The sequence below is a fragment of the Paenibacillus aceti genome (genome assembly GCF_003614185.1).
Taxonomy (GTDB): Bacteria; Bacillota; Bacilli; order Paenibacillales; family Paenibacillaceae; genus Fontibacillus; species Fontibacillus aceti.
Window position 1 is genome coordinate 3,513,066 of record NZ_KZ987724.1, and the last position, 57,671, is coordinate 3,570,736.

Annotated in this window: 47 protein-coding genes and 1 pseudogene (1 of these 48 only partly in view); 6 read left to right on the forward strand and 42 right to left on the reverse strand. The window is 48.0% G+C overall.

Annotated features, from left to right (window positions below; all coding sequences use genetic code 11):
• Window positions 1–143: 143 nt before the first annotated feature.
• The 5 genes from tnpA to BFJ94_RS15755 form a co-directional block, all read right to left on the reverse strand.
• Complete coding sequence (gene tnpA, locus BFJ94_RS15735) at window positions 144–617, reverse strand: IS200/IS605 family transposase (protein WP_120460925.1); 474 nt, start codon at window positions 615–617, stop codon at window positions 144–146.
• A 743-nt stretch (window positions 618–1,360) separates the two neighbouring features.
• A complete protein-coding gene (locus BFJ94_RS15740) occupies window positions 1,361–1,684 on the reverse strand; it encodes a DUF3889 domain-containing protein (RefSeq protein WP_120463512.1) in 324 nt (107 codons plus the stop codon).
• A gap of 135 nt (window positions 1,685–1,819) precedes the next feature.
• Window positions 1,820–2,032 carry a hypothetical protein gene (locus BFJ94_RS15745; RefSeq protein WP_120463513.1) on the reverse strand — a complete coding sequence of 71 codons (213 nt, stop codon included), beginning with the start codon at window positions 2,030–2,032 and terminating at the stop codon, window positions 1,820–1,822.
• Between the two features lie 86 nt (window positions 2,033–2,118).
• Complete coding sequence (locus BFJ94_RS15750; RefSeq protein WP_120463514.1) at window positions 2,119–2,556, reverse strand: hypothetical protein; 438 nt, start codon at window positions 2,554–2,556, stop codon at window positions 2,119–2,121.
• 17 nt (window positions 2,557–2,573) lie between these two features.
• Window positions 2,574–4,187, reverse strand: a complete 1,614-nt coding sequence (locus BFJ94_RS15755; RefSeq protein WP_162944300.1) for a polymorphic toxin type 30 domain-containing protein — start codon at window positions 4,185–4,187, stop codon at window positions 2,574–2,576.
• A 760-nt stretch (window positions 4,188–4,947) separates the two neighbouring features.
• Between BFJ94_RS15755 and BFJ94_RS15760 the strand changes: the two are divergent.
• From BFJ94_RS15760 to BFJ94_RS15770, 3 genes and pseudogenes are all read left to right on the forward strand, one after another.
• Window positions 4,948–6,106: pseudogene (locus BFJ94_RS15760) on the forward strand (IS110 family RNA-guided transposase).
• 196 nt (window positions 6,107–6,302) lie between these two features.
• Window positions 6,303–6,899 (forward strand): RNA polymerase sigma factor, encoded by a 597-nt coding sequence (locus BFJ94_RS15765; protein WP_120463516.1) that lies wholly within the window; start codon window positions 6,303–6,305, stop codon window positions 6,897–6,899.
• Window positions 6,892–8,184 (forward strand): DUF4179 domain-containing protein, encoded by a 1,293-nt coding sequence (locus BFJ94_RS15770; protein ID WP_120463517.1) that lies wholly within the window; start codon window positions 6,892–6,894, stop codon window positions 8,182–8,184. Before BFJ94_RS15765 ends, BFJ94_RS15770 begins: the two co-directional genes overlap by 8 nt.
• A gap of 44 nt (window positions 8,185–8,228) precedes the next feature.
• Here the strand turns inward: BFJ94_RS15770 and BFJ94_RS15775 are convergent, their stop codons facing one another.
• The 26 genes from BFJ94_RS15775 to BFJ94_RS15900 all read right to left on the reverse strand — a co-directional run bounded on the left by BFJ94_RS15775 (window position 8,229) and on the right by BFJ94_RS15900 (window position 44,369).
• A complete protein-coding gene (locus BFJ94_RS15775; protein ID WP_120463518.1) occupies window positions 8,229–9,968 on the reverse strand; it encodes an ABC transporter ATP-binding protein in 1,740 nt (579 codons plus the stop codon).
• Window positions 9,969–10,642: 674 nt separating this feature from the next.
• Window positions 10,643–12,316: a glycoside hydrolase family 13 protein gene (locus BFJ94_RS15780; RefSeq protein ID WP_120463519.1), complete on the reverse strand. Its 1,674-nt coding sequence runs from the start codon at window positions 12,314–12,316 to the stop codon at window positions 10,643–10,645.
• Window positions 12,317–12,371: 55 nt separating this feature from the next.
• Complete coding sequence (locus tag BFJ94_RS15785; protein WP_120463520.1) at window positions 12,372–13,199, reverse strand: carbohydrate ABC transporter permease; 828 nt, start codon at window positions 13,197–13,199, stop codon at window positions 12,372–12,374.
• Complete coding sequence (locus BFJ94_RS15790) at window positions 13,199–14,065, reverse strand: carbohydrate ABC transporter permease (protein ID WP_120463521.1); 867 nt, start codon at window positions 14,063–14,065, stop codon at window positions 13,199–13,201. Before BFJ94_RS15790 ends, BFJ94_RS15785 begins: the two co-directional genes overlap by 1 nt.
• A gap of 70 nt (window positions 14,066–14,135) precedes the next feature.
• Complete coding sequence (locus BFJ94_RS15795) at window positions 14,136–15,395, reverse strand: ABC transporter substrate-binding protein (protein WP_120463522.1); 1,260 nt, start codon at window positions 15,393–15,395, stop codon at window positions 14,136–14,138.
• A gap of 226 nt (window positions 15,396–15,621) precedes the next feature.
• The gene (locus BFJ94_RS15800; RefSeq protein WP_120463523.1) at window positions 15,622–16,629 is read right to left on the reverse strand and encodes a LacI family DNA-binding transcriptional regulator; all 1,008 of its coding nucleotides are present in this window, start codon (window positions 16,627–16,629) and stop codon (window positions 15,622–15,624) included.
• 292 nt (window positions 16,630–16,921) lie between these two features.
• Window positions 16,922–18,667, reverse strand: coding sequence for a fibronectin type III domain-containing protein (locus tag BFJ94_RS15805; protein ID WP_120463524.1), 1,746 nt, complete (start codon window positions 18,665–18,667; stop codon window positions 16,922–16,924).
• Window positions 18,668–19,222: 555 nt separating this feature from the next.
• Window positions 19,223–21,652 carry an ABC transporter permease gene (locus BFJ94_RS15810; RefSeq protein WP_120463525.1) on the reverse strand — a complete coding sequence of 810 codons (2,430 nt, stop codon included), beginning with the start codon at window positions 21,650–21,652 and terminating at the stop codon, window positions 19,223–19,225.
• A gap of 6 nt (window positions 21,653–21,658) precedes the next feature.
• Window positions 21,659–22,414: an ABC transporter ATP-binding protein gene (locus tag BFJ94_RS15815; protein ID WP_120463526.1), complete on the reverse strand. Its 756-nt coding sequence runs from the start codon at window positions 22,412–22,414 to the stop codon at window positions 21,659–21,661.
• A gap of 96 nt (window positions 22,415–22,510) precedes the next feature.
• On the reverse strand, window positions 22,511–23,938 hold the full coding sequence (locus tag BFJ94_RS15820; protein ID WP_120463527.1) for a sensor histidine kinase: 1,428 nt from the start codon (window positions 23,936–23,938) through the stop codon (window positions 22,511–22,513).
• Window positions 23,939–23,958: 20 nt separating this feature from the next.
• The gene (locus BFJ94_RS15825) at window positions 23,959–24,681 is read right to left on the reverse strand and encodes a response regulator transcription factor (protein ID WP_120463528.1); all 723 of its coding nucleotides are present in this window, start codon (window positions 24,679–24,681) and stop codon (window positions 23,959–23,961) included.
• Between the two features lie 326 nt (window positions 24,682–25,007).
• Window positions 25,008–26,756, reverse strand: coding sequence for a glycoside hydrolase family 35 protein (locus BFJ94_RS15830; protein WP_120463529.1), 1,749 nt, complete (start codon window positions 26,754–26,756; stop codon window positions 25,008–25,010).
• 77 nt (window positions 26,757–26,833) lie between these two features.
• A complete protein-coding gene (locus BFJ94_RS15835; protein ID WP_120463530.1) occupies window positions 26,834–28,102 on the reverse strand; it encodes a Gfo/Idh/MocA family protein in 1,269 nt (422 codons plus the stop codon).
• A 29-nt stretch (window positions 28,103–28,131) separates the two neighbouring features.
• A complete protein-coding gene (locus BFJ94_RS15840) occupies window positions 28,132–29,019 on the reverse strand; it encodes a carbohydrate ABC transporter permease (protein WP_120463531.1) in 888 nt (295 codons plus the stop codon).
• Between the two features lie 17 nt (window positions 29,020–29,036).
• Window positions 29,037–29,927, reverse strand: a complete 891-nt coding sequence (locus BFJ94_RS15845) for an ABC transporter permease (protein WP_120463532.1) — start codon at window positions 29,925–29,927, stop codon at window positions 29,037–29,039.
• Between the two features lie 81 nt (window positions 29,928–30,008).
• A complete protein-coding gene (locus BFJ94_RS15850; protein WP_120463533.1) occupies window positions 30,009–31,745 on the reverse strand; it encodes an extracellular solute-binding protein in 1,737 nt (578 codons plus the stop codon).
• Between the two features lie 128 nt (window positions 31,746–31,873).
• The gene (locus BFJ94_RS15855) at window positions 31,874–33,226 is read right to left on the reverse strand and encodes a response regulator (RefSeq protein WP_120463534.1); all 1,353 of its coding nucleotides are present in this window, start codon (window positions 33,224–33,226) and stop codon (window positions 31,874–31,876) included.
• A gap of 4 nt (window positions 33,227–33,230) precedes the next feature.
• Window positions 33,231–34,970 carry a sensor histidine kinase gene (locus BFJ94_RS15860; RefSeq protein ID WP_120463535.1) on the reverse strand — a complete coding sequence of 580 codons (1,740 nt, stop codon included), beginning with the start codon at window positions 34,968–34,970 and terminating at the stop codon, window positions 33,231–33,233.
• Between the two features lie 111 nt (window positions 34,971–35,081).
• Window positions 35,082–35,993, reverse strand: coding sequence for a right-handed parallel beta-helix repeat-containing protein (locus tag BFJ94_RS15865; protein ID WP_229717049.1), 912 nt, complete (start codon window positions 35,991–35,993; stop codon window positions 35,082–35,084).
• 312 nt (window positions 35,994–36,305) lie between these two features.
• Window positions 36,306–36,743, reverse strand: a complete 438-nt coding sequence (locus BFJ94_RS15870; protein WP_120463536.1) for a peptidylprolyl isomerase — start codon at window positions 36,741–36,743, stop codon at window positions 36,306–36,308.
• A 6-nt stretch (window positions 36,744–36,749) separates the two neighbouring features.
• Window positions 36,750–37,292 carry a hypothetical protein gene (locus tag BFJ94_RS15875; RefSeq protein WP_120463537.1) on the reverse strand — a complete coding sequence of 181 codons (543 nt, stop codon included), beginning with the start codon at window positions 37,290–37,292 and terminating at the stop codon, window positions 36,750–36,752.
• Window positions 37,289–38,899, reverse strand: coding sequence for a response regulator (locus BFJ94_RS15880; RefSeq protein WP_120463538.1), 1,611 nt, complete (start codon window positions 38,897–38,899; stop codon window positions 37,289–37,291). The genes BFJ94_RS15875 and BFJ94_RS15880 overlap by 4 nt, the downstream gene beginning before the upstream one ends.
• 21 nt (window positions 38,900–38,920) lie before the next feature.
• A complete protein-coding gene (locus tag BFJ94_RS15885; protein WP_120463539.1) occupies window positions 38,921–40,672 on the reverse strand; it encodes a sensor histidine kinase in 1,752 nt (583 codons plus the stop codon).
• A gap of 189 nt (window positions 40,673–40,861) precedes the next feature.
• A complete protein-coding gene (locus tag BFJ94_RS15890) occupies window positions 40,862–42,391 on the reverse strand; it encodes an ABC transporter substrate-binding protein (protein ID WP_120463540.1) in 1,530 nt (509 codons plus the stop codon).
• A 131-nt stretch (window positions 42,392–42,522) separates the two neighbouring features.
• Window positions 42,523–43,422 (reverse strand): carbohydrate ABC transporter permease, encoded by a 900-nt coding sequence (locus BFJ94_RS15895; RefSeq protein WP_120463541.1) that lies wholly within the window; start codon window positions 43,420–43,422, stop codon window positions 42,523–42,525.
• Window positions 43,423–43,442: 20 nt separating this feature from the next.
• Entirely contained in the window at window positions 43,443–44,369 is a 927-nt protein-coding gene (locus BFJ94_RS15900; RefSeq protein WP_120463542.1) for an ABC transporter permease, read from the reverse strand.
• Between the two features lie 236 nt (window positions 44,370–44,605).
• Here BFJ94_RS15900 and BFJ94_RS15905 point away from each other — a divergent pair, with 236 nt between their 5' ends.
• Entirely contained in the window at window positions 44,606–45,433 is an 828-nt protein-coding gene (locus BFJ94_RS15905) for an alkaline phosphatase family protein (protein WP_120463543.1), read from the forward strand.
• A 918-nt stretch (window positions 45,434–46,351) separates the two neighbouring features.
• Window positions 46,352–47,308 carry a metallophosphoesterase family protein gene (locus BFJ94_RS15910; protein WP_120463544.1) on the forward strand — a complete coding sequence of 319 codons (957 nt, stop codon included), beginning with the start codon at window positions 46,352–46,354 and terminating at the stop codon, window positions 47,306–47,308.
• Window positions 47,309–47,405: 97 nt separating this feature from the next.
• Here BFJ94_RS15910 and BFJ94_RS15915 read toward each other — a convergent pair whose 3' ends face one another.
• From BFJ94_RS15915 to BFJ94_RS15935, 5 genes are all read right to left on the reverse strand, one after another.
• Window positions 47,406–48,413 (reverse strand): HAAS signaling domain-containing protein, encoded by a 1,008-nt coding sequence (locus BFJ94_RS15915; RefSeq protein WP_120463545.1) that lies wholly within the window; start codon window positions 48,411–48,413, stop codon window positions 47,406–47,408.
• Window positions 48,400–48,747, reverse strand: a complete 348-nt coding sequence (locus BFJ94_RS15920; protein WP_120463546.1) for a PadR family transcriptional regulator — start codon at window positions 48,745–48,747, stop codon at window positions 48,400–48,402. Before BFJ94_RS15920 ends, BFJ94_RS15915 begins: the two co-directional genes overlap by 14 nt.
• Before the next feature lie 162 nt (window positions 48,748–48,909).
• On the reverse strand, window positions 48,910–49,647 hold the full coding sequence (locus tag BFJ94_RS15925; protein ID WP_120463547.1) for an MBL fold metallo-hydrolase: 738 nt from the start codon (window positions 49,645–49,647) through the stop codon (window positions 48,910–48,912).
• 94 nt (window positions 49,648–49,741) lie between these two features.
• Entirely contained in the window at window positions 49,742–50,014 is a 273-nt protein-coding gene (locus BFJ94_RS15930) for a CD3324 family protein (protein WP_120463548.1), read from the reverse strand.
• Window positions 50,015–50,222: 208 nt separating this feature from the next.
• Window positions 50,223–50,594, reverse strand: a complete 372-nt coding sequence (locus tag BFJ94_RS15935; protein ID WP_120463549.1) for an MmcQ/YjbR family DNA-binding protein — start codon at window positions 50,592–50,594, stop codon at window positions 50,223–50,225.
• 232 nt (window positions 50,595–50,826) lie between these two features.
• Between BFJ94_RS15935 and BFJ94_RS15940 the strand changes: the two genes are divergently transcribed.
• The gene (locus BFJ94_RS15940; RefSeq protein WP_120463550.1) at window positions 50,827–51,438 is read left to right on the forward strand and encodes a flavin reductase family protein; all 612 of its coding nucleotides are present in this window, start codon (window positions 50,827–50,829) and stop codon (window positions 51,436–51,438) included.
• 71 nt (window positions 51,439–51,509) lie between these two features.
• Here BFJ94_RS15940 and BFJ94_RS15945 read toward each other — a convergent pair whose 3' ends face one another.
• From BFJ94_RS15945 to BFJ94_RS15970, 6 genes are all read right to left on the reverse strand, one after another.
• Entirely contained in the window at window positions 51,510–52,205 is a 696-nt protein-coding gene (locus BFJ94_RS15945) for a hypothetical protein (RefSeq protein ID WP_120463551.1), read from the reverse strand.
• Window positions 52,202–52,669 carry a flavodoxin gene (locus tag BFJ94_RS15950; RefSeq protein ID WP_120463552.1) on the reverse strand — a complete coding sequence of 156 codons (468 nt, stop codon included), beginning with the start codon at window positions 52,667–52,669 and terminating at the stop codon, window positions 52,202–52,204. Before BFJ94_RS15950 ends, BFJ94_RS15945 begins: the two co-directional genes overlap by 4 nt.
• A 60-nt stretch (window positions 52,670–52,729) precedes the next feature.
• The gene (locus tag BFJ94_RS15955; RefSeq protein ID WP_120463553.1) at window positions 52,730–53,788 is read right to left on the reverse strand and encodes an ABC transporter ATP-binding protein; all 1,059 of its coding nucleotides are present in this window, start codon (window positions 53,786–53,788) and stop codon (window positions 52,730–52,732) included.
• A 221-nt stretch (window positions 53,789–54,009) separates the two neighbouring features.
• Window positions 54,010–55,578, reverse strand: a complete 1,569-nt coding sequence (locus tag BFJ94_RS15960) for a Vga family ABC-F type ribosomal protection protein (protein ID WP_120463554.1) — start codon at window positions 55,576–55,578, stop codon at window positions 54,010–54,012.
• A 1,269-nt stretch (window positions 55,579–56,847) separates the two neighbouring features.
• Window positions 56,848–57,498 carry a carboxylesterase family protein gene (locus BFJ94_RS15965; protein ID WP_162944301.1) on the reverse strand — a complete coding sequence of 217 codons (651 nt, stop codon included), beginning with the start codon at window positions 57,496–57,498 and terminating at the stop codon, window positions 56,848–56,850.
• 22 nt (window positions 57,499–57,520) lie between these two features.
• A protein-coding gene (locus BFJ94_RS15970; RefSeq protein ID WP_120463556.1) for an alpha/beta hydrolase crosses the window boundary here: on the reverse strand, window positions 57,521–57,671 show its end. The gene runs 713 nt beyond the window's last position; the window shows 151 of its 864 coding nt (coding positions 714–864); its start codon lies off the right edge, out of view; the stop codon is at window positions 57,521–57,523.

The window sequence follows — 57,671 nt, forward strand, 5'->3', positions numbered from 1 at the left end:
AAATCATGACCACCCGTCCAACGGGTGGTTTGCACTTGGGGTATAACCCCCTGTTGCCAAACTGCGCCTAAAGACGCTAGCCTGACCACAAATCTGTTCAGGCTCAGTGTAATTTGTCACTTTCACTAACCAGTTAAACTGGTTTATTTCTTTTTGCTCCTGTTACTGCTAAACGGATCTTCGTACTCTTTTACACTCAACTTATCTATTGCTTGGTCATGTGCTTCTTGTTCACGAATGTATTTTGCTACGGTTGCTTCATTTAGGCCCACTGTACTTACATAATAGCCTTCTGCCCAAAATTTTCGATTCCCATATTTATACTTTAGTTGCGCGTGCTTTTCAAAGATCATTAGCGAACTTTTCCCCTTCAGATATCCCATGAATGTGGACACGGCTATCTTTGGGGGGATCGCTACCAGCATGTGTACATGATCTGGCATCATATGACCTTCCAGGATGTCCACTCCCTTATACTTACATAAACGTTTGAAAATTTCGATTAAGTCTTTCCTCACTTGATTATAGATCTCTTTCCGTCTATACTTCGGGGTGAACACAATGTGGTATTTGCACATCCACTTCGTGTGAGCTAGACTATAGCTCTTGTTTGCCATCTAAGACCATTCCTTTCAATTGAGCCTGAACATCTCAATTCTATCGGGATGGTCTTATTGGTCAAACCCTCGATCCCTCCACCCGCATAGCGGGTGGTTTTTTGTTTCGCGCGTTTCACGCACTCAACTGGCTAAAGCCATAATAAAAAAAGCGCCTCATCCGCAAGGGACGAGCACGCTCGTGGTTCCACCCAAAATTCAATCCGCTATTCGCGAAATCCTTAGCTGTCCTGTAACGGGAACTCCCGGCAATCCTTACACTCATCACCTGCACTTTGCACAGGCTTGATTTCAAAATTGCAGCTACAAGGTGGTAAATACTTAAGTCTCCCATAGGGGCTTTCAGCCGGGGCCCCATTCTCTGATATGGCATTCGTAAGCATTCATGTCCTTGATCGTCGCTTGACCTATATAAAAATCAAAAAAGCGCACTGTCCGCATAGGGACGAGCGCGCTCGTGGTTCCACCCAAGTTCAATCCGCTGTTACTACTTGCATTCAGCCGCAGCGAATTCTCAGTGTTCTGTAACGGGAATTCCCGGCAATCCTTACACTCATCACCTGCACTTCGCAGGCTTGATTTCAAAATTGCAGCTACAAGGCGGTAAATACTCAGGTCTCCCACAGGGGCTTTCAGCCGGGGCCCCATTCTCTGATATGGTGTCGGTAAGTATTCATGTCCTTGATTCCAGCTTTTGCGATACAACAATACTAAGCAACCGTGAATTAAATGTCAACCGTTATTTACCCCGCCCGCTCAAATCGGATCGTATACGCCGTGTCTTGAAGCGGGTTAAAGCGAATATACACAAACACGCCAAACTCATTGCCGTCCTTGGTCCTGATCCAGAGCTTGAATTTCTCCTCAGCCTGATCTGCCGCAAGATTGGTTCGGCCCACATGTAAATAATCAATAATATCCGCTTGATAGTGGCGCTGAGTTTCCTTGACAGCAATCGTGCCCCATTTGGCGTATTCCGGTGCAGCAACCAGTTTCGGAGCAATGACCACTAACAATAAGGCAACTGCCATGATTACACTCCCGATTAGACCTGTTATTTTCCTCATATTCACACCCCTCTCCTAATATCCCCCCCCTACACCCAGCAATATTCTTCACTTACTTTAGTCTATGAGCTCTAGTACTTGATGACTGGTAGTTTATCCTTCTGATCTGCTACGTATCCAAATGCTCCGCTCGGTTCACAACTGCTGAAAACCTGTACGTCCTGATCGCTGCAACTCTGCTGCCTGTTCACGAAATTCCCTTGTTTGCTCACAGTACCCATGAATTTCATCTATAAGCTGTTCGTATGCTGCACGAGCCTGGGCAATAGACCTCACTTCTTTTTCTGCTTCCTGTGCTAGTTGCTGGTTCTTCAACTCTTCTGCCCCTACTTGTACACGTTTTTCCATTCGTTTCATCCTTGTTTCTGGCACACAAGAAAAGCTCAATCCTACTTATAAAACAAGTTGGAAAGAGCTTATGTAAAAATACTATACTATTCTTGTTTTTTAGCCCAATATCCTTCAATTTCATTTATTGCGTTTATTGCATCTGCCCTAATACTCCCATTCTCATGATCCAAATACTTGGTCAGATAGGATAAGTAATCCTTTTTAAAAGTGAACCCTAATATCGTCAATGCGGAGTGGAAACATTCTTCGGGCAGAGTATCAAGATTGTACGCTAAAATATCAAAGTTAATCTCATCAATATTCTTATACGTTGCTGCGGTAAGTATTGCGTTGAATATTTCCTCCTTTATCTCTAAGTTGTCTTCTTTAAAACCGAAATCAAGTAATGCTATAATTATTTCCTTACAATTATCAATTGAATTGTTATATGATTCAAATACATCACAAAGGTGGCTTAAAACTTCTGTTTTTTCCTCAACATCTGAACCAGAGAGTATCGCCCTTAATTCTTCTACCTTCATTCTTTTCACCTCACTTTTTATGGAGCAAATGGGATATGGGTCTCATTGGCAATTGACTCATTATAATATGGACTGTTCTCTTTAAGCACATTCTCTTTATGGAAGTTCCCGTTTGAATCCATTGTCCACTTCCATTTTGGGTTTACTTGTTTGATCTCTACTCTATAAATCCAACCATTTGCAGCATTGCTTCCAGGTGGGGCGGAAGGATCGATACTATGCGCGCGAACATCCCATGTCTTCCCTGCTTCATCAACCCATCTGAATTTTATTCCTTCCTTTGCCCCTCCTGTCACTTCCCGCCAAGGAATTTGTTTAGCATCTGCGGGTATCCTAGATATAAGGTCATTTACATCTTTAACATTTTGAAAGTCGCCAACCGCTCCAGTCCCAATTCTATTAAGGTCTATATTAGGAGCTTTTGGCGTCCCCTTAGTCCCGGGCTCTATTACTTTTGATGGCTTACCCGTTAATACTTCTCCATTCGGAGACACAAGTCTCCCTTCACCGATGTCTGTCCTTCCTACATTCGGTACCCTTGTCCATTTTCCTTCCGGGGTCTTCTTAAAATAAATTGGACCCATGTCCGGTGGTAATCTAACAATTTTTTTCGGGTATTCCAGCTTATTGGCTGCCCTCGCTATTGCGCCTAACTTCGCAGCCTTCCCCAGCTTATTCACCTGCATTCCGGGTACAAAGAAGGAGGAAAACACTGTCAGCATTTCTGTCTTCTGCTCTGGGGTTCCATTTTCAAAATCTTTATACAGCTTCTTCGCGCCTTCCCAGATCACTTGCGGATTTTGTACCAGATAAATCGCTGAATTTAGAACCTCCTGCGTTGTACTCACAGGATCGGTAGCGAATTGAAACACAAGCTGTACCGTGCCCATCGTACCCATGACAGTCTCTCTTGCTAGGGTTTGTCCAAATGTACGTAGGACTGAATCGACGCTTTCCACTTTCTCGCGCCATTCTGTCTTGCCGTAAGTCTCCTCTAGCCAGATCAGATATTCCAGACCCGGATTCACCATTTGCTCATGTTGGATATGCTCTTGAAAGTATGTAAGTGTCGTTTCGTTCTCTTTGTTATACGGATCAATAGGGGTTCCGTCTGGTAATTTCGAAGGCGGGCTGTTCGCTTCAATTTGTGCCTGCATGTCCATAATTATCGTGACAATCTGGTCATCATCAACTAGCTCCCAATCTCGCTCTCCCTTTTCTTGCATCAGTGCGTGAAGACGGTTCATGATACCTTGGTGCTGGAAATCCTGAAGTAATTCAAACCTATTGGGGAACTTGATGGATCCGGAAGAAGAGGACTTATTGGAGTGAAACAGACTATGTTCTTTCAAATCCTGCGACTGTGCAGCAAGAAACGGGAAGGTATGATCGAAGTGGGGTGTAGACGATTGGGTTTGAAGCAACTTCTCGACTTGCCTGTCGGTATCTGCATATTGACCTGCGGCAGATCTGAGTCCGTCTACCTTCTCCCGCATCTGGTCATCTAGTCGCCTAGCCAACACTTCAATCTCGCGGAGTATGCTTTCAGCTTCTTGAGCAGCTTCACGTACGTAATACTCCGAGTAATTGGCTTCTGTATCCCGCAGCAGACGATTCACATCCTTGGACATTCCGGTAATCTCCTGCTCCATGGTCTGGCGTAAATGCTCTACTACCTTGGCCAAATTCTCGAGTCGATCAAGATCTATCTTTTGAATGGAAGGACACCTCCTACACATGATATACCGTCAGTTATTTCATACGTTTTGGAATCACATGGTGTAAGGTAAATGGTTCTGAGGTGGTTATACTAGGGCTAAGAGGGATTACATGACATATATTCTAGAAATCCATATAGGATAATACAATATATTCCTGGATAATACAAAAATACGACTGTTTTCTTGCTTTAGCCCCGATCAAAGGAGAATCCATCCAAACAGCGGATTCTTCTGCTAATGGGAGCACTAATTGCATAAAGTACAACTAAAATCTCGCAAATCGACTATAGCCTTACTTTAATTGCAAAACGTACACTTAAAATTAGAAATTCTCTTGACTCGCAAGATATGAGTGTTTTTAAATGTACAAAATACACTTGCAAGAGAGGACTTCCGAAAGAACCAGGAAAATAAGTGTAGGTTTTGCAATTAGCTTAGGGGTGATACAGTAATTTCTTAATATTTGTACAAATAAACATTCATGATCTCCCGAGCGCAAACCAAGCATGAAAATAGCGAGCGTTTAGAGCTTCCGCCTCCATCCGATACTGCTAATACATGACGCGAACACGTTCTTTTTTATGGTGGTGTAACCCCGACAAATAAACTGTTGAGGATGAAGCTCGAATTCATCCACCGTCATGTATTTCAGCTACGGAGGGATTAAAGTATGGAAGTATTACTTGAACGTTGCGCTGGTATGGACGTTCACCAAGAGACGATTGTTGTTTGTGTAATAACGACGGATGCAGCTGGTGAGACTCACAGCGATGTCCGAACCTTTGGAACAATGACCAAGCATCTTTTCGAATTACTCAAGTTTCTAGAGACTCACGGCGTTACACACATCGCGATGGAGAGTACGGGAATCTACTGGAAACCTGTATACAACATTCTGGAGGGCTACTTCACTGTTGTACTCGCAAATGCGCAGCGCATCAAGAATGTCCCCGGTCGCAAGACGGACGTTTGTGACGCGGAATGGATTGCGAAGTTGCTTCGGGTCGGTCTTATTGAACCAAGCTTTGTGCCATCCGAGGACTTGAGAGAGCTCCGTGACCTTTGCCGACTTCGGAAAAAACGAATGGGTTCTCTAACGGCGGAGAAAAATCGTATCCAGAAGTATCTTGAAGCAGGGAACGTCAAGCTTGGCAGCGTTATCTCAGATATATTCGGTGTATCCGGACGAAACTTGTTGCAGCGCTTAATTGCGCAAGGTTACGTGGACGCTGAAGATGTCGAAGCGAGCGTCAAGGGCTCGATCAAGAACAAACAGGCTGAGGTTACCGACTCTCTTTTTGGCACAATGACCCCACATCAGATTCGTTTGATCAAAGACTGCTGGGAGCACATTGAATACTTGGAGAAGTCCATCGCTCGATTGGAAGGCGAGATTCATGAGCACTTAGAACCTTACCGCACGGAGTACGAACTACTTCAGACCATACCAGGGGTCAGCGAACGAACAGCTTCGGCACTCCTCGCAGAAATCGGCGTCAATATGGAGCAGTTTCCGACCGCTGATCACCTTGCTTCCTGGGCTGGTGTAGCGCCAGGCAACCATGAAAGTGCGGGCAAAAAAAAGTACAAAAAGCGTAAAAGGCAATCCTCATGCGAAAGTGACATTATGCGAAGCGTCCTGGGCAATCGCTCGCTCACGAAACACGATATTGGCAACGAAGTTTTGGAAGATTGCTTCACGACGAGGGAAGAAAAAAGCTTGCATCGCCATCTCGCGCAAGATACTTGTCATTGCATACCACATGTTGAAAAGCAAACAAGCTTACATTGATGGTGGCCCATTAACGACGCTCACGCAAATTGGTTAACCTAACAGCATAGACAAAACCAATTGACTTTAAACCTAGTCCCTTCAAAGAAGTTGGACCGGGCATCTTATCGGCATTTTTCAGAAATCTATTACTTTTCAAAAGACGATATTCAATCAAACGAGCGTTTGGATTTTCACAGAAAAATGAACTTTCTGCGCTCCTTGCGACTCTTACAGTTAAGAGAGGTGAAGGCATGAATGTAGCTCGACTAGTGAAAAGAGCAAAAAAAGGCAATAAAGAAGCATTGCTTCAGCTTATAACTGCGGAGCAGGATGCTTATTATCGGCTTGCTCTTACTTATATGGGAAATGACCATGATGCGATGGATGCCATGGAAGATATGATCGTCACATTATACGAGAAAATCGATCAGCTGCAGAATGCACAGGCCTTCTATAGCTGGAGCAAGACTATTCTGGTTAACAGTTGCAGAGGGCTGCTCCGCAAGCGGAGCAAGCTGGTGCTAGTGGATGAATGGGAGATGGGAGCAAATCGCCAGCGCCCTGGACAAGATACGGATCGTGGTAAGGTTATGGTCAGCCCATTTCCGATCCATCCCGCTGCGGTGGATGACTCCTACTTAAGAAGTGAACAGCAGATCGATATCCAGAGCTTGTTTCAACATATCAATGAACAGCAGAGAGAAGCGATTCAGTTGAAATATTTTCATGACCTGGACTATCAGTCGATCGCCGATATAACCCAGGTCTCCATCGGGACGGTGAAATCCCGGATTCATCAAGGGCTGAAGAAGCTTAAAGAGCATTACGGAGGTGATAGGAATGAATGAGCTTGAGCCGCTATTCGACGCTGAGAAGAAACGCATCGATTCCATAAAGGCACCGGAAGAGCTTGAAGGCCGATTAAGAGCCGCGCTAAATACCGCCCCGCCCAAAAAGACAAAGAGGATCTCGCCGATCATAAAAGCCGCCGTCGTCGTCATGCTGGTCGCCGTGGTTTTTGGATCGAACTATAATGTGCTCGCCTATTATGGCAAGCAGCTATTCGGTTTCGATGAGCTGATGGAAGATACTCTGAAACAGCTTAATGCTAAGGGGAAGGGGCAGAGTATTGAGGAGAAGACCCGATTGAAAGACGGCACGGAATTCACCATCAACGGGATTATCGCCGACGCGAATCAATTGGTGATGTATTACACGCTTTATAATCCGCACGGACTGAACCAGAACAATCTACCGATCAGTCTCTTTTCGATCAGCGGATTCTGGACTAACTCTTCCGCCGTCGGCGGAAGCTCGCTCATCAATAAGGAGCAGACAGAAATCAAGGGTATGATGACCTTTGACAGTGTGAGCCCTTTTGCCAGGAAACTAACGCTGCATTATGGTCAGTCGCTCTCGGCAGATGGACAAATGACGGAAGGAATGCTCACTTTTCCGTATAATCCGAATCAGGCGCTGCCGACACAGATCAAGCAATCGATTCACAAGACGCTCAAGGTTGATCGAGGCTCGCTTACCTTTCAATCGATCACAGCTACATCCACTCAGACCGTTATCAAAGGCACGATGCGAGTGGACAATTACGACCGGGTCCCTAATGCCCTATTCGGCATCAAATTAATGGCTAACGGCGTTGAAGTTCCATCTGTCGGCAGTAGCACCAACTCTTCTTATGGCAGCAAATTCGATTTTGATATTCGCTATGATGCCTTACCAGAGCAGCTTGATTCGTTAGAACTCGTTATGGAGGAATTCGTAGGGTATCAGGAGCTTGATGCGCAGCTGTCGCTGGAAGCAATAGACACGAATCCGTTCAAGCTGGCTGACAAGAAGCTGTGGATCAGGGATGAGTCTGTTACGGCGGAGGGCATCGAAATCAAACTGGCTACAGAGGCGGATGTCATGCTGGATGGAGTTGCTATAGAGACAGATTCAGGGATGGTCGAGTTACAAACGACAATACGACAGGATCTTATCGATCAGCAGGATGGAACTAGCTTGAAAGAACGAACCCTGCGCTTTAATACCACCCAGACGCCGAAATCCCTGTTCATCAAAGGAATGCATTACATGAAGCCCTATAATCAGGCGATTGAGATTCCGGTAAAATAGCTACGTCGAAGAGCGGGCCAGGAGTAATCCGGCCCGCTCTTTCATTATTCTGGCAATTCTCTCCGGCTCCCGCTTGGATTCTGCTCGCCCTTCTCTTCTTTAAGCCACAGCTCTTGGAAATACGGACTATGGCGGAGCAGATCCTCGAAAGTGCCTTCCCCCACGATCGCCCCGTCCTTCACCAACATAATTCTGTCCACATGCTTGATGAAATTAAGCCGATGGGCGATAATCAGCAGCGTTTTCTGCTTGAACAGATCCAGAATCGAGTCCATCACTCTCTGCTCGGTAATGTTATCGAGGGCCGAGACTGGTTCGTCGAGAATGACCAGATCCCGCTGCTGAGCCATGATTCTGGCAAAGGCCAGACGCTGCCGTTCTCCGCCGGATAGCTTGATTCCTTTTTCCCCGACCAAGGTGTCCAGCCCCTCTGGAAGACCCAGCACTTTATCCTTCAGCAGCACCATATCAAGCAGCTCATAAATTCGCTCGTCGGACATCTCCTGATCAAACACGATATTGCTGCGGATCGTCGCATCGAAGATCGGGGCATCCTGTGGAATGTAGGAGACATGATCATAGAAGCTGTCCAGCTTGATCTGATCGATATCCAGCCCATCGATGAGGATATGGCCGGATTTCTTCTTCAGCAGTCCTAGCATCAGCTTGACGATCGTCGATTTGCCGCTACCGCTCAAGCCGACAATCGCCAGTGATGTTCCTTGTGGAACTGTAAAAGAAACCCGATCTAACAGCTTACTGTTTCCATAATCGAAGGACACATCTCTGAATTCGATCTGGGCGGACAGTTGCTTCACCTCCACACCAGAATGCAAATTGGCATCCTCGGGAGCATTGATGAACTGCTCCAGTCGGACATAGGCAACCCGATTCAGCTTGTAGTCTACATATATCACATTAAAGATCGCTACCGGCGTATACACCTGATCGATGAACATGATTAGAGCCACAATAATTCCGATGGAGGTGCGACCCGCCAATATTTGCTGAACCCCATACACCAATACTGCGATTTTCAACAGCACCACAATGACAGCGAATATCGTAAAAAACGCTTCATGGATCATTCTTATCCGGCAGTTCTTGGCGACGATGTCACCTGCCGTAGCTGTGAGCCTTTCGATCTCCTTGGTATAGCGTTTGTTCAACCGGAATACGACCAGCTCCATAAACCCGCGCACAGAGTATTTTGCCAGCTTCTCCTGACTTTCCAGCAGCGAGGACTTGATCCGGTACAGCATTCGCAGCAGTAAATTGGTAAGCAGGAAAACCACGATATATCCCACAGCAATGACCAGCATAATGTTCGTGTTATACAGCCCGATGAACAGCAAGCTGAAGATCACGGTCGGCAGCAAATGATGAAGTATCTCCAGGTAAAAAGAATATATGATATTGCTTCCGGCAGAAGCACCATTCTCGATCACCTTGATCATCTGACCGGTTCCGATATTCTGATAGGCGCTGTAATCCATTCGCGAAACCTTCTCAAGCGCCATAATCTTCAGCCTCTCAAATATACCGTTTGATAAATAGGTCTGAGGATATTCCGTAAGATAGTTCAAGATAGCCACTGCCAACAGAATACCGCCGTATAAAATAATTAGCCCCAGCACATCGTTCAACTGACGAATTTGAGCCACTTGATCAATCAGCATTTGAAATATTCTGATGCCGTATGCATTCAGAAATTGAATCATAAACCCCATGACAATATATAGCATTATCGTCCATTTAAACAGAACCCAGCATTTCTTCAGCATTTTTCAAATCTACCTCCAATAAGATAAAAAGCCAAGGACAGCAGCTATAAGCAAACAGGAGCGGAAGGCTGATGTTAACACATCGATCCCACCGTTCCAGCCACATATCGCAGGGTGCCCTTGGCTCATTAAAGAAAGAAATAGCAATCGCCGACACCGTTCGAAATAATCAATTTTCTCGGCTCAAAAGGGCATAGAACCCCCTTGATAGCTGGTACGCGTCTTACCCAGCCCGAGAACTAGTTACTTCGAACGATCCGGTTTGCCATTCTCTCACCTCATTCCAGTAGATTCCATTCCATTATATCCGCTTCATTCCAGTGCCACAAGACTTATTCATCTTTCCTTGCTGCCCTCCCTTCTCCCAACCTACCAGGTACAAACTGTAACGAAACTGGATATCGCTATTTGCCTCAAAAAAGGCGATTTCAAAATGTAACGAAACTGGATATCGCTATTGAGGCAATTAAAGGGCAAAAGGGCGGAAATCCGCCCGAATAACGATATAGTGTTTCGTTAGAATAGAGTAGGTGCTGATTTCGCGAAAATAACGATATGGAGTTTCGTTAGAACTCCGGGAGCCTGCACAGTTGCAGTTTTCAAGCTTAGTGGGGAGTGGATCATATAAAAAAGAACGGCCGCAGCCGTTCTCTAATCTTACTAATCCGTATTCATTATCTCAATCTCAGTACTTGGGCCTCATAAGGGCGAAGCTCCAGCTGCTCAAGCCGCGTACCCTCCGGCAATTCATAGTTGCCGATCAGCCGCTCGTAAGAACGGTAACCGACGGATGCAGGCAGCTCGAACGTCACTGGGTCAGCGAAGAAGTTAAGGATCACCAGCAAGCGTTCATCACCCCTAGTGCGAGTATATGCATAGATATGCTCGTGATCTTCAAGTAACAGCTCGTATTTACCGTAGACTAGCACTTCATGCTGCTTGCGCAGCTCGATCAGGCGGCGATAATAATGGAAGATCGAATCCGGGTCGGCCAAGGCCTCCTCGGCATTGATCTCCTTATAATTCGGATTGACGACGAGCCAAGGCGTCCCCGTTGTGAAGCCGCCATGCTCTGTCGCATCCCACTGCATTGGCGTGCGGGCATTATCACGCCCTTTGCTGTAGATCGAAGCCATGATGTCCTCGACCGAGCGCCCTGCTTCGCGATGCTCCTTGAACATATTATGCGTCTCGATATCCTGATACTCTTCAATCGTCGCGAACTTCACATTGGTCATGCCCAGCTCTTCACCCTGGTAGATGAACGGAGTACCCTGCATCGTATGAAGCAGGGTGCCGAGCATTTTTGCCGATTCCTTGCGATATTGACCGTCATTGCCGAAGCGGGATACCATCCGTGGCTGGTCATGATTGTTCAGGAACAGGCTGTTCCAGCCCTTGCCGTCAAGCTCGGTCTGCCATTTACTCATGATGCGCTTGAAATCAAGCAGCTTCCACGGTGTCACATACCATTTTCCTCCCGGGCCTGAGTCGATATCCATCGATTCGAACTGGAACACCATGCTCAGCTCGCCCCGGTCTTCACCCACATAGAGCGCCGCTTCCTCCGGTGATACTCCCGGCGTCTCGCCGACCGTCATCACATCATACTTCGACAGTACCTCCCGATTCATCTCCTGCAGGAATTCATGGATACGCGGGCCATTCATGAAGTATTTACCGCCGTCCTTGTACTTGCTCTCTCCTTCACCATCCGGCAAGCCTTCCACCTTACTGATCATATTGATCACGTCCATCCGGAAGCCATCGATGCCTTTATCCAGCCACCAGGTCATAAGGTCGTACACCTCGCGGCGTACCTTCTCATTCTCCCAGTTCAAATCCGGCTGCTTCTGCGAGAAGAGGTGCAGATAATACTGCTCCGTCGTCTCGTCGTATTTCCAGGCCGAGCCGCTGAAGATAGAAGCCCAGTTGTTCGGTTCCTGACCGTCCTTGCCATCGCGCCAAATATAATAATCACGGTACGGATTATCCTTGGATTTGCGGGATTCAACGAACCAGGCATGCTCGTCCGAGGTATGGTTCACGACCAAGTCCATAATCAGCTTCATTCCGCGGCTATGCAGACCGTCGAGCAGACGCTCCCAATCTTCGATCGTACCGAATTCATCCATAATTCCTCGATAGTTGCTAATATCATAGCCATTATCGTCATTCGGCGATTCGTAGACCGGACATAGCCAGATCACATCCACTCCCAGCTTCTGCAAATAATCCAGCCTGGAAATAATCCCCGGAATATCGCCGATCCCATCCCCGTTGCTGTCCTGAAAGCTGCGCGGGTATATCTGATATACTACGCTTTCCTTCCACCATGTCTTCTTCATGAGTGAAAACTCCTATCCATTGAGTTATCTATTTATTTCTATATATTTATGATGCTTATGATTTAACGGCGCCTTGCGTGATTCCGTTAATAATCCATTTCTGAGCGAAGATATATACGATCACCATCGGTGCCAACGCCAGCAGGTAAGAGGCAAAGGCCAGGTTATAATCCGTGCTGAATTGCCCTTGGAATACATACTGTACCAATGGCAGAGTGTACGATTCCGGCTTGCTCAGAATAATGAGCGGCAGCATGAAGTCATTCCATGTGGACAGACAGCTCAGAATGGCGACAGTCGCATTAATCGGCGCAAGCAGCGGGAAAATAATCCGCCAGAAGGTACCATACGTTGACGCACCATCCACTGTAGCCGCTTCCTCCAGTTCTAACGGGATGGAGCGGATATAACCGACATAGACGAAAATGTTAAAGGCCAGACCATAAACGATATACAGAATAATCAAGCCAGGAACATTGTTCATATTCAGATCAGTCGTCAGCTTCACTACCGGCAGCATAATGATCTGGAATGGAATGAACATCGCGCTAATGAAGTAGAAATACAAGCCTTTGAAGAATTTATGGTTCATATTACGCGCTACTGCGTACGACACAAGCGAGTTGGTCAAGAGCACGAAGCTCACCGAGCAGAACGTAATGATGAAGCTGTTCTTAAAGGCCGAGAAGAAATCCGTCGCTTCGATCGCCCGCGTAAAATTGTCGAAATGTAGTCCTGTCGGCAGAGCGAAGATGGATTGCGCCATTTCCTCCGGATTTTTCAGTGCGATCGACACCGTCATGTATAGCGGAAATAGTATAACGAGCGAACCGAGGGTAATCAGTGCTGTGATGAGCCAATTGGTAGAATTTCTGGTTTTCATTAGGCATCCAACTCCCTCTTCTGTAAAAAGTTAAGCTGCACTACGGAGATAATTACGATCACGATAAAGTAAATAACCGCGTTCGCCGATTGATAAGCGAATTCCCCGCCCTGGAAGCCGCCTTGATAGATCAGCATAGCGATCGATTGCGTCGCACGTCCCGGACCGCCGCCGGTAAGGGCTACGATCTGGTCAAATACCATGAGCGAGTTCTTCATCGCCAGCACCATGTTAATCGTAAAGAATGAAGCCAGCATCGGGAACGTCATCGACCAGAATCTGCTCCATGTACCCGCGCCATCGATATCCGCCGCCTCGTAAATATCGCGCGGAATAGTCTGTAGACCGGCCAGGTACAGGATTGTATTGAAGGCAATCCCTTGCCATACGGCTACGATTACGATACCGATCCAGGCCCATTTCTCACTGCCGAGAATATTGGTCGCCAGCATCTCGCTGCCGAGCTTCTCGCCGATCATCGGAACAGCATTCGCGAAGATATAGTTGAAGATATAACCGACGATCAGTACGCCGAGGACGTTAGGCAGGAAGTAAATGCCCCGGAAGAAATTACGGAACTTGATGCGTGAGTTCAGCCCTAGAGCGATAAGCAAGCTAAGTACATTAATAAAAATAGTTACAACAATCGCGTATTTGAAAGTGAACATATAGGCGTTCAGTACATTGCCGTCCGTGAACAGAGAGGCAAAGTTCTTGAAGCCTACAAAGTCATAGCTGTCACTATATCCATCCCAATTCGTGAATGAATAGAATATCCCTTGCAGCGTTGGAAAGGTATGAAATAGGAAAAACAGGAGCAAGGCCGGTATGGTCATGGTATAAAACGCGGCTTTCTTTTTGGCCATCGTAATCCTCCTTCTTGAAATGGAGAAGAGCGCACAAGTAGCGCACTCTTCTCACAGGTATCAGGCTCTGTTATTTGCGGTTTGCAACCTTATCCCACTCTGTATCGAACTGCTTCACATAAGCGTCTACATCTTTCTTTTGCAGGAAGCCTTGGATGATCGTATCAGCCTTCACCGCACTTGGAATATAGTGGTCGGAGAAGTCCTCGATTGCACCGCTCTCGAATGCCGCATTGAAGCCTTCTACACTTGGATCGGATTGAGTTACACCTTTAACTGCTGAGAATGCTTTTTGTTGATCGATGAAGAATTGAATATTGTCAGGTTGCAGCATGAAGTCGATGAACTTCTTGGCTTCTTCTGAATGCTTCGTATTCTTGGAGATCGCCAGCAAGGTATCCACACCGGAGATCACTTTATTCTTCGCTTCATCATTCGTTGCCGGGAATGGGAACACGCCCAGTTCAACATTCGGGTTCGCTTTCAGGATTTCAGGAATAGCCCATACGCCTTGGATATACATAGCTGCTTCACCTCTTGCGAATGCGGTATTCCCGTCATTGTAGCCTTTGCCGAACAGATCCTTCTGTCCGAACTCAATCAATTTCAGTTGCTTCTCAGCCACTTCACGGAATTCAGGGCTATCGAATTTGATCTTTCCTTCAGCACGATTGGCATAGAAGTCGATTCCAACGATGTCACTCGACAGGGAGTTGAATGGCACCAATGTGGTCCAAGCATCCTTCAGCGTCTGATAAATAGCGACCTTGCCGCCATCCTTAGCCTTCTGAGCCGCTACGATAAATTCATCCCAAGTCTTAGGAACTTCAATGCCAAGCTCCGTGAAGATCGCTTTGTTATAGATCACACCGCTCGCATTAGCTGTGAACGGAATGGCATAAGCGCTGTCCGATCCGATCAGCTTATTCAGCATGTTCAGATAAGAAGGCTGAATGTTCTCGAGCAGAGCATCTCCGGTAAGATCGGCGAAGATTCCACTCTTAGCCAATTGAGCATAAGTATCCGTAGCACCGAGACCGATAATATCAGGAACATCTTTCTTCGCTACACGGGTTTTAAGTACAGTCTCAGCATCCGGCGGGTTCACCTGCTGAACATGAATATTCGGGTTGGCCTCATTAAACTTTTTAATAAGAGCATCGAATGAATCCTTGGCTTCTGTCTTGTTCTGGAAGAACTCCAGCTCCACCTTCTTGCCAGCTGCCTCGTTGCCGTTAGAAGTATTCGAATTTTTATTGCCGCCCCCACAGCCGGCTAGAGCCAACAAGAATAAGGCGCTCACAAGAACTAAGGATATTGTCTTTTTCATAACGTACTGACCCTCCATACTTTGTAATTTTGCTGTGTAGAATAACCAATAGCGAGTAAACGTATACTTCTATACTAAGAAAGTTCCTGTCTTCTCCGTTCTCGGCAACCACCTCCTTTAAAGATGTCTATCCGAACCTTCTACTGAATCCTCTATGAATAATTATGGAAGAATAGATTCATATAGAAGTAAACGTTTACTCTATTGTGAAAAAACTTGCCTTGGATCAAGGCATTTGACGAACTGTCTGTCTCTCTATTAAATTATGGTTCACAATACTGCTGGACACTTGCTCTGCGCCTTCGATCAAGTCGATCAGCATTTCAGATGCGGTACGCCCCATCATCGTCAATGGCTGATGAATCGTCGTCAACGGCGGATAGACCATTCTTGAGAAGATCAGGTCATCATAGCCGACGATGGATATATCTTCTGGAACCTTGAGTCCTCGCTCCAGCGCGACCCCCATCGCTCCGATCGCCATCTCGTCACTGGCGGCGAATAGAGCCGTGAACGGCGGCGCATCTTGAAGTAGCTTCTCCATCGCCTCGCGGCCCTTATCGAGACCAAAATTTCCGTAGGCGACCCTCGATTCCATAAATTCAAGGCCATTGTCTTCAAGCGCCTGACGATAGCCCTCCAGACGTGGAATCCCGGCCATCGTATCCCAGCTCGTACCGCTGATCATGGCGATATCACGATGTCCCTTGCGGATAAGATACTCTGTAGCGTGATAGGCTGCCTGACGATCATCCACCTTCACATAAGGGATCGAGTGCTTATGAGACTGCGTATTCACAAGGACGACCGGCACCCTCATCTGCTTGAGAACTTTATAATACTCTTCCTCCAGAAATCCGCTGGTGAATATCACGCCATCCACCTGCTTCTCGCCGAGCACCTGAAGATATTTCATCGTCCGCTCCCCGTCCTTGGCGGTATTGCACACGATGACGCTAAATCCTTTGTCATTCGCCGTCTCTTCCACACCATGCAGAATCTCTGATGAGAAGCTGCTCGATACGTCAGGAACCAATACACCGATCGTCTGCGTCCGTTTGTTAATCAAGCCTCTGGCAATGGCATTAGGCTGGTAACCGAGCTCTTCAACCGCTTTCAATACTTTCTGCTTAGTCTTGTCAGAATAGCCTGAAAGATTATGCAGCACTCTGGATACCGTAGCGACGGATACCCCGGATGCCTTTGCAACATCTTTTATCGTTGGAGGATTCATATTCCCATCAACCGCAACCTTCTTCGCTTTTGTATTTGAGAATTTAAGTAAACGTTTAACTTGTTTACAGTATACTTATCCATTTCCGCTTTGTCAACGCTTTTATGAATCGCTTTCATCATTTTGTCAATCGGTCACATCCCTTATGTCCATTGGGCTAGCAGCGATACCCGCCCAAGATGCGGCTTGCATTCCCATTTCTTAGTATCAGGCTACGGCGATCATTATTATGCGTTTTCGGCGATCCATCCTCTTAAGGATGAAGAGTAATGGACCGCCGATTGCGTAATCGTTACGGTAATGTTGATAAGAGCGCTTTCACTGTATTGGCAAAACTATAATTCTGCGTTTTATCCCAATTGATCGACCAGGTCATCGCACCGCGTAAATCCGGATACTGGGCTACTGGCTTATAGGTGCCGCAATCCGTGCCGCTTGTGAGACATTTCAGCGCATTGTTCACCACCGTGGCAGACACATATCCGCCTCCCGCCGCACTTGGAGTAGCAGGCACGCCGATCCCGAGTTGCGATGGCTCCACCCACTGCAGCGTCAAATCGGACAATGCCGTCAGGAAGTCGATTGTTCCCTGGGAGTAGCATTTCCCATCACGGCCGAGCATACACCCGGAATTATAATATTGCACATTCATCACAGTCGTCATGTCTTTGAGATTATTATACAGCTGCATATATGAGGTATTCGGATTCTGCATATCAATCGTCTGCGGAGCCATGGTCAGTATGAATCCCGCGCCGACCTTGGCCTGCAATTGGCGTACCGCATTCGTCAGGTTCGTTACGTTCATGCCATTCTCTAGGTCAATATCGATCCCATCCAGTCCGAACTTCGTAATCAAACCGTACATACTATCGACGAAATTGGTGACGTTCGGGGAAGGATTATTCAGATTCACATTGCCATGTTCACCGCCGATGGAGAGAATCACCTTCTTGCCTTGAGCACGCTTGGCCTGGATATCATTGATCAGATCATCATCAGAGTATCCGCCTAGCGCATTCGACAACGGTGTATCTACATGGAAGGTTACCCCGCCTGGCTTCGTCGGATCCATTTCTGCGAAGGAAAGTGCAATAATATCATACTGGCTTGGAACATCACTGAGCTTGATATTAGAGGAACCGTTGATGAAGTTATGCCAATAGCCCGTCAGTGTATGCTTCGGCAATTGTCCTCCGCCTCCACTTCCCGCCGTGGTTGCACTTACCCCTGCACTCTGTGGCGAGACATTGCCGGCGCCATCTTTGGCCGCTATTTTGAAAGTATAAGTGGTACTGGCGGAAAGTCCGGTAACTGTAGCGCTCGTTCCTGTTACGGACAGAGCCAGGCTTGTCCCTCGATAGACATCGTAGCCAGTGACCCCGACATTATCCGCAGAAGCCGACCAGGACAGCGAGACTGAGGAGGAGGTTACACCTGTAACCGTTACGTTAGCGGGCGTTGTTGGGGCTTCGGTATCCGGGCCTGCAGCCGCATTCGTCTTCACCGTGATCGCGTTGCTGGAAGGAGAGACATTGCCTGCGGCATCCTTCGCCTTCACCGAATAAGAGTAAGTCGTATCCGGGGTTAGTCCGGTATGGGTAAATGTCAGCGTCGATCCTGAGACGCTGCCGACCGATGCTGTACCTTGAGAGATCACATATTCCGCAACGCCTACATTATCTGTAGAGGCTGTCCACTGTAATGTAATACTGGTAGCAGTTACGCCAGAGGCATTCAAATTACCCGGAGCGGTCGGCGCCTGTGTATCAGTAGATCCGCCCTGCGTCTGCTGCCATAAGGCCGGCACATTAGGCGGCTCCCAGCCGACAAGCGAGGTATGCGGTTGCAGCGCTTGATACGTATTGCCTCCATAAGTTACGGTATCATTCGCTTGATAAGATACATTCGGTGCCCACGCGCCACGATCCGCCGCAGATACCAGCGAAGGCAGCAACGCTATGAATAGCGCGACGATCAGTAAGACAGGTATTCCCCGCCTTATCCCCTTCTTCGTCTGTTGCGACATTCTTCTCATCAGAACTCCTCCTTATCGTTTCAGCTAGCTACCTCCATCTCCCTTGAAACCCTGAAATTCCTCCTTTCTTCTTTCTCTATGAAATAAACTATGCGCCATGCCTTAATAGAGCAGAAAAGTGACGACATAGAATATTTAAGCAGGACATTCTAACGGAAATCAGAGTGACAAAATAAGCCCATAACAGGATGAACGAAAATTGGACCGTGGACGACCCCAAGCGAACACAGATTAGGGACCGCTAGATTGGATTAAATTGGATTGGAAAGCTTGAAACAGGAAAATCGATACTTTTTGAAGAGGGAAACTACCACCAATTGAACTCGTGATGACTGAACCTACTCCGTAAAGAGGAATACTTACCGCAGAAAAAACGAGGGTTATCTATTAATCTTCCTTCATTGTAAATAAATGTAATGAGCTTGTCTACCTCTGATTCCAGAAAATACATCAAATTTTAAATTTGGTCAAAATAGTACACGCTTTTCATAGCATAATTAGCGGCACGACAGAGAGGCGCTCTGATGAACGCCCCTTTTTCTGATCAAATCCACCCTATTCTATTACAAGAATCCGCGGAGAGGTACTGGTTACGATTCTCGATGAGACCCATGAACCCAGCCCGGAAGCAAGAGTTGTCATCAGGGCAAGCGCCACAATCCCCCACCAATTCAAGATAAGAGGCAGCTCAGCGATGCCATAATCCTTAAGAATACGGCCCAGAATCATCGGCAAAATATAAACTCCCGCCCCAGCACCTATAATCGCCCCAAGCAACGAAAGCACCATAATCCCAAGCAGGATTGAGAATCTTATTTTCCACGAGGTCAGACCTAATGTTTTATAAATTCCGTAGGTTTTGCCCTCTTTACGAATATTAATGCGGCTCAAGCTATAGACGATAATCACGGTTACCCCGGTAAATAGAAGCCCCATGATAGACATCGGCAAAATTAATGAAGCGACCGCTTGTTTATAGACCGCATCGAGCAGAGTTTGCTGCGTGGTTACCGACGCCGAATTACCGTACCCTGCGCTCAAGTCCTGAACTACCTGCTCTAGATCTGCATCATTCGCCAAATTGATGAACCCGGAATCGAGATTCTCATAATCGGGATGGTTCACTCTGACGGTATCCACCAGGATTCTTGCTGAATAGGACATATTTGCAATCGATTGATAGATTCCCGAGATCGTCAAATGATGTTCATATCCTTCGATATATATATCTACTACATCCCCAACCTCTTTGTTCAGCTGTTTCGCTACTTTCATCCCTATCGAAATCTCGTTCTTGTTCTGTGGGTTCCTCCCGCTCAAATTACGGTACCCTATCTCGTCATAACTACCATCGATCACTATAATTGAGAAGTTCATCGGCCCGGTATAACTCGCTTCAACCCCCACAGGCCGATCTGCTGTCACAACCCCATTTACAGCCCCGATCCAATTCGTATTTTGAATCCGAGGATCGGATGCAGCCTGCTGGTCGAACTCAGACCGGGAGAAGACGGATTTATTCGTGACTTGCACTACAACATCGGTTGAATCATAGCCCCATAATGACGAAGTCTCCTTAATGTGGCTGATACTATATAGAAGCACGAAGCCCAGCACCAGTACGGCCGACATCATCATAGACAGAAGCAGCATCAGCACCGTGGCTTTTCTATTCTTCAGCAGATTTCTGAATCCGATGACAGCCAGCAGCGGTGCTCTTCCAAACAGGCCTGTCGGGCTCGAACCTTTTCCCCTTGTGAGTCGTCTTGTCTTCATACTGTGCTGCGTCTCCGACATCCCATAGCGGATCGCCTGCATCGGTTGTACGTGCCGCGCTTTATTAGCATAGTAGAATACACATAGTAGAATCAGAGCCAGTACCAGCAGCGTTGTTGCGAGGGCCGGCCATCCCCCTCCTGGAGTGACACCACCGGTCTTCGTCTTCAAAGACGAGAGCGCACTATCTACGATCACCCCGGCTAAGAAGCGACTGGCTATAAATCCGGGTATTACCGCTACCGCCGCGATTGTGATGTACTGCATCATATACACGCTTGTCAGCTTCCTGGAGGTCAATCCCAATGCTTTTATCACACCGATCGTCTTATAATTGGACAATATATCATCAGATATCGTAAATCCGATCGTAAATAGAGCCACGAACATCATCATTAAGCCGAGAAACACCATGATGAACCCAATCGCTTTATTCATAATCAAGTAAAAAGAGGACATTTCCTGGAAGGTGATCTTCGAACCTAAATAGGGCGTGCCCATATCCTGCTGCCATCGTTCCCAGTACCCCAGACCCTCGCTATAGTTCTCAAATCGAAGCCCCATCATATATTGGTCCTTGCCCGGTATATCTTGAAATTGTGTTATATAGTCCTGATGGTTCATCCAGATTCGTGCAGAGGTAGGAAATGGAGCGCCAAACGGCATATCTACGACAACTGCTGCTACTTCCATAGTAAGCTTGCTGTCTCCCGTAGAGAATTCCAGCGTATCACCTGGAGATATATCGTACAGATAAGCAATCGAGGAAGGAAGCCAGACGGTTCCCGGTTCAGGCACCAAGCTCTCTTCTCCCTGTGCGAACAGAAGCTCATCCACTTCATAAGGCCTGGCCGTACTATCCATCATATACAAGTACAGGTTCGAGAGGCCGGCTGTGGGCTCGTTCCCTGGTCTCGATATACCTGATAAAGTTCGAAACGGGATCAATGGTGAGGTATCCACCCCTTCTTGCTCTTTCCACCACCCGTATACAAGCTTGGGATCATGCACTTCTCCATCCAGGATTAGCAGCTCATGGGAACCATGAGTCTTGGCATGCATACTCGTAAATAAATTGGTCGTATTAAGGATCACTGTTACTGAGGTTACAAGAAGAATCGTCGATAACAAAATAAGCAGCCCGATCAAGGCGTTATGAACCTTCTTCTTCCTTAGATTCGCCCGGCAAAGAGAGTAGATCGCGTACATAGGCGCTTACCCCCTTCCCGAAATGCAAGCAAAAATGATCTTCTCCCGATTCTCCAGCTGATCAGGCACGAACTTGCCCAGCTCCAGCACATCGGCGATCTTGCCATCTCTGATCAGAATCAGGCGGTCCGCACGGCATGCCGCTTTAATATCATGGGTTACCATGACGACGGATTGTCCCTTACGATTCATCTCGGTCAGAATATCCAGAACGGCAATCCCCTGCTCATAATTCAGGCTGCCTGTCGGTTCATCGGCAAAAATAATATCCGGGGCATTGATTAATGCCCGGGCGATGGCCGCCCGCTGCTGCTGTCCGCCGGAGGTCTGAGCCGGAAGACGCTGCTGCTGCCCCTCAATCCCCATCGTTTGCATCAGAGCTTGCACGGTCTTATCCAGTTGTTGCTTGGACTGACCGGCAATATATCCGGGTAAAGAGATATTCTCATACAGTGTAAGATCGGGAACGAGATTCATGCTCTGATAGATATATCCGATCCGTCTCGTCCTGAATTCCGCGAGTTCCTTCTCCGTATAGTTATCGATCCGTTCTCCCCGGTAATAGACCTCCCCGACTGTAATCGAATCAAGCCCGCTAAGGAGATACAGTAGAGTGGATTTCCCGGAACCTGAATTGCCCACAATCACCGTAAAATCCCCTTCATAAATATCCAGATCCAAATTGCGGATCGCATGGAATTGCTCGCTGCCGGTGGAATAGGTCTTGCACAGATTTTTCGCTTTAAGGATTACCTTTTTCACTAAATATGCCTCCTCAAGAACAACATATCCTCATTGTAAGAGGCGCTTATGTATAGACCCTTATCAAAATATGAATGAAATATTACAGGCTGCAACTCATAAAGGTATCGAGCAATAGAAGGTCGTTCCCTGTCCCTGCACACTGTTGAAGGATATGGTGCCACGATGGGCTTCGATAATATATTTGCAGATCGATAATCCAAGACCGCTGCCCTCTGCTTCGGAGTCCGTATCCGCTTTGCCCTTAAAATAACGGTCGAACACGAACGGCATATCCTGAGGCAGAATACCTCTGCCCGTGTCCGCAATCGTGATTGTCAGCTGCCCTCGCGCAAGCTCCGTGTTCACACGGATCGTATCCCCCGGGGATGTGTGCTTAAGTGCATTCGCAATCAGATTGGCGATCACCTGCTCCAGCCTGTGCCCATCCACATGGATCAAAACATCCGGGATCTCTTCCGGCCCGATAAATTGCACTCCGGTTGTGCTTACATAATGAGCGATTGGCTGTAGAATGGACTGCAGCAATTTCTTGCTGTATCTCTCCTTCAGCGTCACCGAGATCTGACCCAGCTCCCGCAGGGCGTGCAGCAGCAGATCCTCCGTCAATCTGGACATCTTCTCCGTATTGTTATGCATCACCTCGGCATACTCCATCACGCTATCCATATCCGGGCATACCCCCTCCCGAATCGCCTCGATATAGGCTTTCAGGGTAGCGAGCGGTGTCTTGAGCTCATGAGAAATATTCGAGATGAGTTCCTTCTGAGCCTGATCCTGCTCATCTCTACGCCGGCTTAAATGCTGGATTTCCAGTCGCATCTGTTCGAACATGATATGGACCTCGCCCATTTCGTCCATTCGGTGGTATGCAGTCCCTTGTTCGTAGTTTCCTTTTAGAATCGCTTCGGAATAGTCCTTCAATTGACAGGCGGGTTGGATAATATCCCGGCGGAGCTTCTTTCTCAGCAGAAATAGTAATAAGCAGAGTACCATTAGAATGAAAGCCATAACGGCTAACAACGAATAGAGAATAACGTTCGTCCTTGGCCCGAGGACATCCCTCGCCTGTAGTGTAAAGACCGCATGGCCGACCTGTACCTGTGTCGCTTCATCAACTACGGGAAAAGCGATCCGATAGTAGTTCTGATCCCTTTTAGCGTGGTACAGATCATAGTGAAGATCTGTTCTTAAATCGAGCTGCTGGATACCGTCACCTGGAGCGGTATTAAACATTACACGTCCATCCAATCCTGTATATAGGAGGTTCAGACCTTGCTCTTTAGCCATGGACTTGATCGCTTCCTGAACCTCTGCGGTATTTGCAACCTTTTGTCCATACCGCTCCAGATACCTCATAATCCCGCTGACCTGCAGACGTACCCGATTTATGACATGCCGGGACTCCTCCTCTTGCACTCGATGTTCATCATTCCAGAGGAAGCCTGCTCCACATCCAGCAATAATCAATAGACCTGTCAGCGCAGCTATCAACCATCTTTGTATCCAATCCTGCAAATACATAGAACTCTCCTAACCGTCCGTCATGCTTCATTGAAGCTGAATTTGTAACCGACTCCCCACACTGTCTTAATATAGACGGGATTCGATGGATCGGACTCCAGCTTCTCCCGCAATCTGCGGATATACACGGTAATCGTATTCTCATACCCATAGGAGCTGTACCCCCAGACCTCATCAAGCAGCTGGATCTTGGAGAACACCTGATTAGGATGCTGGCACAGATAGAATAGCAGCTCCAGCTCCTTGGCGGAGAGTGGGATCTCCTCGTCCTCTCTCGTAACCCGATAGGCCTTCTTATCGACCATAATCGGCCCGAACCGAAGGACATCCTGCTCCTTAGCCTGTCGGGATGTATGTACTGTATTCATCATGCTCTCGACCCGTCTTAAATTCGACTTGATCCGCGCTAATAACTCGATCAGAGAGAAAGGCTTCGTCATATAATCATCGGCCCCGAAGCCAAGCCCGAGCACCTTATCCGTATCGCTTCCTCTCGCGCTTAATATGAGGATCGGGACATTGCTCTGCTGCCTGATTTGCCGGCATAGCTCAATCCCGTCCATATCAGGCAGCATAATATCGAGGATGACAAAATCCGGCTGCCATGAATCAAGGGTATCCAGCGTACCCTGTCCCTGATTAATAATCGCTGCCTCATAGCCTTGCTTGCTGATATAATCCTTTATAATTCTGGCGAGATCCTGCTCATCTTCAACAATGAGAATTCTCTTATATGAAGTCATCGGCTGCTCCTAAATTGAATTTGATTATATTGCTTTACATTAGATTTCGGATCGATATAGCAAATTCCTGCCTCACGGAACTCTAAGGAAACTCCATATCGCTATTACCACGAAATTCGCGCCCACTCAGTTCTAATGAAACTCCATATCGTTATTTGGGTAAAAATCCGCCTTTTTACCCTTGATCTGCCCCAATAGCGATACTTAGTTTCGTTAGGTTTTTAAATGGTCCCTTTCGACGCAAATAGCGATACCCAGTTTCGTTACAATACACAATAAATAAGCCTGCCGAGCATACATTGCTCAGCAGGCCGATAATACATCGCTTATCCCAAATCTGGCTCGGCAACGAACTGAACCTTCGGTGCAGCGAAGCCGTGTAATTCAAAGATAATGATCTCGTTATTCCCCTCACGCAGCAGTGATCCAGGTACGTACAGCGTGCGCTGCGGACCCACATTCCAGTAGCGTCCCAGATTGAAGCCGTTGATGAATACGACGCCCTTGATCCAGCCCTCCAGGCTCAAAAAGGTATCGGCTGCTTCGTTAACCGTAAATTCACCACGGAAGAAGGCTGGCTCCGTATGACTGGACAACGGCTCGAACACTAGACCGGACAGATCGCTCAGCGGCAGCGGATGGATCGTCCAGTCCGACAGGAACTGCAGTCCATGCCTTACACCCTCTGTGATGCCTTTGCAATCCTTGATATATGGCCCGTAATTCACCCGTCCCATGTTCTCCACGAGCACGCTAAGCCGTGCGCCGCCCGTCGGTACCTCAAGCTCAATACTTGCTCCCGGCTGGCTACGGTCGAGAACACCGACTAACTCATCATCCAGGAACACCAATGCCCGGTCATGTAAATCCTGAATATAGAGCGGCTGCTTCGATCTAGGGCCTGAAATGATAGTGCTATAGTGAATAAAACCGTAATCCTGGCCCAGCTTCTCCATCGGTTCCGGATACGGGGAGTGTACAGGCTGGGAAATCCGTGGCAAGCTCGCTGATAGCGATGTCTGCCCAGTCAAAGTAACTTCACCGTAAGCCTTCTTCTGAGCAGGCGGCGGCAGCTCAATCGCTTCAAACGGCTGATGCTTCGCAATCACATCGCGAACGGCATAATACTTATCCGTCGGCTCGCCGCTCTCATCTAATAGAACATCATAGTCATAGCTCGTAATCGTTGGCTCATAGCGATCTGCGGTATGCCCGTTCGCGCCATTATAGAAGCCGAAATTCGTACCGCCATAGAACATATAGAAATTAACCGATGCGCCCATGCCGAGCATCTCATCGAGAACCTCGGCCACATCTGCCGCAGGCCGGGTATGATGGCCTTCCCGCCAGTGGTCGAACCAGCCGTTCCAGAATTCCATGCACATGATCGGCGCATCCGGCTGATACTCTCTCAGCTTGGCGAAGGCCTGAGCAGGCCGGGAACCGAAATTCACCGTGGCCAGCACACCATCGACCATACCGCCCTGCAGCATATCATCTGTCGGGCCATCGGAGGTGAACAGAAGCACATCAATCCCCCGCTTAATAAGGGCCTCTTTCATATAATTCAAATAGAGCTTATCATTTCCGTAGCTTCCATACTCATTCTCGATCTGCATCGCGATAATCGGCCCGCCCTGGGTGCATAGCAACGGCTGCAGCTTAGGCAACAGCTCGTCATAATAAGCATCGACATGCTCCAGGTATGGCTTATAGTAACAGCGCAGACGCATATCCGGCTCCGCCAGCAGCCAGGCGGGCAATCCTCCGAATTCCCATTCAGCACATATGTAAGGCGAAGGTCTAACGATAACATGCAAGCCCAGCCCTCCGGCGATCTCGACAAACCGGACCAGATCGGCGATCCCCTCGAAATTGAAGCGCCCCTTCTCTGGCTCATGCATATTCCAGGCTACATATGTCTCTACGGTATTAAAGCCGCAGGCCTTCAGCTTAAGCAGCCGATCCTCCCAATATTCCGGAAGGACACGGAAATAGTGAATCGCCCCAGATATAATCTGAATCGGCTCATTATTGTAATAGAACGAAGAACCCGAATAAGAAAAAGTAGACATAATTCCCTCCACAGGATTATTTTTTCATGCCGGTAGATCTGTAATTTCAGATTCAATCATTAATTCTTCTAATTCTCTTAATTCTCCTTACTGAAGCTTCCGACGAATTCCTGCATCCGGATGTTGCGGCCGTCAACCCGGGACTGTTCTGCCGCGAAGGCCATCAGATGGCTCTGCACGGAACGGTCAGCCGAAGTAAGCCCCTGACTCTTGCCATCGGAACGCACCAGGTTCAGGAAATCCTTCACCAGTCCCATATCACCGCCACCATGACCGACATGGCCGCCCATATCCTCAAAGGTAATCCGCTCGACCTTACCGCTGCCGAAATGGATTACTTCGATCTCATTCTTCTCCATCGCTCCACGAATCTCCCCGCGCGTTCCCATCAGCTTAATCGTCCGGCTGATATCCCGCGTGAAGGCACTCATCGTAAAGGCAGCGGTTACATGATTCGCGAATTCAAGATTGACGACCTGATGATCGACGACGTCATTATCACAATGATATACACAGCGGCCGTAAGGCCCCTCTTGCAGCGCCTTATAGCGGGCTTCATAGCTCATATCATTGCTGATCGCCGAGGTGGGCCAATCTGTATTCTCCGTTAAATACAGCCGCGGCGCATAATAGACGCATTGATCGGATACCGGGCATCCGTCCAGACAACGCAGCGGCGCTCCTTCCGGTGCCTCGGAAGCCTTGAAATGGCTTAGCGAGCCGAAGGAAGCGACCTGAGTACAGTCTGCATCCGCCAGCCAGAGCAGAATATCGAGATCATGGCAGGACTTGGCCAGAATCATCGGACTGGATTCATCCTTACGCCGCCAATTGCCGCGCACGAAGCTATGAGCCTGATGCCAATACCCTACATTCTCGTTATGCTGGATCGACATCAACTGCCCGATCTCTCCGCGATTCAATAGTTCCTTCAGCGTTGAGAAGAATGGCGTATACCTCAGTACATGACAGATCGAGAACACCCGTCCTGATTTGGAAGCCATCTCCCCCATTGTAATGCATTCCTGCGGATCCGGCGACATCGGTTTTTCCAACAGGACATGGTAGCCCAGCTCCAGCGCCTTCATCGTCGGTTCGAAATGCTGCTGATCCTGGGTGCAGATCAATACTGCGTCAGCAAGCTTCGGCTTCGCAAAGAGCTCATTCCAATGCTCAAAGCACATCTCATCAGGAATTCCATGCCGCGCCTGGAAGCTCTCTCTGCGCGCACGAACAGGCTCGGCAACAGCGACTACCTCAAGCTCATGCGGCTGCTGTATGGCGTATTCTAAATAGTTGATTCCTCGCAGTCCAGCACCAACTAATGCAACCGTAACCTTCTTCATACCCCATCGTCTCCTTTTCTGCCATGCATCTATTCTTTGACACTCCCTACTGTAATCCCCTTCACAAAATATTTCTGTAAGAAAGGATATACGAGCATAATCGGCAGCGCCCCCATGAAAATCTGCGCCGTCCGCAGCGTCTTCTCACTCAGATTCTCCATCGCCTTGATCTGCTCGATAGAAATCGAGGTCATCTGTGAATTAATCGCCATAATCAAGGTGGATAGATAGGTCTGCAGCGGATACTTCTCCGGTGAATTCAAATACAAAATCCCGTCAAACCAGGCGTTCCAGTGACCTACAATCGTGAATAGTCCAATCGTAGCGATGGACGGCAGCGACACCGGTAAATAAATCCGCCATAGCACCTTCCATTGTCCGGCGCCGTCAATCGTCGCCGCTTCGTCCAGCTCCCGTGGAATTCCGCGGAAGAAATTCAGCATCAGCACCATATTCCATACATTAAGTGCACCAGGCAGAATCAAGGCCCAGATGGAATCGATCAGACCTGTATCCTTCACAATAATATAGGTCGGAATCAGACCGCCGCCGAAGAACATCGTAATAGCGAAGAACCACACATACACAGTTCTGAATTTGAATTGATCATTTGATTTGGATAATGGAAAGGCGGTTATGAATACAAGCACCATATTGATCGCCGTTCCCAGAATGACCCGTTGTACAGAGACACCAAATGATCTGAAGAACTCCACCTTCTCGCCCAAATACCGATAAGCATCGAGGTTAAATCCGACTGGCCACAGCTTCACTTCACCGGCCATGGCTGCGGTATTCGAACTAAGTGAAATGGAGAGCAAATGGATAAAGGGAATAATGCCAAGCACGGTAATTGCGCTGAGTATCAGGGTGTTACAGAGCAAGAATATTCGTCTACTGATGGTTGGTTTATGCATTCCTCCTACCTCCTGGGCTAAAAGATGCGATAATCGCTATATTTGTAGGCCGCATAATAGGTGATGGACACCATAGCTAGAGATACTACCGATTTGAACAATCCAACGGCAGCGGCAGGCCCAAATTGCTGACTGAACATACCGAGTCGGTATACGAAGGTATCGATGATGTCACCGCCCTCATATACGGTCGGGTTATACATAATTAGGATTTGCTCGAAGCCTGCGTTCAAAATACCACCCAAGCTCAGTACGCCCAGCAAAATCAGAATAGGCGCCATCCCCGGAAGGGTAATATTCAGCATCTGCTTCCATCTTCCGGCCCCGTCCACCTCGGCCGCTTCATACAGCGTGGCATTGATGCCTGTAATCGCAGCCAGCATGACGATCATGTTGTAGCCCATCCCTTTCCAGACGTCAGAGCCGATGACGATCCCGCGGAACCAGCCATTATTGAGCATGAACATGATCGGCTCTAAGCCTATCGCTTCCAGCAGCCCATTCACCGGGCCGTTCAGTGAGAATAATTCAATAATGACTCCGCCAAGCACGGTCCATGACAAGAAGAATGGCAGGAAGATGGCGGATTGGATAATGCGTGAGAACCAGCTTTTGGTGACCTCATTCAGAAGCAGCGCCAGAATCAACGGAACGAGCAGGAACAGAACCATCTTAAATACGGCGATAAAAATAGTGTTCCAGAGCACCTGCATGAAATCTGGAAGCTCAAATACATATTTGAAGTTATCCCAGCCGACGAATTCCGATTTAAAAAAGCCGGATAAAGGCTCGAACTGCTGAAAAGCCATCACCAGGCCAGCCATGGGGCCGTAGGCATATATTAATGTAATAATGACGCCGGGCAGCAACATGAAATGAAGTAGATATTCCTTCTTGAGCGTTTTCACAGCATGACCTCCATATTTAATGTAAAACGGGAGAATTGCCGACTACTTCAGGCGGATCCTCCCGTTCCAGCATCTCATGATTTATTTCACAGCTTCCTTGCTGTACCAATCATTCACCTCTTGAGTGATCTGATCACCACCAAGGGATTTCCAGCTGTCAACAAATTTATCGAATTCGTCAAGCGGAGCGCCCATAATGATCTTGGTGAAGGATTCCTGCATCAGCTTGTCGAGCTGCGAGCCTTTTTCTACCTGGGTCGATGTTGGCAGAGTGTAAAACTCGTTACTCACAAAAGCCTGATTCTCCTTGATTGTACGGGTCATTCCCCAACCACCATCCTTGGCTGCACGGCTGAAATATTGCCCCCAGTTGACGCCTTTACTGGCGGTCATTGTATCTCCTGCGAGATAATCCTTCGTCGCCTTGAATACGTCCGCTACATTCTTGTAGTTCTCATCATCCAGCGTAATTTCCTCCTGGTTAGCATCGAGCGCTTTATTCACTTCAGTGTAGATCGTCTCGATCTGAGCAGGGTTATAGACCCGCGGATCGAACCAGTTATAGACATATCCCTGCTCCGCCTTGTTATTCTCCATATATTTCTTGTTGCCCATCTCAATATAGTAATTGATCATTTTGATGGCCGCTTCGGGATTCTTCATTTTCTTGTTCACCACATACATTCTGTTGCTCCTAAGCTTCGGCACTAAAGATTTGCCCGGTCCATCCAAGCCCGGAATTTGCAGGGCGATCCACTCTGCCTTTGGATCTTTATCGACATTCAGATTCAGCGGCCAGTTCGGATACCACCATTCCCCATAAGAAATGCCGACCTTGCCTGCTGTAATATCTTCAACCGCCTTGTTCTCGTCCTTCAGGGCGAATTCCTTATCCAGCACGCCATTGTTGTACCATTCCTGCAGCTTGCCCAGCGCCGTCTTCATCTCAGGCTGGATCAGGCCTGGGATCAGCTTGCCATCATCCCCCTTGATCCATGCTGTCTGGTTATCCCCGATTGATGGATAAGCATTGAAGCCATTGAAGAAGCCGCGAAGATCAAATCCCCAGAAGAATATGTTCTTCTGCATGGCGACACCATACGTATCGTTTTTGCCATTCTGATCCGGGTCCTCATTAACGAAGGCCAGGGCGACCTTATCCAGCTCTTCCATCGTCTTCGGCACCTGCAGGTTCAGGTTGTCGAGCCAATCCTTGCGAATCCACAGCAATTGAGTCGACAGGAATGGGTCTTCGAACGCCGGGATCGCCATCAGCTTACCGTCGGAAGTGAAGGTGCTCATCGCGAAGCCGCCGTCGGACTCCATATATTTCTTCAGCGTTGGAGAAGCGTAATTATTATAGGCATCCGTCAGGTCCGCCAGCATATCCTGCTTCTTCAGCTTCTCGAAGTTCTTCTGGTCCAGTTCCATAATGTCTGGCAGATCACCCGAGGCCATAGCAAGTGAGAATTTCTGCTCGAACTGGCTGGATGGCACCGTCCATTTATACTTAATTTCGATGTTCAACATGTCTTTTAAATCCTTGAGATAGGCATTCTGCTCTGGTGTGATTCCTTTAGGACTTCTCGGGTCCTCCGGAGGGTTATAGCCGAGCACTTCCGATACCGTAATCGTCTCAGGATACTTGCCTAATGGATCAGGAGGTGTGTTACTATTCGCACTGGCATTGGCTTCATTACCTGAATTCTGTGGCTTGGGCTCTGCCCCATCATTACTTGCTTGATTCCCGCATGCTGTAAATATCAACAGCATTGACATAACCAACATAAGCATTTCCCACGGTTTGAACCTTTTCATTGAACTGCCTTCCCCCTTTTGTATGCTGTGATGAAAGCGATTGCTTATATCTCCATTATGGGATCACTGGAAAGCGCTATCAATTTTGAGTTCTTTACTTTACTGTCACTTTATTTACCTGTTTCAATTTAAGACGATTCAGCTAGAGAATTCCGGTATTCCTGAGGAGTAACCCCCATCTTTTTCTTGAAAAAGGTCGTAAAATACGAGTGCGAATCAAATCCAACCCGGGCGGCGATTTCATTCAATTTCAGATTTGTGTCCTGCATCAGATGAATGGCGCCCTCCAATCTTTTGGTCTGGATATATTCCAGCAAATTATGCCCGGTCGCCTGCTTGTAATATCGCGACAGATAAGAGGGATTGAAATGAACCTCCTCGGCGATCGCTGTCAAGGAGACATCGCCGGATAAATTCTCGATCACATATCTCTGAATCTGGTCGATGACGAATATCCTCGCCTCGTCTTGCTCCATCCGGCCGTGCTCATACAGCTTCTCTTCATCAGGGTCAGCCTTCTCCAGATCCGCGATAATCATCGTCTGCCCCAGCGCGGCGCGAGCCTTAAGCATATTCTGTAATTGCTCATACTGCTGTCCAGCCCTGTCCCAGCTACCTTGCAGATTGGCCGATATACCGAAGGACACATGAACCCCCAGTAATTCCTCGCCCTCATTCTGCACCAGCTCCAGAATGCCCTTCATATACTGCGTAATCCCGTTCCAGTGCAGCTCGGTGGAAGCATTGGCTTGGAAGCGCCCCAGCAGTTCCACCTCCGGCTGCAGCAGCCATAGCAAAGTGTCGTCATTAATGACACTGCACTCACATTTAATCGAGGAAGGCAAGTAATTCAGGAAGGTCCGCTGCACCGCCTGTCTTAGCTCATGCCCTCGGTCCGCTTCATTCAAGGTCATTCTTCCGATCATAAAAAATGCTGACTGCTCCAGCGAAATCTGGAGACAGACCTCTTCATAGCGTGGCTGTAGCAACAGGTGGCTCAGATCCTCTCCATCCGTCATTCTCCGCAGCAGCTCCGTCTTCAATAGAGGCGCTGCGATCTCGAAATGTCGCCGCGCCCGCTCATCCAGAATTCTCCGCTGATTCTCCTCATCCAGCTTGGCTATAGCCTGCTTGACCGCCTCGAAGATCAGCTCGATCCCCTCGGTCTTCAGAATATAGTTATCCACGTTCTTGCGCAGCGCTTCATGCACATATTCGAACTCGCTGTACCCGGTCAGAAATATACTGCGGCAATGCGGCCAATAATAGGTAATCTCATCCACGAGCTGCAGACCGCTAATCTGCGGCATACGGATATCGCTAACGAGAATATCAAGCTTCATTTTCTGAGCCATTTCCAGCGCTTCCTTGGCTGAATAGGCCTTGCATACTTCAAGCTCAAGCTCGCTATTATCCTGAAACAGAAGCACCAGTCCGTTCACAATTACAGGTTCGTCGTCTACAATTAACAGTCTATACATGAAGCTACTCCTCCTCATTGGCATTAATAATCAAGTCCACTCGTAAGCCGCCATAGGAGCTGCGGGAGACGAATAACCCGCTTCCCTCACCATATTTGAGCTGCAGGCGGATATTCACATTGATCAAGCCGGTCTTCTCTATATATTTCGATGGTGTAGCCAGCTTATCGCGCAGCTGCTCGATCATCTCCTCGGTCATCAGCTGCCCGTTATCCTCCACCGTAACTCGCAATTTTCCGTCCCTATACTCTGTGCTCATATAGATGACCCCCTCCATCGTCCCATCCTCGAAGGCATGCTCGAACACATTCTCGACAATGGGCTGGATAATTAGGCGCGGTACAGTAAGGGAAGCCGGCACGTCCTTTACCTCTCCGTATTCAAATGAAATCCGGTTCGAGAAACGGATGCATTGAATCTCGCAATAATCCAGTGCATGCTGATATTCCTTACTAAAAGGCACCTCATCCGCCCCGCTCCTCGTAATATATTGATAGTATCTGCCTAGTCTCTGGGAGAGCTCAGCAGCGCTGTCCGCATCCCCAACCTTGCACATCATATAGATATTAAAGAAGCTATTGTAAAGGAAATGCGGGTTGATCTGGGATTGCAGCTGCTTCAGTTGGGAGTGCTGCAGCGCGATTTTCTGCTCGTAGTTCTCCCGGATCGAATTTTTCAGCTTGAGGGCCATATTGTTGAAGCTGTTGAACACGTAGTGGAACTCATCCTTCGTTCTCGATTGGATCATGATGTTCAGATTATCGGCCTCCAGCATGCGGAAGGCCTTGACCAGGCGCGATAACGGCCGGTGAATCATCAAATTCACAGAGAAGGAATAGAGGACCATAATCACAATCGCTATAATGAAGAGCAGATAGGACCAGGTTGTAAATTGATTAAGCGGACGGGTAATTTCATTCTGATTCACATACATAATCAAAGACAGATGCAGCGAGCTCACATCATTATGAATGATAAAATAGTTAATCCCATGAATCTTCTTTATTTCTGAGGCACCCTGTTTCCCGATGCTTTGCTCGGAAATCTGTGCCAGGATCGTGCTCGCTTCCTGCGGCTGCTCCGCGGTCGTCAGCACTGTGCCTAATTCCTTGCTGCCGAGCAGAACCTCAGACTCCTGATACAAGTCGGCAATCTGATTCAGCGCCTCCAGCAGCTTCGCTCTCGATAGCTCGATATAGGACCACACGCCGTCATTGTTCTCGCTCTCGATCAGGAAGATTCTCTCCCCGTATTGATAGTATGAAGGCTTCGGTGTTGTGGAGATCAGGGAAGCGACCAGCTCCATCTCCGGATTCGGTGTATTGGTGACCCCCGACATCGTAGAGATCGTCTTGCCCACGGCCTCGACGTAAACGCCCGCATTCACGATATAATCGCTGAAGGCGGTGAGCGTAGACTGCCTGTCCCTGACCTGTTCGATCAGCTCCACCTCCTCATAATTCTCCAGCATGCCGCCGCGGAAGCTAAGCTTCTGCAAATCCTTGTCATTCAAAAATTGAAGCTGCAAATTGCGGATGAAATACATCTCCCTGTCGAGTTGTCTGGAATAGAAAGAGGCGCCTGCCATGGAGGAATTCAAGATAGCATCCTTAGTGATAGACATGCCCTTGTAATTAAACCAGACGTTCATAGAGATGAGAGGAAGTAAGAGTAGAATGAATACGATAATCACCTTCTGGTATACGAACCATTTCGATTTCTTCCCAGCGCTCCGAAGCTTCAAAGCATTCCCTCCATTCTTGGATGATGAATATATATTCATAATAAAAAAAGAACCTTCCCTGCGGGAGATTCTTTTTTTGTTCTAAACTTATGGAAACAGCCATCGAGACACTCAATGCTTAGGCATCGGCGTCACCTGCACTGGCGGATGGACGACCTCCGTCTTGCCTGTCGCCGGCGGCACTAGTCCCTGATATTCAAAGGCACCGATATCAGGGTCACCATTGTAGAGCGGGTTGCCGAAGTAGTCCCGACAACCATGATCGGCCATCGGCACACCGGCTCCGATCAACGGGGAATCGCTCTGAAGCTGATAGCCGTCCTCCGTGTCCATCCCTGTTCCGCCGCTGCCCGGAGCTATGAGCCTAGGATCAGCAGTCACTTTATGTGCATCAGCTTTGACCAAGGTCTTCCCGCCATAGTAAGCGTTGCTGTCGAAGGTCTGCCCCCTCAAATCCCACCCCTTGTCTTTGACGCTATAGTATAAATTGTTATAGTTGTAGATATTCTTGGGTCTGCCAGAAGGCTTGGTGAAATAATCGCTCATAACCGGATTGCCCGAAGCGGCTCCAACATAGACCGTATTGTTATAGTTTATTACCATGTCTATCGAGCCGCTGTAACGAAATATACGCGCCTTGTCATTCTGGCTGATATTATATCTAACGATCGTATTGATCGTACTGTAGGTATCATTCACATAGAGCATGAAGCCGCCGGCATTATCATGGCTGTAATTGTACTGAACGACGCTATTATCGGCGTAAGCCCACCAGATCGCAGCGTTCGCCGCCAGGTAGGTAGCCTCTTGTACGATATTGTGCTCTACTATCGCACCACCCGTTACATTCCAGGCGATGCCCCCGGTGGCCGCCCGCACGACCGTATTGTTGGATATTCTTACTTCCGTAGATGGCGTCCATGGTCCGTAGGGCTTCGGGACCCATTCCCATAAGTCCCCCATGCCATAGCGGAGGATACAGTTGGAGCTGATATAGATGCCATAGGCATCGACATCGGTCAATGTATTGCCATCGATCAGAATATCGTGGAAGGCACTCGGCTTCCGGGAACCTACCGAATCGAAAGGAACTCCCTGCCCGCAATAAAATACGGTCGCCCGGCATGAATGTCGTTCCGTTCACTTTCGCGAGCGACTTCCAGGCCTCGGCTGGGCTCCTACCCGAATTATCGTCGTTACCGTTCAGATTGTCCACATAATAGATCACTCCGGATCTCGTCCCGGCCTGATCCGTTGACGCGGCTGCTGTACTCTCTGGCAATGGAAAATTCTCCACCTTATGCTCATCACCTTTCGTACTATTTTTAACAACGCTTAAGTCTCACTCACTAGAATTGTAGCCTCCGCCCATCTCGCCTGGATTAGCTGCTCATACTTGCTCGCAATATAATCATTCAGCACTCGGTCACGAATCTGCTCATAAGGCAGATACTCGGTATAGGGCTCTGTCTTCTCAATACAGCATAGAAGATAGAGGCTTCCGTTCTCTTCCACGATCTCGGAAATTTCCCCCACCCGCAATCCCGCTGCTGTCCTGGCTACAGGGCTCCGCAGGTTATGACGATCATTCTCCAGATAGAACGTAAGCTCCTGGATCTTCCTCTGGTCTGCGTAATCCTGGGTGATCTCTATGAAGGGCATCCCCCATTCGAGCCTGGCCTTCGCTTGCTCCAGCCTCTTCCGAGTGTGTTCCTGCGCCACCGGATCAATCTGTCGATCAGCATTCAGATAAGATACCGTTATGCTGTACACTTTGACCTAGCCCGGATCCAGGTAGAGCTCCGTTCGCCAGGAACAATAGTAATTCCATAGTGTCTGTTCACAAGTTGCCCGCCGCCGTTCCTCTTGCTCCAGCTTCTGCTTCACCGCTGCGGCCAGACGGGTCATATAATACTCAAAATAAGCATCCTCACTATATCGTACAGGCCCATAAACAACTTGCTGCCCAGCTATCGCCTTAGCCCTTCGCTCGTTCTCTGCAGCAAGCTGCTCTAGAAAGGCCTTGTGGCTAATATCCTGCACTACATCGTAATCCTTGGCGATCATCTGTCTGATCTTGACCATCACGCTCTCATCCAGAGCCGTCTGCTTCAGCAGCTCTAATGGAATCTCCCCGGCGAAGGATGTCGTCCAGAACTCCGGCGTCTCACAGGTCTTGAATTGTTGGAAGAAATGATTCAGCACCCGCGGCCTGTTCCTCCGCACCGCCCGTTCATATTCCGCAAGTGTGACAGGAACCCCATCTATAGTCGCGATCACAGCCTCTCGTTCAGGGCACCGGCCTTCCTCTCGTTCCGTCACAGGACCTTCCTCTCTCCCTCCGAGGATTGCTGGCGAAATTGCTGCGGGGAAGCATTATATACCTTTCTGAATATTTTGGAGAAATAAGAGAAGTTATGATAGCCCAAGGTTCTGGCGATATCAGAAATCGGCATGGTCGAGGTCATGATCAGATCTTTGGCCAAAGACATCCGCTGCTTCATGATATAATCTGTAATCGATTCGCCCAACTCCCGCTTGAACAGTCTCGATAAATAAGCCGGATTCAGGTGAACATAACTGGCCAGTTGCTCCCTCGTAATCGGTTCGCTTAAATGCTCCGTGATATAATATTGAACCCGTTGAATAATCGAATCATTCTGATGCAGCTGATCATGGATAATCCGGACGACCTGTTGCGAAGCTTCCTCCAGCTCCCTCAAATCACGCGGCTGATCATTCAGCAGCAATCCATCCCGATTCTGTAGCAGTTCGACTGCATGCAGTCCATTCTTGTGCAGAACATAGTGCACCATCTGCATAAATTCATTACGGAAGCCTTCCAGTTCAAAGAGAGATAGATTCCGCTGCTGCCCCATCTCCGATATGCGGTCGCGAATCTCCTGCTGCAGCTCCTCCAGCTTGCCCTGCTCCAGTAGGATCGTCCAGGTTGAAATCCGCGGGATCATCGCCTTGATCGACGGTGTGCCCAGTGAAGCCAGTGTGTATACCTGATTGGATTTATTCAAGTTGTTATACTCGATCTCCATCAGCTGCTGGTAAGTATCGGCGATCTCATAGATACTGGAGCTCCTGCCGACATAGCAGGAAATATTACAATCAAAATATTCATGACAGTTGCGGATGTACTTCTCACAGCGCGTATGCAGATCCCTAGCCTCGATCTTTATCTCTGGATCGCCCATAATAATCACGATGTTGACGCCCTGCTTCGTCTGGATGACCTCCCCCTTGCCCGTAGGAATCAGCATCTCCGCCGCACCCTTGCGAATCGCGTACTCAATAATCTCCTCATCCCTCGTGCTGAACTCCCGCAGCCAGGATTCCACGCTGACAAGAACGGGAAGGAAGCTGGCGTTCTGAAGACCCGACAGCCCATGCTTCTCCAGAATCCCTGTGATATTGTCCGGGCAGCACACCGTTCTGCCTGAGAACAGATCATTCCAGAACTTATCGGTAACCAGGGGCTTCTGTCTGCGCCACAGGTCATAGTAGGGCTTATATTGCTCGCGTAATTTATGTAGCTCTCGCTCTTGTCGAACCGCTTCCAAAGCTCTATAGATCGTATCCTCCAGTACATCGAATTCAATCGGCTTCAGTAGATAATCGAATCCGTCCAATTGAATCGCCCTTTGCATGAAGCTGAAGGCAGAGTGGGCGGTCAGGAAGATCGTCTCTGTCTCGGGTGATATCTTATTCACCTTCTCCAGCAGCTCGATCCCTGTCCCCTTCGGCATTTCAATATCGCAGATCATGACATCGATCGAGGTACGTTCAAATATACGCAGGGCTTCCCGCATATTATAAGCCTCATACACCTCGGATACCTGCAACCGCTCCCAATTCACACCACTGCGAATCCCCATCACCGCATAGATCTCGTCGTCTACAATCAGAGCCTTGAACATGCTTATCCCCCATTCTCATGATCAATATGAAGTAAATTGTTCTACTGTTCGAAATGGAAGTTCAATGCGAATTAACGCCCCTGCCTGAGGAACATTGTCAAATTCAAGCCGGGCATCCTGTCCGAACAAATGCTTGATCCTGTACTGCACATTGGTAATGCCGAGATGCTCTCCATTCTGATGCTCCATATAGCTGCCGGACTGCAGCTTCTCCAGCATCTCCGGTGAGAATCCATTGCCGTTATCCCAGACGGTGATCTCCAGCTGATCCTGCCCCACTAACCTGATCCTTATAGATATATGAAAGGGATGATCCATAAAATCAAAACCATGCTTAATCGCATTCTCAATAAACGGCTGAATTAAAAGCGGCGGTATAGCACCCTCTCCGGCACCCTCTTCAATCTGAATTTCATATGTAATCCGCTCCGGGAATCGGACTTGTTGAATTTTAATATAGCTCTCCATATGCTCCATCTCTTCATTCACGGTCACAAAAGCCTGATTGGTCCTGGTAGTGAAGCGGAAATATTTTACCAGATTCATGCACATCAGCTGAATGACATTATAATTCTTGATCTCAGCCAGGTTGTAGATAATGTTAATCGAATTCAGGAGAAAATGAGGGTTGATCTGCAGCTGCAAATGCTTCAGCTCGGCCTTATGCGCCTTGATCTGCTCTTCATACACGTTGATCTTCAGTTCATGGATTTCAGCAGCCATGCCATTGAAGGTCTCTTCTATAATCGCGAACTCTCTGGACTTGGAAGGCTTGAGCCGTGTATCCCAATCCCCGTGCTTGATGCGCCGCATCCCGAAGACGAGATTGTTCATGGGCTTAAGTATAATATCATTCAGATAGATCAGATAAATGACCAGAATGAATAGTGCACCGATCGAAATAAGAATAATACCTCGGCGGAATTTCTCCAGATCCTCCAGCATTTGATCCTCCGGGACGAATACACTTAGAATGACGTCCGTGCCGATAACCGGATTCGTAACGGCAATATATCTATGATCATCCTGCTTCACGATCGTATAATCACCGCTACGCTTCGCTCCCACGGATAGGGAACGGTTCGGGGTGATGGCACCCGCATTCGTAATCAATTGTCCCTGTTGATTCAGGAAGCCGGCGAAACCCTCCTTCGAGTGAATAATATCCAACGGAATCACCAGATTCTCTAGCTCAATAAAAGCTCCCACATAGAAATCATCTCCCGTACTCACCATGCGAATCAAGGCATATTTTCCTTCGTTATACTCTATCGCCTTCCACTTCTGGAAATATTCGCTATCTAGCTTGACCTCCTTGACCAAGTTCTCAATCGATGTCTTGATCGCATTCATCCGCTCGTAGGACGGCTCCTTGATCTGTGTCGTGAAAAAATCCTTATTGCGCAGCGAATAAATAAACTGCAGATCGACACTGTTATCGTAGCGATGATAACGGGAAATGGTGCTTATTAGCGTGGCTTTGGCTAGAAAATACTCATTCGGATCATCCATCAGCTGCGGCAGGGCAGCGAGATTCGGATCTTCAACGGCAATGTTGTAGAGAAAATTCGTCTCTTTGTTCAGAGCCGCCTCAATCTGATGTGAATACAAGATCATCGAATTTTTATTGGATTCGGCGACCTGCTCGCGGATCATATTGGAGGCGTAATAATTGTTATAGAGCATCAGTCCGAACAATGGAACCGTAATTACTACAAAACCGATAATCAGCTTGAAACGAAGTGACTGCTTGATATTCGATACTTTGAACATACTTATCGACCCCGGATCTATGCAAGATTTAGTATGAACCCTTATTCTAAGTAGTCCTGTACGTAATCCCTCCGATGTCCACAGGCTCATCTACCTCGAGTATAGTTTCCGGTAGAGCAAAAAGGAATCCCTAGATAGGATCCCTGCATCGCCCTAGTTCAGAATTCCTTTTCGCTTCACCTCTGTTTATTACTTCTGTGATTCCGCCCATGCCGCCAACTGCTTATCCACTTCGGCCTTGACTTTGTCAAAACCGGCCGATTTGCGTTTTGCTTTCCACTTCTCAAGCAATGGCTCAGGCTCTACTGCCCCAGAACGTAAAGTAGCTTCAAACTCTTTCATCACGTTGGTTAGGGATGCCATTTCTGATTTAACCGGCTCTTGGTTAAAGGAGAAGCCCAGAGCGATGGAACGCTCGGAGCGATCATTGAACTTCTGGAATTCCTCCCATTTGTTCGGATCCTCGTTCGCCCATAGATAGGAATTGAACTGATTACCGAACATCCAGCCACCTGGATTCGGATAGGTCTGTGTATCTGAATTTACACCCTCAGGAAAATCGATCACATTATCGCTTACCTTCACATAGTGCTTGCCTTCAATGCCCCAATCGAGCATATTTAACAGTACCGGATCTGTATAGAGCATGTTCAGGAACATCATCGCCCTTGCCGGGTCCTTGGAGGTCCGGGAAATACCGAGCATAGCCCCTTGGGCGTCACCTGTAGTTGTAAATGGCTCAAAGGTCTCCACCTGAATCATTTCAACCCCGGCGCTCAGACTCATTTCCTTGTCCTTACCAGGCTTCAGAGATTGGCCGACCGCAAAGGCCTTGCCCGCCTTGATCATATTAACGCCCTGTTCTTCAGTCGAAGTCAGGATGTCTTTATCGAACCAGCCATTCTGATTCCATTGATGCATCCGTTTATAGAAATCGATGAAGTTAGGGTCCTCCAGCATATCAACTGCTTTAAGCTCCTTGCTGTCGCGAGGAATTCCGATATCAGTTGCTAAATAGTCATAATTAGCTGCATTCCAAATGTTCGTGAATTTGGATGAGGCCACAGGGGCAACATCAGGCTCGTTCTCTTTAATTGTTTTGAACATCTGTTCCATATCCTCAATGGACTTGATGCCATTCGTATCAAAGCCATATTTATCAACCAGCTTCTTATCGAGCAAGAAGCCGAAGCCTTGGCCGAATTCTTTCTTGGTAGGAAGAGCGTACAGCTTGCCGTCAATTCTCGACCCCTTAATAAAGTCATCGCCGAGAACCCCAGGAATATCCTTGCCGTACTCGTTCATCAGATCGTCAAGCTCCAGATATTGCCCTTTGGCAGCATCCTTCGCGTATGAGAACCAGCTAGCCGTGAACATCAAGTCAAAGGGCTCATTCGAGACCTTCATCAGGTTCGTCTTGTCCTCCCAGGAAGCCCATTCAATCGGTTTCAGCTCGATCGTCGCATTGATCTTCTCCGTCAAGTATTTGCTCATTTCGTCTTGAACCAGCTGAAGATCCTTTGCGGCTGAAGCCGGGTATACCATCGTAATTTTATACGGGCTAAGCTTGCTATTTCCTTCTTGATTCCCGCTTTCCGCTGTATTGCCAGATGTGTTCCCCGAATCGGATGGCTTATTGGAATTCCCCTTGCCACACGCCGTCAGTACAAGCATTCCACATAGCATCACAATGAACAGTAAATGAACCTTCTTCTTCATATTCTGCCGTTCTCCTCTCAATTCGTACTATTAACACTATATCCCCCGGAGTTGCAGTCCATCCAATCTGTGTCAGCCCCACCTCCTTTACGGTGAACTCTCTGTATAAACCCTATGTTTCAGCCTTATACTTAGCCTTTTACTGCGCCAGATGTAATTCCGCTAATATAGTATTTTTGGAAAAACGGATAGGCAAACAATAAAGGAGCTACACCGATCATGGCAAGGGCCATTCGCACTGATTCACGCGGCATCTTGGCCAGCAGCTCGCCAACCTGCGCTGTACTGTTGGATTTCGCCAACAGGAATTGAATATTAGTCAATGTCTTAGTCATCAAATACTGAATGTTATACAAATCTGGATTATCGATAAACAGCATGCAGTTATACCAATCATTCCAGTAAGCAAGAGTATTAAAGAGACCTATCGTCGCCATAATCGGCAGGGACAATGGTACGACAATTTTGAAGAAGATCTTCAGTTCCCCCGCTCCATCAATCGTCGCCGACTCAATGACCGATTCAGGTATCGTCGAGGCGAAGAAGCTTCTCATCAAGAACACGTTAAAAGCGCCCATCAACAAGTTCGGAATAATCATGGAGAAGATTGTATTCTTCATACCTAGCATGTTGACATAAGTGATATACCATGGTGCCAATCCTCCACCAAACAGCATCGTAAAGAAGAGGTAGAAGGAAATTGTCCGCCTGAACGGCAGTTGAGCTCGCGATATAGGATAGGCAAAGAGTGCCGTAATCAGCAAGCTTACTGCCGTACCAACAAGCGTAGCAACGATGGTCACTCCGTAGGCCTTAGCAATTTCAGTAAAGTCATTGAACAGGAATTGATAAGCTCCAAAGCTGATTTCGTTAGGAAATAAGGAAAATCCTTTCTGCGCAATGGAATCCTCGCTTGAAATGGATACCATAAATATGAGTATGAACGGAACCAGTGATACGATGGTGAAGCACCAGAAGAATAGATGGATCATCGCAGGGCCGATTCGCTTGGACAAATTTAATTCTCTCACGTTGTTCTCTCCCTCCCCGGTTAAAACAATGCGCTCTGTTTATTGATTCGTCTGACTGCGGTATTGGCTACCAGGATCAGTACGAAGCAACAAACCGATTGATAGAGGCCCGCTGCCGTAGACATCCCAACGTCACCGGATTGCAGCATAGCACGGTATACGAAGGTGTCGATCGTCTGTGTCGTCGGTATGAGTGCCCCGGTATTCATAGGTACCTGGTAGAACAAGCCAAAGTCCGAGCGAAGAATCGTACTAACTGCCAGCAAGGTCAACGTGATGATGACCGGCATAATTAATGGAATCGTAATGCGCGTCATCTGCTTCCATTTGCTTGCCCCATCGATGGTAGCTGCTTCGTAATACTCCTTGTCTATACCGATGATGGAAGCGAAGTAAATAATGGACCAATAGCCGACGCTCTTCCATGCGTTAACAATGACCAGGATGAAAGGCCAATATTTCGGCTCTCCGTACCAGGAGATTCCATCCATAGAGAACCACTTCAGCAGCAATCTGTTCACCAGACCATTCTCGGCGTTCAGGAAGCTAAATACGAGATAAGCAACGACGACCATCGAAATGATATGAGGAAGCAGGAAGGTACTCTGATAGAATCGGCTGATAACTTTATCCTTAATCTCATTGATCAAAAGTGCGATGGTGACGGATAGAATTAGATTTAAAGTGATGAAGACCAGATTGTACAGCAACGTATTCCTTGTAATGATGTAAGCATCCTCCGTGTTGAACAGGAACCTAAAGTTATCCCATCCTGCCCAAGGGCTTCCCCAGATTCCGTCGACGTAATTGTAATTTTTGAAGGCCAGAATTACGCCATACATCGGAATATAGTTATTAATGAATAGGTAGATAATCCCCGGCACGGTCATAAGCAGCAGCCACTTATACTTTTTCACATCTCTCTTTAATTTAACTAGTTTCGTCATGTTCCAACCCCTTCACCCCATGATGTGTAAACCCTTACACTTCCATTCTATAATTCAGTTTCTGACGTAACCACTACCCTGGTGACTTTCTAATAGCACGTTCGTGACTTCTTCTAAACAGGTCAAAAATAAACCATTGACAGGTCAATAATAGTCATTGACACTTCTAACCGGGATCATTATGCTAGGGTCGTGATATCGCTGTCATACATCTCTAGAGGAGGGGATTATTAATCATGCAGAAGGATAAGCAAATTAAACGGGTCTTTATTCTAGGAATGGATGGGGCCGGTAACTTTATTCAAAATACGGATACGCCGAATATCGACGCTTTCTTAAGCAAGGGAGCGGTTACTTATATGGCGCAAGCCCAATCACCAACGATCAGTGCGGAATGCTGGGGTTCTATACTCCACGGTGTCGTTCCTGAGAGACACGGACTGAATAATGAAATCGCATCCACTCAGACCTACCCAGTGGACTCCCCATATCCATCGATATTCCGACTGGCACGGGAAGCCTGGCCTGAAGCCAAGCTGGCTGCCTTCTCAAGCTGGGCGCCTATCGTTAACGGAATCGTTGAAGAAGGACTCGGGATTCATAAGGAAGCCTTGCCAGACGACGAGCTTGTAAGCGCGATCGAAACCTATATTGAGCAAAATAATGACGTCAAGCTGCTCTATATGCAGCTGGATGACCCCGATGCTTCCGGTCATAAATACGGATACGGCGCGGATTCGCCAGGTTATCTGAAGGCTATTACCCGAATGGATGAACTGTTCGGGCGCATATTGCGTGTGATTGAGCAGCAAGGTCTGCTTGAGGACAGCCTCGTGATCCTCGTTACCGACCATGGCGGCGGCGGAGCGAACAAGCATGACCACGGCAGCGACCATCCGATGGACAAGAATGTATTCTGGGGCTGCGTGGGCCCGGGCGTATCAGCTGGCACAGCCTTGCCAGATATGTTCATTGTCGATACCGCAGCGGTCGCGTTGCATGCTCTTGGCCTGGAGCGGCCAGCGGATTGGGATGGCAAGGTGCCTGCTAATTTGTTCGGCTAATAGCGCGGGCGTTGGGGGCTGGGCGCTTTGGCGCGAGGTGCGCGGGCGTGGGCGTTGAGGGCTTTGTGTGGCGCAGGGCGTTACGCGCTTTGACGCAGGATGCGGACGCATGTGTGTGGTGATGGGCGTGGGGTGCTGAAAGGCTTTGTGTGAGCGCGGGGTGCAGACGCTAGGCGTTGAAGTCCTTATGTAGGCGCGTAGAGTTATGGGCCTTTTGTGGCACTGGCCGCGGGCGGTGGGTGTTGAAGGCTTTGTGTGACGCTGAGTGCGTTGCGTTCTTTGGCACAGGGGCGAGTATTTGGAGCATTACCAAGGTTCGGGATGTCGCATCTTTTGTACAGTGCTTAGTGCAGTACGCCGGGTGCTCGCTGTTCGTTTTTCGTCTAACGAAACTACAGATCGCTATTTGCCCAAAAACAACGATTAAAAAAATTTAACGAAACACCATATCGCTATTCCGAGTAAATCCCGGCTTTTGACCCTAAATTTACCCAAATAGCGTTACCCAGTTTCGTTAAAATTGGACACCGCCCTTTTGGGCGCGAATAGCGATACCACGTTTCGTTAGCGGCCGCCCTGAAGCTAGGGGGCGAGGAGCGCAGCGTACATGTGGGTACGTGAGCACTGAAGGCCCCGGCTGAATTCAAGATTCGATGTCGAATCTGCTTCCTGCTTCACTTCGAGATCAAAGGTAGACTTTTTGAACTACCGGATTCAAATAAGAGTTCAAACAAGGCCGGTTTTCAGCTCCGAGAAGGTTGGATGAAGCTAGGGGGCGAGGAGCGCAGCGTACATGTGGGTACGTGAGCACTGAAGACCCCGGCTGAATTCAAGATTCGATGTCGGATCTGCTTCCTGCTTCACTTCGAGATCAAAGGTGGACTTTTTGAACTACCTCTAAGGGAGGAATCGTGTGGGATGAGAAAACAGTTGCACTTCAGAGAAAACGGAACATTCAAGATTGTCCAATTCACGGACACTGAATTCTGTGAGCCGTGTGAGGAAGAAACACGAATGAGTACCATGATGCGGGAGATTCTTGAGGCGGAGCGCCCGGATCTGGTCGTCTATACCGGAGACGTCATTGCCAGCAACAAGAGCCCGGACCCGGTGCGGGCTTTTCGCGAAGCGTTAGCGGTGCCGGAAGAGCTGCAGATTCCTTGGGCAGCTGTGTTCGGCAACCATGATTCGGAAGCGCCGGACTTCACGCGCGAGCAACTGCACAAGCTACAGTTGACGCATCAATACTGTTATGCGAAGCCTGATCCACCCCATGTCCATGGCTCCGGCAACTATGTGCTTGAGATTCTGGATGAGCAGCAGTTGCCTGCTGCGGCGCTTTATTTTCTCGATACAGGCAGCTACTCCTCATTGGTACATCGAGGGATAGGCTATTATGATTGGATCAGAAGATCTCAGATCGACTGGTATACGAATACCTCCTATCAGCTGACGGTCAATAATGGCGGATCACCTCTGCCTTCACTCGGTTTCTTCCATATCCCGCTGCCGGAATACAGCGATATTTGGGATTTCACGATATGTTACGGGCAGAAGCTGGATCGATTAATCTGCGCACCGCCGCTGAATACGGGCTTCTTCGCAGCTATGGTCGAAATGGGCGACATTATGGGGACTTTCGTCGGTCATGACCACGGCAATGACTTCTGGGGAACACTGCAGGGCATTCGCCTCTGCTACGGGCGTACTACCCGGAATGCCTACTTGAATCAGCCGTTCACCACGGGAGCCAGAGTCATCCAGTTAACAGAAGGGCAGCGCAGCTTCGACACCTGGCTGCATCTTGAGGATGGAACAATCGTTCGCGATCAGCCTAAGCATATGCCAGAGGGTCGGCCCTTGCAGGTTGAATAGATTCCACAAAGGGGTTATCTCTGTAGTAGACCATTCTACTTACGAGATAACCCCTCTTTAATATACGCTGACCAGGCGACCAGACGATCGATCCCTTCTACTGGATTTTGGCCTTACGGAAGCCTTCAATCATACTGAGGACCACTGAGATCATGAAAATGGCAATACTTCCTGCAATAACTCCACTCTTAAATTTCTCAACCGTTACTGCGAACAGATCTGCCATAAAGGCGAGAAAATCTGGATTAAATAGATCTGGACTCAGCAAGATGAAGATCACGATAAGAGCAACCATCAGTTGCACAACTGTATTGAATATCGCCAGGCGTGGCGTCCATTGCCCGATGAAATATTTATACAGCGCCAGAGCGATCTCAAGTCCAGCCATAATGAGCACAAGCGGCCAATAACGGAGCAGTACCTCCTGGTTGAACACCGAATACAGGATTTCAAGTCCGCTATCCCTTTTCAAATGGACAACGACTATATGATCCGCATAGAAGTACAGGCTGACCCAGATCGTCGTCCACAGCAGGCTGCCGAATACACTGATCTTGGAGATGACTCGCTTCTCAGGAATATAGGCAAGCTTCTTCAAATCATCCGGTGTCCATGCTTTAAATCTTGAAGCATTCGATTCAGAATCCCGGTTCGCATCCGCCCGCTCTATAATGACAAATATCACGGTAATCCAGAAGAAAAACTGAATGATGACTCCGAATGAACCGACGATCCCTTGAACAATCAGATTCACAAAAGCATTGATCATGGTATCAGGATTTTCGCCACCGCTATAACCGATCAGATTCTCGGCTACGATTGAAATCACGGAGATCACGATGGCGATCGGTAATAGCATTTTCAGTAATGAAACATAAGACTCATAATAGCGCGGACCGATCAAATGCATAGGGCGATCCGAGTATCCGCTGGCGAGTACCGCCGGATTGCCTAATTTCGCAAGAGCCTCCTTGGCCTCATCCTCGCTGTAATCGTCAGGCAGCATATCCACGATGGTGGAACGAAGCTCCATCGACACATCTTCCCGATCCTTCTCCGGTAATCTTCTCGTAACCTCTTGAATGTAAATATCAATCAGGTTCATCGCCATCCTCCTCTTGTAATAAGCAGTAGAGTTCCTTCGAATTATGCAGCCATTCCTGCTTCAACTGTTCATAGATCTGCAGGCCATATTCACTGAGTACATAATATTTGCGCGGTCTGCTCTCCGTTGTATCCCAGCTGCTGGATACGAGCTCCTGCTTCTCCAGTCGACGAAGCAATGGATATAAGGTGCTCTGATCGATATCAATGCCCGATGCCTCCAGTAGCTGTACCAGCGAATACCCATACTGGGGTGTGCGTAATTGACTTAACACAGCCAAGGTCAAGGTACCTCTTCGAAGCTCCGTAATCAATGAATTCAATAGCGTGCTCACTCGGTACACCTCATTTTCAACTTACTGTGTATCATACAGTATATAATTTATACTATGCATCATACAGTATTGTGTTTACGAAAGCAATCCTTTTTCAACTCCTTATAAAAAATCAAAAAACCCGCACTTGAAGCTCAAGTGCAGGCTAAATCGTAGATCTGTTTACTTTCGATATCGTTGGACGAGTTCACGTAGTGCTGTAGGGACATCGCCATCATAAAGGCCTCCATGATAGCAAATAATCCGCTCAATATCATAATCGAGCAAGCGCTGGACAGAGCGCACGGCTTCTTGCAAATCCAGGGTAAACTGCGGATTGGCAATATTCAACTGACCCTGTTCGATTACAACAGCATCTGCTGCGATCAGTGTCCGGCTGGCTGGCAGATACAATGATATATGCCCTGGCATATGACCGGGTGTATGGATAATCTCGATCCCCCCACACCAGGGCAGCAGCTCATCGCTGCGAACCGTCTGATTAACGGGGGCCGGTGCGATCGATTGCAGTAAACGTATAAATTGCTCAGCTTGCGGCTTAGCCTCATCCGGTAATGACTCAAAGGTTGTTTGTGCCTGCTCAAGCCGCTGTGACTTCCTCGTGCCGTCGATATACGGCGCCTCCAGTTCATGCGCTATGATCTGAATATGAGGGTATGTCCGCTTGATTTCTGCTAATGAACCGATATGATCGATATCATGATGCGATACGATGAGCTTCGTAATCAAATCGAAGTTGATCCCATGCTTGCTGGCCTCTACCGCTAGCAAAGGCATAAAGCCAGGATAACCACAGTCAACAAGAACTGTCTCATGCTCATCCTGCAAAATAACCGGAGTTATCACCTGTTTGTACCCGTTATGTTCAAACTCAATATCAAGCAAACGATATTTGTTCATAACACCCTCCTGTGTTCATGTTGTTCAAGGGTAAGTTTAGTACATGAAACAGACCGCGGAAAGGACATACATGATGCTGCAATAAAGTCGTCCACTATACGGTTGACGAATCATGAATAATTCTCCTTATACTACGCTCGCTTAAATAATAATGCTGAGCAAGCGATTTGACCGTGATCCCTGATTGGAAACTTCGTACGATCTCATCGTTACGCTGCTTGAGCATCTGTCTATAGCCCGAGCGCTCCCCCCACGGTTTCTTATGTCCTCGACGCATCGGAATATATAAATAATTTCCCTGGGTATATTGTTGAATACTGTTAAGCAGCTCTTGCGGTAATATTGTTTCTGCATTCTGGTATTTCATTCATTCTGCTCCTATCTATATAACATGATTCAATATATAGAGGAGCAAAGAGTTCTCTCTTCAGTATGAGGAAGGCTCTAAGCAAAAATCAGTCAGAACTCTTTGCTCAGAGCCATATCCATAGATACGTACAATTACATCTACCATGCTTTCCACTCCTGTCTTGATTAAAATGCAAATTTATCCCACCAGGCATTAGTCTTTGTCCTTACTGGACTCTCAGATTCTTCGTAATGGATTCACGCTCATTCTTCGTAAGGCTGCGGAACACCAGGTCATAGGAATGATCGATCATCGCCTGCAAATCTGCAAGCGGAAGACTGCCGTTAATGACGACGGTATTCCAGTGCTTTTTGTTCAAATGATACCCCGGCAATACGCATTTATGCTGCTCTCTCAGGTTCTCAGCGATCACAGGATCACATTTCAATGAGATATTCGCTTCATCCTGCTGCCCTTGCTCGTTCAACAAGGCGAACATCTTCCCTCCTACCTTCATAACGAGCGGCTCCGGCCCGAACGGATAGTCTTGCACAGCGCCCTTCTTGGAAGAGCAATAGGCAATCAGCTTACTGTACATAAGGAACTCTCCTTCAAAAAAATAAATTACTATACTGGTGCTAATATACCATTTTGTTGGAGCAATCGCATCTTCCCCACCCATATCAGATCAGGCCAACTTCGTTCCCCAGTACCTTATATCTTTACATCCTGTTATGTAAATATTATACTTACTTTTATAAAGTAACTTATATTAAATCCAGAATATCTTTGAACAAAATAACAATAATACACAAACAAGAGGTGACCCCATGCCAACCATTTATCCAGAAAACCAATCTGAAAGAGACAATTACAAGCTGTTAATCGGCAGCATCATCCCGCGTCCGACGGCATTCATTACATCGCAATCCAAAGATGGCGTACTGAATGCGGCTCCGTTCAGCTACTTCAATGTGGTAACCTCCGAACCACCGATGATCTCGATATCGATTCAGAGGAAGAAAGGCGAATACAAGGATACTTCAAGGAATATAATCGAGACGGGCGAGTTTGTCGTTCATATATCGGATGAGGATTATATCGAAGCGATCAATCAGACCGCAGCTAATCTTCCCCCCGAGGAGAGCGAACTGGAACTGACCCAGCTTACCACCCTTGCAAGCGAAAAAATCAAGGTTCCTGGCGTAGCCGAGGCCAAAATCCGTATGGAATGCGTTCTGGAGCGAGCGATTGAGCTGGGCGGCACCCCTTCGTCTCCGACCTGTGACCTGATTATCGGTAAGGTCGTATGCTTCCACATCACCGATGAGCTGTACGAGAGCGGCCGGATCGATGCCGAGAAGCTGAAGCCCGTCAGCCGCCTTGCCGGCAACAACTACTCGAAGCTGGGCGAAATCTTCGCGATTGCCCGGCCTGAATAACTCAAGACAACGGCAGCCTCCATGGATTCACCAGGAGGCTGCTATTTTTTAGAGATATAAAGTTATAAGGCTCAAGCGATTTCAGGTGATGCCACTACGTGCCGTTCCTTCTCACCCATATCTTGTATTTCGCTGTCCCGGGCATCGGCCAGCAGTCTCACATAGTCTAGCGAGGCCTGCAAATCCAACGATTCTCCGGCAATATCATGCTTCCGCTCGTCCAGCAAAGTATAGACTTCAATGATACCTGGTGGACGGCCAAAAGCGCCATGCCAAAACACATTCGTCAAATGCGTAAAGGCCTTGACCAGCTCTTCATTATCCTCCAGGAGAAACTTCTGCACGGTTACCCGCGTCGGATCGCCCCGGTCCTGCCATAAAGCCTGAAAGATAATAGAAATTTGCATACCCAACGCGTCCGATTTCATCGTCCAGTTTTCATATAAGGCCACGGGATAATCATAAATCATCATCCCCGTAATCAAAGCCAATTGATCTACGACCCGATTATATACCTGCCAATAAAAAACAGGATCGGGAAAGTCGTTCTGATTACGCGGCCAACGCCGATTAAGCAGTACCTGGATCGGCGTACGCAGCCGCACGGCAGGAATTAGCGTGTAATAATCGTTAATGGCATGCCCCACTGCGTATTGCACCCGCTGCTGCCAGGTTACCTTCGGTTCCCCTCTCCTCGGGCTTCCCATCGCCGTCGAGTACGAGCTGATCCACCCTTCCAGCTCATAATCCACAATCCGTCTCATCATGCTTGATGGAGTCCTTCCAGGCTTTTGGCGAAATTCGCCCCGAATTCCCGACAGGACACCTTCTCTTCTGCGCTTGGCCCAAACTCTACCTTCAAGCCCTCTTGTACGACCAATGCGCCGAATTCCTTAAGTTGCTCCTCCAATTCATCGACGGCTCCACAATACAAGTGATAAGCCGTATCTCCACTTCCGAAGACTGCGCTACGGGTTCCTTGCAAATCCAGCTCCTTCATTTCGTCCAGAAAGTCCTCAAATTCATCAGGAATCTCCCCGTCTCCCCAAGTATAGGCTCCTAACAGGTAAGCATCATATTCTTGCAGGAGGACAGCATTACTGTCCTCCACCATTTTTAAATCCGCGGTCGCTCCGGTACTGCGAATACCTTCAGCGATCAATTCGGCCATTTCCTCTGTATTACCAGTCAAGCTGGCATAGACAATGACAATTTTACTCAATCCCCTCATCTCCTCCGTCAGAGTGACTCAATATATCGAAGTATAATTGATAATGATTATCATTGTCAATTAACTTTCGACCAAAACGGGATGATCATAGACCTCTTCCAAATGGCGCCGTTTCCGTGCCACCGCTTCAGGCGGTATAGCCGCTGGAGCATGAGGGTGCATCAACCATGATTTCACAAAATGGGTGTCCGATACCCGGTATAAAGGCGGCTCTTCCTTGTAATCGATCTTCATCGCGTAGGCACTGCGCAGAGCGAAGGCATCCCCCTTCGGCAGGCGAATCAGATCCGGCGGCGTACCGGGGATGGATGCCAGCTTCCCGCCCTGTCCGTCGAGGCTCGGCATCGAGGCCAGAAGTCCCCATGTATACGGATGCCGGGGATCGTAGAAGATTTCCTCCGCTGTCCCCGTCTCAACGATCTGCCCGGCGTACATCACCGCGACCCGATCGGCCATTTTGGCCACAACACCCAGATCATGCGTGATGAAAATAATCGCCGTGCCGATCTTCTGCTGCAAATCCTTCATCAGCTCTAGAATTTGCGCCTGAATCGTAACGTCCAGCGCTGTGGTCGGCTCATCGGCAATCAATAGCTTTGGATTGGCCGCCAGCGCGATAGCGATCACTACCCGCTGCCGCATTCCGCCGCTAAATTCATGCGGAAACTGATGGAAGCGCTGCTCCGGCGCCGGAATCCCGACCAGATCCAATAGCTCAACCGCCCTCCGGTACGCCGCTTGTCGGGACATTTTCTCATGGGCATGAAGCACCTCCGTGATCTGTTTGCCCACCTTCATCGTCGGATTCAGCGAGGTCATCGGGTCCTGAAAGATCATTCCGATCTCTTTGCCCCTAATCCGCTGCATCTGCTTCTCCGTCTTCCCGAGCAATTGCTGACCGTCGAACCAGATCTCCCCCCGTTTATAGATTCCATGCGGCTGAGGTATAAGCTGCATCACGGCTTGAGAAGTCACACTTTTGCCTGAGCCTGACTCACCGACGATAGCCAGCGTCTCCCCCTTATCCACGTGAAAGCTGACACCGCGGATGGCCTGCACCTCCCCTTCCCTGGTTTTGAATGAAATCGCCAGGTCCTTTACTTCCAGTAACTTGTCCATCCTATCTGCTCCTCACCTTACTAAAATAAAAAGCCGCCGTCCGCAAAACCTCGCGAACCGCAGCGGGTAATTCGAAATGCTGTCAATGTAATTATAATTGATAATGATTATCATTATTGATTATATCATGAGCTTTCCCCTGTCTCAATCGGGAATCTACTTCCAAACTTCAGGATTTTAAAAAAACAGGATAAAGCCGCGTGGCTCTACCCTGCTGATTTTTATCGCTTCATATTTCTCTTTTGTTCGAGTAATCGTTGAAATTCCATCTCCAGTTCTTGAGAAGGCTCGAGACTTAGCCGGCTTAACACCTCTGTAATTTTCGTCTCCAGTAAGAGGGATTGGTCTTTCTCGTCGTCACGTTCGCTCTGCGGTGGAGCTTGCTTCAGCTGCTGATAGGTCCCTTCGAACAGTTCAATCCTCTGATCGCGAATCGTCAGAACCCGCGTTGCAACATTATCGATGAAGCGGCGATCGTGGGAGACGAAGATGACGTTGCCTTCATACTCCCTCAGAAGTGACTCCAGCGCTTCCACGGCTTCCATATCCAGAAAATTGGTCGGTTCATCCAGGATCAACGTGTTGATGTCGCTCAGGAACAGCTTGGTTAGCGCCACCTTCACCCGTTCTCCACCACTTAGCACAGAGACAGGCTTATATACATCCTCTCTAAAAAAGTGCATTCTCGCCAGAACCGTCCGGATCACGGTCTCGGTCTGCTTGGAAGAGGCTTGGACATTGTCCAGAATCGATTTCTCCAGATCGAGAATATTTAGATTTTGGCTGAAGTAGCCCACCTTTACCGAGGGGGAAAGGGTTACGCCCGTCTCTTGGCCGATGATCTTCTTCACCAGCGTCGTCTTCCCGCTGCCATTCGGACCTGTGATCGCCAATTTGTCACCGCCCCGAATTTGAAAGCTAGCCCGGCTCCACAAATGACGATCGCCGATTCTGCCGGCTACATCCTCTAGACGAATAATGATCCGATTCATAAACGTATCGATATTCGGCAAATTCATCTTTAGAGGTGGCAGCTCCCGTACTTTTTCAACCTTTTCAAGCTTCTCCAATCTGGTCTCAATCGCCGAGGCTGTCTGCTGTAGCTTCTTTTGTTTTTTGGCAAAATAGGGCTTCGCTCCTGTAATCCGCGCTTCCGAATTGCTGACCTTCTTGGGCATCTTGGTTGCTCTTGCCGCCTTCCTCTCCTTCAGCCTCAAGGCTTCCTCCAGCTGTGCCTTCTTCCTCTCATACTGCTCATAAGCCGCCTGCTGCTGATCATGCTCCAGTTCCTTCTGCTTAAGATAATCACTGTAGTTCCCGACATATTCCTTCAGCTTTCCTTCATGGATCTCCCAGATTGTCGTGCAGAGCGCATCCAGGAATGCCCGGTCATGGGAGACCACGATAAATGCTCCTTGCCACTCCCTTAGCTTCTTCTCGATCCACTCGATATGCGGTGTATCTAGGTTCGTCGTCGGCTCATCCGCGAATAACAGCATCGGGTCTCTGACCAGCGCCTGTTGAATATATTCCTGCGTGACTTCTCCGCCGCTCTTGGTCGTATCGGTCCGCTTGAGCTGCGGCAGCAGCTCACATTGAACATGCCTAACCACACGCCCTTCCTCGGGAACAAGCTTATTCGCTAAAATCTGCAGCAGGGTTGTCTTCCCGCAGCCGTTGCGGCCCACCAGGCCAATTCGAGCATCTTTATAAACTTGCAGCTGGTCGATATCCAGCAATAAACGATCCTGCACATAATACTTGATATGTTGTGCTTCCAATAAGAACATACGAACATCCCCCTTCATGCTTTGCAGGAGACAAAAAATGCCCCCTATGTCCATTCAGAATAGGAGGCATTCGTATATATAGGTGTGCACCGAAAGAGAGTTCTAGTGTAGTGAGACTTCTCCTTCAGATCCAACTATTGAAACCCAATCCTATTCTGAGAATTAACAATCGATGGCATGACGAAATCAAGCAGCATAAAACCGCTATTCAATCACAATCACCGTCAATTGTTCTCTTCAACAAATAGGATTAGTACTTCATTTCAGCTGGTTCACCCTTTCGTTCTTTTTATCAAGATTATAGTAAAAGATGGCAGGTGTCAATATAGGTACTCTTGGCTTTGGTCACTAACCGTTCTTCCTCAGATTTCTTTCCTTAATATATCGGCTAAATCCAATTTTTATGTAATGTCTGACTTACACAGCTTCTTATTTCCACTCACAAAATACTGAATAAGCGTCTGCTGCACCTCGGAGGGTTTCATTTTTCTTTTCTCATAAAATAAATCATACGCCCTATATTCGGGCTTAGACAGTCACTAAGAAATAATACTTTTTCATGAGGTATGTAAATAATGGTTGAATCTACTGTATGGTCACTCTCCACATGATGGAGTTCCACTACTCTCGCATGCCCAGGCGAGTTGCCTGCATCGATCAATAGCGCTGCATCCTGACCCGCCACACAGCCTAAATTCGGGCGATCTGTAGCATGATTAAAAGGGAAGTAAAATACATTTGGGGTTAGTTGTTTTAGTATTTCAACACGTCCTCAGATTCACACTCGTGTAATTGCAAATTATACACTTATTTTGGGGAAGGCTTGGGGAGATCCTCTTTTAGTTGCATTTTGTACGCTTAAACTCCCCCTTTTCTCGTGAATCAAGGAGGCCGCTCTTTTTAAAAGTACTTTTTGCGATTAAAGGGAGACCCGAGTCGATTGGCGATGTTTTAGTTGTGCTTTATGCAATTAAATTAGACACTTCGTTACCTGAAGCCCTCCCCTAGACAGCTAATAGTTGCAAAAATACACTTATCCTGGGGTAGTCAGCTTGGAATATGAAAAATAACTGCGGATGTGCAACTATTTCTTTCCTGAAGTCACTTTCAGCAGATAATCCGACCAAATAGGTGTATAAGAGCAGCTATTTCCTATAATGTAAGCCTAATCCACCAGAATAGTTGCATATGAGCACTTATGCGCCGCCTACCCACCTACCCACCAACCGCCTAACCAAGCCAGATTCACAAAGTGCCCATATGCAGCGATCAACCATCCCCTAAGCGATGCGCCAACAACCAGGCATACAATTCCGGATTACTGTAGGTAATCTCCATCACCTTATGCCCCAAGCCCGGGTAGCGGGTGAATTTCACCTGGCCGCCGACCTCCAATAATGCCGTGACGATTTCCTCGGATTTCTGGATCGGAATGATGTCATCCTCTTCACCATGGAAATTCCAGATGGGAATGTCCTTGAGCCATTCGACCTTGTCCGTTCGGTACCAGCCGGAAATCGGCACGACAGCAGCGAACAGCTCGGGATAGCGGGTTGCCAGGTTCCAGGCCCCGTTCCCCCCCATGCTATAGCCCGTTAGATATACTCTGTTCCGATCCACTCTATAGCTCGCCAGGATATGGCGATAAATCGCCATAATCTGCTCCTGCTCGATAATCCAGGAGGAATGATTAGGACATTGCGGGGTCACTACAATAAATCCAAAGTCATCCAAGCTTTGCATAGCCTGCGCGAAGCCATAATTATCGAAGACGTGAATATCATTCCCTCGTCGGTTAGAGCCGTGCAGATATACGATCAGCGGCCACTGCTTCTCTGGCTCTTCCGCATACTTCTCCGGAAGGATGAGTTGGTAATCAAGCTCGTCCTCCTCTTGCTTATAATAATATTCTATAGGCAACCTCATTCACCTCCGCTTGTGTTCACAAATAATGCTGCAAGAACAGGTTTACTTCCTCGAAGGCCTGCCCAACCTCCGGGCTATGAAAGTTCTGATCGAATACATGATCCCCGCCCTCGATCGTAATAAGTTTGCAATCCACCCCAGCTTGCCGCAGCTTGGCGTACATATGA

Bases quoted from the DNA above. Each gene is read 5' to 3' on its own strand.
- tnpA (WP_120460925.1), bottom strand. From the start codon at position 617: ATGGCAAACAAGAGCTATAGTCTAGCTCACACGAAGTGGATGTGCAAA.
- BFJ94_RS15740 (WP_120463512.1), bottom strand. From the start codon at position 1,684: ATGAGGAAAATAACAGGTCTAATCGGGAGTGTAATCATGGCAGTTGCC.
- BFJ94_RS15745 (WP_120463513.1), bottom strand. From the start codon at position 2,032: ATGGAAAAACGTGTACAAGTAGGGGCAGAAGAGTTGAAGAACCAGCAA.
- BFJ94_RS15750 (WP_120463514.1), bottom strand. From the start codon at position 2,556: ATGAAGGTAGAAGAATTAAGGGCGATACTCTCTGGTTCAGATGTTGAG.
- BFJ94_RS15755 (WP_162944300.1), bottom strand. From the start codon at position 4,187: ATGTCCAAGGATGTGAATCGTCTGCTGCGGGATACAGAAGCCAATTAC.
- BFJ94_RS15765 (WP_120463516.1), top strand. From the start codon at position 6,303: ATGAATGTAGCTCGACTAGTGAAAAGAGCAAAAAAAGGCAATAAAGAA.
- BFJ94_RS15770 (WP_120463517.1), top strand. From the start codon at position 6,892: ATGAATGAGCTTGAGCCGCTATTCGACGCTGAGAAGAAACGCATCGAT.
- BFJ94_RS15775 (WP_120463518.1), bottom strand. From the start codon at position 9,968: ATGCTGAAGAAATGCTGGGTTCTGTTTAAATGGACGATAATGCTATAT.
- BFJ94_RS15780 (WP_120463519.1), bottom strand. From the start codon at position 12,316: ATGAAGAAGACATGGTGGAAGGAAAGCGTAGTATATCAGATATACCCG.
- BFJ94_RS15785 (WP_120463520.1), bottom strand. From the start codon at position 13,199: ATGAAAACCAGAAATTCTACCAATTGGCTCATCACAGCACTGATTACC.
- BFJ94_RS15790 (WP_120463521.1), bottom strand. From the start codon at position 14,065: ATGGCCAAAAAGAAAGCCGCGTTTTATACCATGACCATACCGGCCTTG.
- BFJ94_RS15795 (WP_120463522.1), bottom strand. From the start codon at position 15,395: ATGAAAAAGACAATATCCTTAGTTCTTGTGAGCGCCTTATTCTTGTTG.
- BFJ94_RS15800 (WP_120463523.1), bottom strand. From the start codon at position 16,629: ATGAATCCTCCAACGATAAAAGATGTTGCAAAGGCATCCGGGGTATCC.
- BFJ94_RS15805 (WP_120463524.1), bottom strand. From the start codon at position 18,667: ATGAGAAGAATGTCGCAACAGACGAAGAAGGGGATAAGGCGGGGAATA.
- BFJ94_RS15810 (WP_120463525.1), bottom strand. From the start codon at position 21,652: ATGTACGCGATCTACTCTCTTTGCCGGGCGAATCTAAGGAAGAAGAAG.
- BFJ94_RS15820 (WP_120463527.1), bottom strand. From the start codon at position 23,938: ATGTATTTGCAGGATTGGATACAAAGATGGTTGATAGCTGCGCTGACA.
- BFJ94_RS15825 (WP_120463528.1), bottom strand. From the start codon at position 24,681: ATGACTTCATATAAGAGAATTCTCATTGTTGAAGATGAGCAGGATCTC.
- BFJ94_RS15830 (WP_120463529.1), bottom strand. From the start codon at position 26,756: ATGTCTACTTTTTCTTATTCGGGTTCTTCGTTCTATTACAATAATGAG.
- BFJ94_RS15835 (WP_120463530.1), bottom strand. From the start codon at position 28,102: ATGAAGAAGGTTACGGTTGCATTAGTTGGTGCTGGACTGCGAGGAATC.
- BFJ94_RS15840 (WP_120463531.1), bottom strand. From the start codon at position 29,019: ATGCATAAACCAACCATCAGTAGACGAATATTCTTGCTCTGTAACACC.
- BFJ94_RS15850 (WP_120463533.1), bottom strand. From the start codon at position 31,745: ATGAAAAGGTTCAAACCGTGGGAAATGCTTATGTTGGTTATGTCAATG.
- BFJ94_RS15855 (WP_120463534.1), bottom strand. From the start codon at position 33,226: ATGTATAGACTGTTAATTGTAGACGACGAACCTGTAATTGTGAACGGA.
- BFJ94_RS15880 (WP_120463538.1), bottom strand. From the start codon at position 38,899: ATGTTCAAGGCTCTGATTGTAGACGACGAGATCTATGCGGTGATGGGG.
- BFJ94_RS15885 (WP_120463539.1), bottom strand. From the start codon at position 40,672: ATGTTCAAAGTATCGAATATCAAGCAGTCACTTCGTTTCAAGCTGATT.
- BFJ94_RS15890 (WP_120463540.1), bottom strand. From the start codon at position 42,391: ATGAAGAAGAAGGTTCATTTACTGTTCATTGTGATGCTATGTGGAATG.
- BFJ94_RS15900 (WP_120463542.1), bottom strand. From the start codon at position 44,369: ATGACGAAACTAGTTAAATTAAAGAGAGATGTGAAAAAGTATAAGTGG.
- BFJ94_RS15905 (WP_120463543.1), top strand. From the start codon at position 44,606: ATGCAGAAGGATAAGCAAATTAAACGGGTCTTTATTCTAGGAATGGAT.
- BFJ94_RS15910 (WP_120463544.1), top strand. From the start codon at position 46,352: ATGAGAAAACAGTTGCACTTCAGAGAAAACGGAACATTCAAGATTGTC.
- BFJ94_RS15915 (WP_120463545.1), bottom strand. From the start codon at position 48,413: ATGAACCTGATTGATATTTACATTCAAGAGGTTACGAGAAGATTACCG.
- BFJ94_RS15925 (WP_120463547.1), bottom strand. From the start codon at position 49,647: ATGAACAAATATCGTTTGCTTGATATTGAGTTTGAACATAACGGGTAC.
- BFJ94_RS15930 (WP_120463548.1), bottom strand. From the start codon at position 50,014: ATGAAATACCAGAATGCAGAAACAATATTACCGCAAGAGCTGCTTAAC.
- BFJ94_RS15935 (WP_120463549.1), bottom strand. From the start codon at position 50,594: ATGTACAGTAAGCTGATTGCCTATTGCTCTTCCAAGAAGGGCGCTGTG.
- BFJ94_RS15940 (WP_120463550.1), top strand. From the start codon at position 50,827: ATGCCAACCATTTATCCAGAAAACCAATCTGAAAGAGACAATTACAAG.
- BFJ94_RS15945 (WP_120463551.1), bottom strand. From the start codon at position 52,205: ATGATGAGACGGATTGTGGATTATGAGCTGGAAGGGTGGATCAGCTCG.
- BFJ94_RS15950 (WP_120463552.1), bottom strand. From the start codon at position 52,669: ATGAGGGGATTGAGTAAAATTGTCATTGTCTATGCCAGCTTGACTGGT.
- BFJ94_RS15955 (WP_120463553.1), bottom strand. From the start codon at position 53,788: ATGGACAAGTTACTGGAAGTAAAGGACCTGGCGATTTCATTCAAAACC.
- BFJ94_RS15960 (WP_120463554.1), bottom strand. From the start codon at position 55,578: ATGTTCTTATTGGAAGCACAACATATCAAGTATTATGTGCAGGATCGT.